At 66.8% G+C, this 56,887-nt stretch carries 48 protein-coding genes, 1 tRNA gene and 1 pseudogene (2 of these 50 cut by a window edge); 23 read left to right on the top strand and 27 right to left on the bottom strand.

Translation table 11 applies throughout. The features are described from left to right. A protein-coding gene (locus tag C8D95_RS06830; protein ID WP_109758404.1) for a glycosyltransferase family 2 protein crosses the window boundary here: on the bottom strand, positions 1 to 2,996 show its 5' portion. It extends 133 nt beyond the left edge of the window; 2,996 of the gene's 3,129 nt are visible here — the first part of the coding sequence; the start codon lies at positions 2,994 to 2,996; its stop codon lies beyond the left edge, outside the window. Positions 2,997 to 3,072: 76 nt separating this feature from the next. Continuing rightward, a complete protein-coding gene (locus C8D95_RS06825) occupies positions 3,073 to 4,236 on the bottom strand; it encodes a M20 aminoacylase family protein (RefSeq protein ID WP_109758403.1) in 1,164 nt (387 codons plus the stop codon). A 137-nt stretch (positions 4,237 to 4,373) separates the two neighbouring features. Between C8D95_RS06825 and C8D95_RS06820 the strand changes: the two genes are divergently transcribed. The 3 genes from C8D95_RS06820 to C8D95_RS06810 are packed head-to-tail and all read left to right on the top strand — an operon-like array spanning position 4,374 to position 5,786. Next, entirely contained in the window at positions 4,374 to 5,102 is a 729-nt protein-coding gene (locus tag C8D95_RS06820; RefSeq protein WP_109758402.1) for a heme ABC transporter permease, read from the top strand. After that, positions 5,102 to 5,254 carry a heme exporter protein CcmD gene (ccmD, locus tag C8D95_RS06815; protein WP_109758401.1) on the top strand — a complete coding sequence of 51 codons (153 nt, stop codon included), beginning with the start codon at positions 5,102 to 5,104 and terminating at the stop codon, positions 5,252 to 5,254. Before C8D95_RS06820 ends, ccmD begins: the two co-directional genes overlap by 1 nt. Next, positions 5,247 to 5,786: a DsbE family thiol:disulfide interchange protein gene (locus C8D95_RS06810; RefSeq protein ID WP_109758400.1), complete on the top strand. Its 540-nt coding sequence runs from the start codon at positions 5,247 to 5,249 to the stop codon at positions 5,784 to 5,786. Before ccmD ends, C8D95_RS06810 begins: the two co-directional genes overlap by 8 nt. Positions 5,787 to 6,107: 321 nt before the next feature. Here C8D95_RS06810 and acnA read toward each other — a convergent pair whose 3' ends face one another. Beyond that, positions 6,108 to 8,885, bottom strand: a complete 2,778-nt coding sequence (gene acnA / locus C8D95_RS06805; protein WP_109758399.1) for an aconitate hydratase AcnA — start codon at positions 8,883 to 8,885, stop codon at positions 6,108 to 6,110. A 257-nt stretch (positions 8,886 to 9,142) separates the two neighbouring features. On the opposite strand from acnA, the gene C8D95_RS06800 reads away from it, so the two are divergent. Further along, entirely contained in the window at positions 9,143 to 9,841 is a 699-nt protein-coding gene (locus tag C8D95_RS06800; RefSeq protein WP_109758398.1) for a DUF1223 domain-containing protein, read from the top strand. On the opposite strand, the gene C8D95_RS06795 is transcribed toward C8D95_RS06800, so the two are convergent. The 5 genes from C8D95_RS06795 to purB all read right to left on the bottom strand — a co-directional run bounded on the left by C8D95_RS06795 (position 9,838) and on the right by purB (position 13,489). Then, on the bottom strand, positions 9,838 to 10,725 hold the full coding sequence (locus tag C8D95_RS06795; RefSeq protein WP_109758397.1) for a lysophospholipid acyltransferase family protein: 888 nt from the start codon (positions 10,723 to 10,725) through the stop codon (positions 9,838 to 9,840). The genes C8D95_RS06800 and C8D95_RS06795 overlap by 4 nt on opposite strands. Before the next feature lie 39 nt (positions 10,726 to 10,764). Next, complete coding sequence (locus C8D95_RS22485; protein ID WP_241239655.1) at positions 10,765 to 11,217, bottom strand: FliG C-terminal domain-containing protein; 453 nt, start codon at positions 11,215 to 11,217, stop codon at positions 10,765 to 10,767. Then, entirely contained in the window at positions 11,214 to 11,798 is a 585-nt protein-coding gene (locus C8D95_RS22480) for a hypothetical protein (protein ID WP_249033313.1), read from the bottom strand. The genes C8D95_RS22485 and C8D95_RS22480 overlap by 4 nt, the downstream gene beginning before the upstream one ends. A gap of 149 nt (positions 11,799 to 11,947) precedes the next feature. Then, positions 11,948 to 12,103, bottom strand: a complete 156-nt coding sequence (locus C8D95_RS06785) for a carbohydrate-binding module family 14 protein (RefSeq protein ID WP_109758396.1) — start codon at positions 12,101 to 12,103, stop codon at positions 11,948 to 11,950. A gap of 81 nt (positions 12,104 to 12,184) precedes the next feature. Beyond that, positions 12,185 to 13,489 (bottom strand): adenylosuccinate lyase, encoded by a 1,305-nt coding sequence (gene purB / locus C8D95_RS06780; protein ID WP_109758395.1) that lies wholly within the window; start codon positions 13,487 to 13,489, stop codon positions 12,185 to 12,187. A gap of 72 nt (positions 13,490 to 13,561) precedes the next feature. Here purB and C8D95_RS22475 point away from each other — a divergent pair, with 72 nt between their 5' ends. Next, positions 13,562 to 14,026, top strand: a complete 465-nt coding sequence (locus C8D95_RS22475; protein ID WP_346243135.1) for a DUF6314 family protein — start codon at positions 13,562 to 13,564, stop codon at positions 14,024 to 14,026. Positions 14,027 to 14,137: 111 nt separating this feature from the next. Further along, the gene (locus C8D95_RS06770) at positions 14,138 to 14,782 is read left to right on the top strand and encodes a biotin transporter BioY (RefSeq protein WP_109758393.1); all 645 of its coding nucleotides are present in this window, start codon (positions 14,138 to 14,140) and stop codon (positions 14,780 to 14,782) included. Positions 14,783 to 14,883: 101 nt separating this feature from the next. On the opposite strand, the gene ccmB is transcribed toward C8D95_RS06770, so the two are convergent. Genes ccmB through yajC form a run of 6 tightly spaced genes read right to left on the bottom strand, consistent with a single transcriptional unit; the run spans position 14,884 to position 19,528 of the window. Further along, positions 14,884 to 15,540 carry a heme exporter protein CcmB gene (gene ccmB / locus C8D95_RS06765; RefSeq protein ID WP_109758392.1) on the bottom strand — a complete coding sequence of 219 codons (657 nt, stop codon included), beginning with the start codon at positions 15,538 to 15,540 and terminating at the stop codon, positions 14,884 to 14,886. Further along, complete coding sequence (ccmA, locus tag C8D95_RS06760; RefSeq protein WP_109758391.1) at positions 15,537 to 16,154, bottom strand: heme ABC exporter ATP-binding protein CcmA; 618 nt, start codon at positions 16,152 to 16,154, stop codon at positions 15,537 to 15,539. Before ccmA ends, ccmB begins: the two co-directional genes overlap by 4 nt. A 4-nt stretch (positions 16,155 to 16,158) precedes the next feature. After that, positions 16,159 to 16,506 carry an Mth938-like domain-containing protein gene (locus tag C8D95_RS06755; RefSeq protein ID WP_109758390.1) on the bottom strand — a complete coding sequence of 116 codons (348 nt, stop codon included), beginning with the start codon at positions 16,504 to 16,506 and terminating at the stop codon, positions 16,159 to 16,161. Between the two features lie 47 nt (positions 16,507 to 16,553). Beyond that, on the bottom strand, positions 16,554 to 17,531 hold the full coding sequence (secF, locus tag C8D95_RS06750) for a protein translocase subunit SecF (protein WP_109758389.1): 978 nt from the start codon (positions 17,529 to 17,531) through the stop codon (positions 16,554 to 16,556). 1 nt (position 17,532) lies between these two features. Further along, positions 17,533 to 19,197: a protein translocase subunit SecD gene (secD, locus tag C8D95_RS06745; protein WP_109758388.1), complete on the bottom strand. Its 1,665-nt coding sequence runs from the start codon at positions 19,195 to 19,197 to the stop codon at positions 17,533 to 17,535. Positions 19,198 to 19,204: 7 nt separating this feature from the next. Next, positions 19,205 to 19,528 (bottom strand): preprotein translocase subunit YajC, encoded by a 324-nt coding sequence (yajC, locus tag C8D95_RS06740; protein ID WP_109758387.1) that lies wholly within the window; start codon positions 19,526 to 19,528, stop codon positions 19,205 to 19,207. A gap of 239 nt (positions 19,529 to 19,767) precedes the next feature. Between yajC and C8D95_RS06730 the strand changes: the two genes are divergently transcribed. From C8D95_RS06730 to C8D95_RS06700, 7 genes are all read left to right on the top strand, one after another. Next, positions 19,768 to 20,064 carry a virulence factor gene (locus C8D95_RS06730; RefSeq protein ID WP_109758386.1) on the top strand — a complete coding sequence of 99 codons (297 nt, stop codon included), beginning with the start codon at positions 19,768 to 19,770 and terminating at the stop codon, positions 20,062 to 20,064. A gap of 26 nt (positions 20,065 to 20,090) precedes the next feature. Then, positions 20,091 to 21,014, top strand: coding sequence for a methylenetetrahydrofolate reductase (locus C8D95_RS06725; protein WP_109758545.1), 924 nt, complete (start codon positions 20,091 to 20,093; stop codon positions 21,012 to 21,014). Then, positions 21,011 to 21,667 carry an HAD family hydrolase gene (locus C8D95_RS06720; protein ID WP_170121473.1) on the top strand — a complete coding sequence of 219 codons (657 nt, stop codon included), beginning with the start codon at positions 21,011 to 21,013 and terminating at the stop codon, positions 21,665 to 21,667. The genes C8D95_RS06725 and C8D95_RS06720 overlap by 4 nt, the downstream gene beginning before the upstream one ends. Continuing rightward, a complete protein-coding gene (locus C8D95_RS06715) occupies positions 21,664 to 22,644 on the top strand; it encodes a methyltetrahydrofolate cobalamin methyltransferase (RefSeq protein ID WP_109758384.1) in 981 nt (326 codons plus the stop codon). Before C8D95_RS06720 ends, C8D95_RS06715 begins: the two co-directional genes overlap by 4 nt. Before the next feature lie 74 nt (positions 22,645 to 22,718). After that, positions 22,719 to 24,755 carry an ASKHA domain-containing protein gene (locus C8D95_RS06710; RefSeq protein WP_109758383.1) on the top strand — a complete coding sequence of 679 codons (2,037 nt, stop codon included), beginning with the start codon at positions 22,719 to 22,721 and terminating at the stop codon, positions 24,753 to 24,755. Positions 24,756 to 24,796: 41 nt separating this feature from the next. Further along, positions 24,797 to 24,870 (top strand) — tRNA-Gly (locus C8D95_RS06705). Positions 24,871 to 25,320: 450 nt separating this feature from the next. After that, positions 25,321 to 25,911 (top strand): hypothetical protein, encoded by a 591-nt coding sequence (locus C8D95_RS06700; RefSeq protein ID WP_109758382.1) that lies wholly within the window; start codon positions 25,321 to 25,323, stop codon positions 25,909 to 25,911. Positions 25,912 to 26,244: 333 nt separating this feature from the next. Here the strand turns inward: C8D95_RS06700 and pgi are convergent, their stop codons facing one another. Both pgi and zwf read right to left on the bottom strand, forming a co-directional pair. Beyond that, the gene (pgi, locus tag C8D95_RS06695; RefSeq protein ID WP_109758381.1) at positions 26,245 to 27,858 is read right to left on the bottom strand and encodes a glucose-6-phosphate isomerase; all 1,614 of its coding nucleotides are present in this window, start codon (positions 27,856 to 27,858) and stop codon (positions 26,245 to 26,247) included. A gap of 10 nt (positions 27,859 to 27,868) precedes the next feature. Next, positions 27,869 to 29,320 (bottom strand): glucose-6-phosphate dehydrogenase, encoded by a 1,452-nt coding sequence (gene zwf, locus C8D95_RS06690; protein WP_109758380.1) that lies wholly within the window; start codon positions 29,318 to 29,320, stop codon positions 27,869 to 27,871. A 184-nt stretch (positions 29,321 to 29,504) separates the two neighbouring features. On the opposite strand from zwf, the gene C8D95_RS06685 reads away from it, so the two are divergent. Next, positions 29,505 to 30,455, top strand: a complete 951-nt coding sequence (locus C8D95_RS06685) for a radical SAM protein (protein ID WP_109758379.1) — start codon at positions 29,505 to 29,507, stop codon at positions 30,453 to 30,455. A gap of 55 nt (positions 30,456 to 30,510) precedes the next feature. Here the strand turns inward: C8D95_RS06685 and speB are convergent, their stop codons facing one another. The 9 genes from speB to C8D95_RS06640 all read right to left on the bottom strand — a co-directional run bounded on the left by speB (position 30,511) and on the right by C8D95_RS06640 (position 40,089). Further along, on the bottom strand, positions 30,511 to 31,458 hold the full coding sequence (gene speB, locus C8D95_RS06680) for an agmatinase (protein WP_109758378.1): 948 nt from the start codon (positions 31,456 to 31,458) through the stop codon (positions 30,511 to 30,513). Between the two features lie 21 nt (positions 31,459 to 31,479). Next, entirely contained in the window at positions 31,480 to 32,304 is an 825-nt protein-coding gene (locus C8D95_RS06675) for a TolB family protein (RefSeq protein ID WP_109758377.1), read from the bottom strand. Beyond that, the gene (locus tag C8D95_RS06670) at positions 32,301 to 33,896 is read right to left on the bottom strand and encodes a glycoside hydrolase family 43 protein (RefSeq protein ID WP_109758376.1); all 1,596 of its coding nucleotides are present in this window, start codon (positions 33,894 to 33,896) and stop codon (positions 32,301 to 32,303) included. The genes C8D95_RS06675 and C8D95_RS06670 overlap by 4 nt, the downstream gene beginning before the upstream one ends. Positions 33,897 to 33,942: 46 nt before the next feature. Beyond that, a complete protein-coding gene (locus C8D95_RS06665) occupies positions 33,943 to 35,058 on the bottom strand; it encodes a Gfo/Idh/MocA family protein (RefSeq protein WP_109758375.1) in 1,116 nt (371 codons plus the stop codon). Between the two features lie 13 nt (positions 35,059 to 35,071). Continuing rightward, positions 35,072 to 35,827 carry a sugar phosphate isomerase/epimerase family protein gene (locus tag C8D95_RS06660; RefSeq protein WP_109758374.1) on the bottom strand — a complete coding sequence of 252 codons (756 nt, stop codon included), beginning with the start codon at positions 35,825 to 35,827 and terminating at the stop codon, positions 35,072 to 35,074. Positions 35,828 to 35,853: 26 nt separating this feature from the next. Then, positions 35,854 to 36,939: an ABC transporter ATP-binding protein gene (locus C8D95_RS06655; protein ID WP_109758373.1), complete on the bottom strand. Its 1,086-nt coding sequence runs from the start codon at positions 36,937 to 36,939 to the stop codon at positions 35,854 to 35,856. A 5-nt stretch (positions 36,940 to 36,944) separates the two neighbouring features. Continuing rightward, complete coding sequence (locus C8D95_RS06650) at positions 36,945 to 37,886, bottom strand: carbohydrate ABC transporter permease (protein WP_164721673.1); 942 nt, start codon at positions 37,884 to 37,886, stop codon at positions 36,945 to 36,947. Further along, on the bottom strand, positions 37,879 to 38,706 hold the full coding sequence (locus C8D95_RS06645) for a carbohydrate ABC transporter permease (RefSeq protein WP_206508511.1): 828 nt from the start codon (positions 38,704 to 38,706) through the stop codon (positions 37,879 to 37,881). The genes C8D95_RS06650 and C8D95_RS06645 overlap by 8 nt, the downstream gene beginning before the upstream one ends. 153 nt (positions 38,707 to 38,859) lie before the next feature. Then, positions 38,860 to 40,089, bottom strand: a complete 1,230-nt coding sequence (locus C8D95_RS06640) for an ABC transporter substrate-binding protein (protein ID WP_109758371.1) — start codon at positions 40,087 to 40,089, stop codon at positions 38,860 to 38,862. 113 nt (positions 40,090 to 40,202) lie between these two features. Here C8D95_RS06640 and C8D95_RS06635 point away from each other — a divergent pair, with 113 nt between their 5' ends. The 3 genes from C8D95_RS06635 to C8D95_RS06625 all read left to right on the top strand — a co-directional run bounded on the left by C8D95_RS06635 (position 40,203) and on the right by C8D95_RS06625 (position 44,555). Beyond that, positions 40,203 to 41,255, top strand: coding sequence for a LacI family transcriptional regulator (locus C8D95_RS06635; protein ID WP_109758370.1), 1,053 nt, complete (start codon positions 40,203 to 40,205; stop codon positions 41,253 to 41,255). A gap of 63 nt (positions 41,256 to 41,318) precedes the next feature. Beyond that, positions 41,319 to 41,891, top strand: a complete 573-nt coding sequence (locus C8D95_RS06630; protein WP_109758369.1) for a hypothetical protein — start codon at positions 41,319 to 41,321, stop codon at positions 41,889 to 41,891. 48 nt (positions 41,892 to 41,939) lie between these two features. After that, positions 41,940 to 44,555 carry a methyl-accepting chemotaxis protein gene (locus C8D95_RS06625; RefSeq protein WP_109758368.1) on the top strand — a complete coding sequence of 872 codons (2,616 nt, stop codon included), beginning with the start codon at positions 41,940 to 41,942 and terminating at the stop codon, positions 44,553 to 44,555. 51 nt (positions 44,556 to 44,606) lie between these two features. On the opposite strand, the pseudogene C8D95_RS06620 reads toward C8D95_RS06625, so the two are convergent. Beyond that, a pseudogene (locus C8D95_RS06620) lies at positions 44,607 to 47,026 on the bottom strand (GcvT family protein). A gap of 320 nt (positions 47,027 to 47,346) precedes the next feature. Here C8D95_RS06620 and C8D95_RS06615 point away from each other — a divergent pair. Beyond that, positions 47,347 to 47,838: a flavin reductase family protein gene (locus tag C8D95_RS06615; protein WP_109758367.1), complete on the top strand. Its 492-nt coding sequence runs from the start codon at positions 47,347 to 47,349 to the stop codon at positions 47,836 to 47,838. A gap of 4 nt (positions 47,839 to 47,842) precedes the next feature. On the opposite strand, the gene dnaE is transcribed toward C8D95_RS06615, so the two are convergent. Then, entirely contained in the window at positions 47,843 to 51,361 is a 3,519-nt protein-coding gene (gene dnaE / locus C8D95_RS06610; RefSeq protein WP_109758366.1) for a DNA polymerase III subunit alpha, read from the bottom strand. A 110-nt stretch (positions 51,362 to 51,471) separates the two neighbouring features. On the opposite strand from dnaE, the gene C8D95_RS06605 reads away from it, so the two are divergent. From C8D95_RS06605 to selD, 5 genes are all read left to right on the top strand, one after another. Then, on the top strand, positions 51,472 to 52,236 hold the full coding sequence (locus C8D95_RS06605; RefSeq protein WP_109758365.1) for a sulfite exporter TauE/SafE family protein: 765 nt from the start codon (positions 51,472 to 51,474) through the stop codon (positions 52,234 to 52,236). Positions 52,237 to 52,316: 80 nt separating this feature from the next. After that, a complete protein-coding gene (locus tag C8D95_RS06600) occupies positions 52,317 to 52,967 on the top strand; it encodes an ABC transporter ATP-binding protein (protein ID WP_109758364.1) in 651 nt (216 codons plus the stop codon). Between the two features lie 79 nt (positions 52,968 to 53,046). Continuing rightward, on the top strand, positions 53,047 to 55,449 hold the full coding sequence (locus C8D95_RS06595; protein WP_109758363.1) for an ABC transporter permease: 2,403 nt from the start codon (positions 53,047 to 53,049) through the stop codon (positions 55,447 to 55,449). Then, a complete protein-coding gene (locus tag C8D95_RS06590) occupies positions 55,439 to 56,491 on the top strand; it encodes a lipocalin-like domain-containing protein (protein ID WP_109758362.1) in 1,053 nt (350 codons plus the stop codon). The genes C8D95_RS06595 and C8D95_RS06590 overlap by 11 nt, the downstream gene beginning before the upstream one ends. Positions 56,492 to 56,510: 19 nt before the next feature. Beyond that, a protein-coding gene (selD, locus tag C8D95_RS06585) for a selenide, water dikinase SelD (protein WP_109758361.1) crosses the window boundary here: on the top strand, positions 56,511 to 56,887 show its 5' end (the start). The gene runs 1,780 nt beyond the window's last position; the window shows 377 of its 2,157 coding nt (coding positions 1-377); its start codon is at positions 56,511 to 56,513; the stop codon falls past the right edge of the window.

Here is a 56,887-nt window from a genome sequence, read left to right as displayed (position 1 = left end):
CTCTCGCGGTGCCAGGCCACTGAGGCGCGGTGCAGCCGGAACAAATCCTCGTCCGCCAGAAGGCCCACCAGCACGTCGCGTGCGCGCGGCAGACGGGCGTGGATCGAGGTGTCGGTCTCGGTCGCGTAGTTCCGTGTGACCCAGTAGTTCACGCCCTGGTCCTGATCGACGTGGTTGATCCGCCCTCGCTGGCGCTTGACGAGGAAGCTCTCGGCCGAGCGCAGAACGTAGTGGTTCAGCGTCACCATGTCGTAGCCGATGGTGTCCTTGCGGCTGAACCACTCGCTTTTCAGCGCCACCCTCTCGGGCATGGCGCGGCCTGCCCCGTTGATCCAACGCACCTCGTCCGCGCGTTCGGGGTCGAGGCCAAGCGGGCGATGGACGCCGACCTTCGTGAAGGGGCCGTCGGGACGGTAGAAGCTCTTGAAGCCCCACCCAAGGCGCGGCTTCGGGATGTAGAGCGGCGCGCAGGCCGTCAGGATCTCGGTCTGCCAGCGGTCCTCATAGGCGTGGACGCCCCTGTTGCCGAAGAAGCGCCAGGTCATCGAGATGACGTTGGGATGGTTCGCCGCCTCAAGAAGCGCCGCGAAGGTGCCGTCGCCGACGTGGATGTTGACGAACTCGTCCACGTCGATGATGCCGACCCAGTCGGCGTCCCGCACCACCGCGCGTTCGGCGGCATCGTTCAGCGCGCCCCTCTGCGGCTTCTGGCCGGACTCGCGGTTGAAGGGGTTGTCGACGCGCGTGACATGTCCAAGCGCCTGGAGGCGGTCCAGAACCGCATCCGTCGGATCGTCGCAATCGTTGGTGTAGACAAGAAAATGCGTCACCCCGATCGACAGGTGGTAGGCGATCCACTCGAGGACGAAGCAGCCCTCGTTCTTCATCGAGGTGACGACAACGATCCTCTCGGACCGGGGCGGCGCGTCGAGGGGCGGCAAAAGCGGCTGGCGGGACTTCAGGCGCTCCATCAGCCCGTCGAACTGCCGCGCGGCCTCGTCACCTGTGGGTGGCGCCACGTCGCGCAACTCGATCAGCGACGACACGGGCGCAGCCGCCACCGTGCGGGGCACGGGTGGGGCCTCGGGAAGCGCGATCTCGTCCAGCCGGTGCGAATTCGGATCGGCCGAGACATGCGCCAGGAAAGCAGCCTCGCGCGGAGACGCCTTCAGCGCGTCGATCCGCGCGCGGTGCCAGTGGACGGCGGCCTCGTGCAGCGGTCCGAGGCCGGGGTCCCGAGCGAAGACCTCGCGCAGCGCCCGCGCGCGTTCGAGGCGGGGCAGGATCGAGGCGTCGACTTCGTCGTTGCGGTTGTAGGTGTTCCAATAGGCCACGTCCTGCGGTCGCGCGACGTGGTTCGACCGGCCCCTGTCCCGCTTGACGAGGAAGCTCTCGCAGGATCGGACCGCGTAGTGGTTCAGCGTGACGAGGTCGTATCCCCAGCAATCGATCCCGCTCCGCCAGCCTCCGTCGAGGTAGCGGTCCGGTAGCTGCGCGCCCGATCCGTTGGTCCAGCGCGGCATCGGACCCGTCGGATCGTGCGGACGGTGGACGCCGAAGCCCGCGAAGGGGGCGCCGCGCCTCAGGATGGTCTTGAAGCCCCAGGCCTGATGCGGCTTGCGCGTCAGGGCCGGCGCGCAGCGGGTGAAGCGTTCGGGCGCGGGCGCGTCCTCATAGGCGATGTGACCCGAGGTGCCGAAGAGCCGCCAGGTCATCGAGATCATGTCGGGGTCGCCCGCCGCGCGGAAGAGGTCGGTCAGGGTCCCGTCGCCCTCGTGGACGTTGATGTATTCGTCCACGTCCATGACCACCACCGCGTCGGCGGCGGTCACGCGCGGTTGACTCCACGCGGCGGTCAACGCCTGGCGCTGCGGCTTCTGGCCGTCCGACACCGGGTTGTCCACGCGGGTAACAAGGCCGCGGGCGGCGAGCGCGTCGAGGATGGCCACGGTCTGGTCGTCGCAGTCGTTGGTGTAGACGAGGAAATGCGTGACGCCGACGCCCAGGTGATAGGCCACCCAGTCGAGGATGAAGGCGCCCTCGTTGCGCATGGTCGTCACCGCCACGACCTCGTCCAGAGGCCGGATCTCGCCGGTCATGGCAGCCGCCTGGTACTGCTTGCCTTCGACCGCCTCGCGATAGCGGCGCGCGAAGGCGTGGTCGCGGTCCGGGTCGGGGCAGTCGCGCAATGGCGCGTCGCAGGGGTCGATGCGGTGTTTGATGAGGAGACCACCGAGAAGACTGTCAGGGTCGGGCAGTCCCAGGTCGCGTTCCGCGATCCGCTTGCGGATGCGCCGGCCGTAGAGGTGGATCGACTGCGTCTCGTCGGTGATCTTGCGGGCGTGGTCGACGCCGGCCGTCAGCAGTTTCCGCCGTTCGGCGAAGGTATAGGGATAGAGCGCCGCCTGCGGCAAGGCGTGGGCGATCTCGCCCGTCTCCTTCAGGAAGTGCGTGATGGCGTGCGGGCCCCAGACCCCCCATGTCTGTTCGCCGGCGTGGACGGGCTGGCCGCTTGCCTTCGCCGCCTCCAATTCGCGGCGCCGCCAGGGCTTCTCCCAGGGCGGAATGGCGAATTCGTCGCTGGTGAAGTCGAGAAGGGCCGCCAGCGTCGCGCTGTCGGGCGGCAGGCCGAGGACACCGCCGTTGACGTGGTGCTCGCTCTCCCAGCCGTATAGATGGCCGTCGTGCGCACGGAAGGGCCGCAGGCAATAGGCGTCGGTGTCGGCCCAGATCTCGCCGGTTCCCCGCGCAAGAAGGCGATAGCGAAAGAGATCGGAATGAAGCGCGGGCGAGCCGGTGCGTTCGTGAACGAGAAACCCGGTCTCGGGCAGGATCAGGGCCGCGTCGCGCCGCTCCACGCCGTCCGGCACGCGTCCGATTTCCTCGTAGCCGTAGAGGATGACGTGGTGCCCCGCGTCGAGGAAGGACCGCACGCAAAGCTGCTCGACGAAGCTGAGGCTTCCCCGCATCCAGAGCATCGCGATCGGTTGGTCCATGCTGCCCGGCCCCCGTTTTCGGGCGAGGTTACACGGTCGTTTCCGCAGCGTCCATTACCGGTTCGGCGCGGTGGAACTAGGCCGCGGGCAGCCGGCTTTCCGCCATCTCGACGTACCACGAGCAGCCCGCCGGGATCGCCTCGTCGTTGAAGTTGTACTCGGGGTGGTGGACCATCGCCGTGTCGCCGTTGCCGACGAGGATATAGGCGCCGGGGCGCGCGTTCAGCATGAAGGCGAAGTCCTCGCCGCCCATGACGAGCGGAGCCTCCTCGCAGTCGCCCGACACCTTCTTCGCGGCGTCGATGGCATATCCCGTCTCGGTTTCCGAGTTCGCCATCACCGGGTAGTTGCGCGTGTAGTCGACGCGCGCCGTGCAGCCGAAGGCGGCAGCGATGTGGGTCACGATGTCGTTCAGCCGCGTCTCGGCCAGGTCATGGGTGTCGGCGTCGAGGGTCCGCACCGTGCCTTTCAGCGTCACGCGCTGCGGGATGACGTTGAAGGCGGTCGACGATGTGACGAAGGACGTGACCGAAACGACGACCTGCTTGACCGGGTCCGCGTTGCGGCTGGCGATGGTCTGAAGGGACATGACGATCTGCGATGCCGTCACGGTGGGGTCGATCACCTCCTGCGGCTTGGCGGCGTGGCCGCCCTTCCCCTCCACCACGATCTCGAAGACGTCGGTGGCTGCAAAGAAGGCGCCCGCGCGGATCGCGAAGCTGCCCACGGGTTTGCCCGGCCAGTTGTGCATTCCATAGACCTCGTCGATTCCGAAGCGGTCCATCATGCCGTCGTCCACCATCTCGCGCCCGCCGCCGCCGCCTTCCTCGGCGGGCTGGAAGATGACCGCGACCGAACCGTCGAAGTTGCGCGTCTCGGCAAGATACTTGGCCGCCCCCAGCAACATGGCCGTGTGCCCGTCGTGGCCGCAGGCGTGCATGGCGCCTTGAGTCTTCGACGCATAGTCGAGACCCGTCGCCTCCTCGATCGGCAGCGCGTCCATGTCGGCGCGCAGACCAACCGTGCGTCCCGATCTGCCGGTGCGGCCCTTGATGATGCCGACGACGCCCGTGCGCCCGATGCCGGTCACGACCTCGTCGCATCCGAACTCGCGGAGCTTGTCGGCGACGAGGGCGGCGGTGCGGTGAACCTCGAAGAGGATCTCGGGGTGCTGGTGGATGTCGCGGCGCCACGCGGTGATCTCCTCGTGAAGCTCGGCAAATCGGTTGCGGACGGGCATGGCAGACTCCTTCGGGTTCGCTTGCCAGATTTCACCCCTCGCGCGGCCAAGGCAACCCCCGCCACATTGGCCCCTGCGTCAATAGCGCCACGCATCCGTGACTTGAGAGGGGCGCGGGGCCCGGATAGGAAGAGGCCATGTCGCTTTGGGAATACGCCAACCCACGCAAGTTCATGGCCACGACCGACCGGATCGTGGCGCCTCTGGCGGGGGTGGCGGCGCTGTGTCTTGCGGTCGGGCTGGTCTGGGGCGTGGCTTTCGTGCCCGAGGCCGAGAATTTCCGCGACTCGGTGAAGATCATCTACCTGCACGTCCCCTCGGCGATGATGGCGATCAATGCCTGGGCGATGATGCTGGTGGCCTCGCTGATCTGGCTGGTCCGGCGGCATCACGTCTCGGCGCTGGCCGCGAAGGCGGCGGCGCCCGTGGGGGCGGTGATGACGCTCATCGCGCTCTGGACCGGGGCGATCTGGGGCCAACCGATGTGGGGCACCTGGTGGGAGTGGGATCCGCGGCTGACGTCCTTCCTGATCCTGTTCCTGTTCTACCTCGGCTACATGGCGCTGTGGTCGTCGGTCGAGAACCCGGATACCGCCGCCGACCTGACGTCGGTCCTGTGCCTCGTGGGCTCGGTCTTCGCGCTTCTATCGCGCTATGCGGTCAACTTCTGGAACCAGGGGCTGCACCAAGGGGCTTCCCTGTCGCTCGACCGTGACGAGAACGTGGCGGACGTCTACTGGGTGCCGCTTATGGTATGCATCGTGGGGTTCGTGCTGCTCTTCGTGGCGCTCGTGCTGATCCGCACCCGGACCGAGATCCGGCTTCGCCGCGTCTCGGCGCTGGAACTGAAGGAGCGGATGGCCTGATGGAGGGAACGCCCACCTATGCCGCCGAGGTCGCGCTGGCCTACGCCGGCTCGCTTGGCCTTCTTGCCGCGCTCCTTGTGCTGACCTGGGTGCAGTCGCGCCGGTCGCGCCGGCGGCTGGCCGAGACCGAGGGACGCCGCGCCGTTGGCTAGAATCTCGCCCCTCGTCCTCGCGCCGCCCCTGATCTTCGCCGCCATGGCGGGGCTTTTCCTGGGCGGCATGTTCCGGGATGATCCCGATGCCCTGCCGTCTACGCTGATCGGCAGCTCCGCGCCGGCCCTGGCCCTCGCGCCCCTGGGCGAAAGCGCGCCACCCACGGATGCCTCGCTCAGGTCGGGCGAGGTGACGCTGGTGAACTTCTGGGCGAGCTGGTGCGCGCCCTGCCGCGTCGAGCACCCGCAGATCATGGCGCTGAAGGACGAGGGGCTGACGATCATCGGCGTCAACTACAAGGACGACCCGGAGAAGGCTCTGGGGTTTCTCGAAGAACTCGGCGACCCGTACAGCGCCATCGGCGCGGACGCGGATGGCAGAACGGCGATCGACTGGGGCGTCTACGGCGTGCCGGAAACCTTTGTGGTCGATGGCGACGGGACGGTGGTACTGAGGTTCGCGGGTCCGATCACGAACAGCATCCTGGCGAACCGGATTCGCCCGGCGATCGAGGCGGCCCTGGCCGACTAGGTCAGCCGACCAGCCAGACGATCATCAGGACGATAAGCGCGCAACCCTCGAGTGGCGGCAGGGAAAACGGCATCGCCCGCGCAACGACGCGAAGCGTATCACTCGTACGGTCCATGAACATCCCCGGGAACTTGTTACAGGTCGAAGGTTGTCACAATCTCGCCCGAATTGGAAGAATTGCGATGGGATGCAGACGTCAATCCGGCGTTTCGTGAAACAGACCGGCGGACCTGCCCGAATTGTCGGCATTTCGGGCCTTTCCGTCGAATCGAAAGGCCCGGACGCTGCCGCCCGGGCCCTCGATGTTCCGTCAGACTGGCGTCAGGCTGCCTTGGCGAGGTTCCGCAGCACGTAGTGCAGGACGCCGCCGTGCTCGATGTATTCCTTCTCGATGGCCGTATCGATCCGGCAGCGCAGCGTGATCTCTTTCGACGAGCCGTCGGCATAGTCGATCCGGCAGGGCACCTCGGAAAGCGGCTTCAGGTCGCCGTCGAGGCCGGTGATTGTGATGACCTCGTCGCCTTTCAGGCCAAGCGACTTGCGGGTGTCGCCCGCGCTGAACTCGAACGGAATGACGCCCATGCCGACGAGGTTCGAGCGGTGGATACGCTCGAAATTCTCGGCAATGACGGCCTTGACGCCAAGAAGCGCCGTACCCTTCGCGGCCCAGTCGCGCGAGGATCCCGCGCCGTATTGTTCGCCCGCGATGATGACAAGGGGCGTGCCCTGGTCCATGTAGGCCATCGCGGCGTCGTAGATCGAGGTCTGCTGCCCGTCCGGCCCCTTGGTGTAGCCGCCTTCGACGCCGTCCAGCACCTCGTTCTTGATGCGGATGTTGGCGAAGGTGCCGCGCATCATCACCTGGTGGTTGCCGCGGCGCGAGCCGTAGGAGTTGAACTCGCGCACCGGCACCTGGCGGTCGACGAGGTATTCGCCGGCGGGCGAGGACTCGCGGAACGACCCGGCAGGGCTGATGTGGTCGGTGGTGATCATGTCGCCCAGCATCGCCAGGATGCGCGCGCCCTCGACGTTCGAGATGGTGCCGGGGTTCGGCCCCATGTCCTGGAAGTAGGGTGGGTTCTGGACATAGGTCGAGGTCGAGGGCCAGTCGTAGGTCAGGCTGTCCGTGGTCTGGACGCCGCGCCACTTCTCGTCGCCCTTGAAGACGTCGGCGTACTTGGACAGGAACGCCTGCCGCGTGACCGTCTCGGCCACGAGGTCCGCGACCTCTTTCTGCGTGGGCCAGATGTCCTTGAGGTAGACCGGCTGGCCGTCCTTGCCGACGCCAAGCGGGTCGGTCGTGATGTCGACGTTCATGTCGCCGACCAGCGAATAGGCGACGACCAGCGGCGGCGAGGCGAGGTAGTTCGCGCGCACGTCCGGGCTGATCCGTCCTTCGAAGTTGCGGTTGCCCGACAGCACGGCGACGCCGATCAGGTCGTTGTCGTTGATGCACGCCGAGATCTCGGGCTCGAGAGGGCCAGAGTTGCCGATGCAGGTCGTGCAGCCATAGCCGACGAGGTTGAAGCCGATGGCGTCGAGGTCCTTCTGCAGATCCGCCGCCTCGAGATAATGCGACACCACCTGGCTGCCGGGGGCGAGCGAGGTCTTGACCCAGGGCTTGCGGGTCAGGCCCTTTTCATGCGCCTTCCGCGCCACGAGCCCCGCGCCGATCATCACGTAGGGGTTCGAAGTATTGGTGCAGGAGGTGATCGAGGCGATCACGATCGAGCCGTCGTGAAGCTGGTAGCCTGCGTCGCCCGAGGCGACACGGCCGCGGCGGTGGTGCCCCTCATCACCCGGGATGGCAACGGGCTCCATCTGGCCGCCCTCGCCTTCCCAGCGGACCTCTTCCTTGACGGTGGCGTCCTTGGCTGCCCGCTGTCCCTCGACGTACTTGTGGAAGGACGTCGCGGCGCGGTCGAGCGCGATATAGTCCTGCGGGCGCTTCGGACCCGAAATGGCCGGAACGATTGTGCCCATGTCGAGCGAGAGCGTGTCGGTATAGACCGGCGCATAGTCCGCACCGCGCCAGAGGCCGTTCTCCCTGGCATAGGCTTCGACCAGCGCGACGCGATCCTCGGACCGGCCGGTCTGGCGAAGGTAGCGAAGCGTCTCGTTATCGATGGGGAAGAAGCCGCAGGTGGCGCCGTATTCGGGCGCCATGTTGGCGATCGTCGCGCGGTCGGCCAGCGGCAGGTGATCGAGGCCCGCGCCGTAAAACTCGACGAACTTGTTGACCACGCCCTTCTTGCGCAGCATTTCGACGACCTTCAGCACGAGGTCGGTACCTGTGGTGCCCTCGACCGTCTGGCCGGTAAGCTCGAAGCCCACGACCTCGGGGATCAGCATCGAGATCGGCTGGCCCAGCATCGCGGCCTCGGCCTCGATCCCGCCCACGCCCCAGCCGAGGACGGACAGTCCGTTGACCATCGTGGTGTGGCTGTCGGTGCCGACGAGGGTGTCGGGATAGGCGACGGTCTTTCCGTCCTGATCGGTGTCGGTCCAGACGGTCTGGCTGAGATATTCGAGGTTCACCTGGTGGCAGATTCCGGTGCCCGGCGGGACGACGCGGAAATTGTCGAAGGCCGACTGGCCCCACTTGAGGAAGGTGTAGCGCTCCATGTTCCGCTCGTACTCGCGGTCGACGTTCATCTGGAAGGCGCGCGGGTTGCCGAACTCGTCGATCATCACCGAGTGGTCGATGACGAGGTCGACGGGATTGAGCGGGTTGATCTTCTCGGCGTCGCCGCCGAGCGAGATGATGGCGTCGCGCATCGCGGCCAGATCGACGACGGCCGGGACGCCGGTGAAATCCTGGAGCAGCACGCGTGCGGGACGATAGGCAATCTCGCGCGGGTTCTTGCCGCCCATGCTGGCCCATTCGGCGAAGGCCCGGATGTCGTCGACGCTGACGGTCTTCCCGTCCTCGAACCTGAGCATGTTCTCAAGCACGACCTTGAGCGAGGCCGGCAGTTTCGAGAAATCGCCGAGACCTGCGGCCTCAGCTGCGGGAATCGAGTAATAGTCGACGCTTTGTCCGCCGACGGTCAGGGTCTTGCGGGTTTTGGTGGAGTCGTGGCCGACAACAATGGGCATAGGGGCCTCCGTAGGGTCTGGCGGGTGAGTTGGCCGTGGCATACTCCTCCACGCCCCCACCGCGCAAGGGGTCTGGGCCCAATTTTGTATACCATTGTGCACAATTTATGCGCCTTGGTGGAGTGGCCAGGCCTTTCGTCTGCGCGTGACCGCGACGTCGCACCTCGACGACTGTAACGCCATCTCTCAAAACCTTGATTGGCTCGGGCCCGGTTCCTCGGATACCCAGAACCGGCCAGACCAACCGGACCCCCTGCATGTCGCGTATCCTTCCCGCCTTCCTCGTTCTTCTGTCCCTGCTCGGCGCCACGGCCGTTCAGGCCCGCGACGCGGTGGTGGTGGAGCTGTTCACCTCGCAGGGGTGCTCCTCCTGTCCGCCCGCCGACGAGATCCTGGCCGAGCTTGCGACGCGCAACGACGTCTTTGCGCTGGCCTACCACGTCGACTACTGGGACTACCTCGGCTGGGCCGACGAGTTCGGCAGCGCGGCCTTCACCGCCCGGCAGAAGGCCTATGCCCGCTCGAAGGGAGAGCGGTCGATCTATACACCGCAGGCGATCATCGGCGGAACCGACCATGTCGTCGGGTCGAAGTCGATGAAGATCGCCAACGCGATCCAGCGCCATTCCGACAGTCCCGACCCCGTGACGGTCTCGGCGCGGCGCAAGGGCGGCCGCGTCCATGTGGTCGCGCAGTCGACCTCGGTGTTCGATGCACCCGCCGTCGTGCGCGTCGTCACATACGTCCCCGAGGCCACCACCGACATACGCCGGGGCGAGAACGCCGGCCGCACGATCACCTACGTGAACATCGTTACGGGGTGGCGCGATCTGGGGACTTGGACGGGCGCCGGCGAATTCAGCGGCTCGGCCGAGGTTCCCGCCGATGTGCCCTGCGTCGTCATCGTGCAGCTTCGCGAGACCGGCCCGATCCTTGGCGCGGCCCGTCTGCGCTAGGTCTTTCGCGGAACGTACGTCTTCCAGCGATTGTGGATCCAGAACCACTGGTCGGGATGCGCGCGCACGATCCGCTCCACCTCGTCGTTATAGGCTTGCATCATCGCCCCGGGATCGCCCTTCGGAATTTCGGCGGCGACGTGGATCCGGAAGGTGAAGCCGTCAGGCTGGCGGATGCCGAAGATAGGGATCAGGGCGGCGTCATACCTGATCGCCCATTCCGCCGCTGACAGAGGCGTGTGAGCCGGCTGGCCGTAGAATGACAGGAGCGGCGCCTTGCGCGAGGCCACGTCGGCAACGATGCCGATGATGCCGCCCCCCTTCAGATGCCGGACCAGGGCCGAGATTCCCTTTGCGTCCGTCGGAAAGACCGGCTCGGCGATGGTCGATATCGCCTCGAGGTAATGTTCGTGGAAGGCCGGGTTCTCCATCGGGCGATAGAGCGCGGCCATCGGATAGCCCTCGCGGCTGAGCTTGCCGCGGACGGCGTCGTAGTTTCCCAGGTGCGCTGTGACGAGGACGACCGCCCGGCCTTCGGCGCGCGCAGCCTCCAGGGCGGGCAAGCCCGGACCACCGATCTGAGAGTCGCGGGCGCGGGTGACGAATTCCTCGCCCGAGTAGATTTCGATCAGCGTCCGACCGACATTGTCTGGAACCGCGCGCACGATCCGTTCCCGGGCGGCGGCGTCCAGCCCGGGTTCGGCAAGCGCGAGGTTGCGGCGGATCCGCCGTCGCCATCCCGCAACGGGGGCAATCAGGGCGCTGACGGCGCGGCCGGTGAAGCGCACGCGGGTCTCGTAGGGCAGCGCCAGCGCAAGACCGAGGACGGCGCGCGCGACGGCGTTCTGCATCCAGTCCCTGAAACCGCTCCTGCCCTCCGCCATCCGTCACCCGCCGGGAAAACCGCGGGTTACATGGCCCGCTCAAGCGTCGTTTGCAACGAAGAAGATCTCGCCGGCAGCCTCGAGGTCGCGGATGACGCCGACCGCGCGGATCATCGCCGCCTCGACATCCTCGGGGGTGACGCCCTTCTTCTCCTTCGCTTCTTCGCGGATGTTCTCGGCCATGCGCTTCGAGATGTTGTCGAGGAGGAAATCGATGGCCTTGCGGTCGCCCTCGCCGGCGCCCGCGACGATCAGGGTCAGGTCGTCCGGTGCTATGTCGCGCTGGATGCGCGGCACGTCCCGCGCCGAGATCCGCTCGGGGATGTTGGCGAAGGTGAAGATGGCGGCGCGGACGCTGTCGGCGAAATCCTTGTCCTCGCCCTCAAGCCCCGTCAGCACGTCGTCGCGGACGCGGGACTGGGCATAGTTGAGGATCGCGCCGACGCGCGTCACGGGGCCGTCGGTAAAGGCGGTGACGGGTCGCGCGCTCAACTGGTCGGCCAGAGCACAGCCGATGCGGTGGACCAGCGCGGGAGAGACGCCGCCGGTCTGGCTGATCGCATAGGCGATGCGCCGCGCGCGTTCGCCCGGCAGCTTGCCCAGACCTCGGCCGCCTTGCCGACCTTGAGCTTAGACAGCACCACTGCCGCGACCTCGACCGCCTCGCTTTCCAGGAACGGCACCAGGCGGTCCGCTTCGGCCTTGTCGATGTCGTCCCAGGGATTGCCGCGATAGCCCGACGACGGCGCCATCTGCCGCAGGCGAGAGGTCGCGCCCTCGCTCAGGACGCCGTCGAGAAGGCCGATGGCGTTTTCGAGACCAGCAGGGAACGACAGGCCGATCCGTTCGATGGCGTCGGCGAATTCCGCGGCCACGGCGGCGACCGTGTCCTGGTCGACCGGCGCCATGCGGGCAAGCTGCACCGCAAGCTCGGTCTGCTTGTGCTCGGGCAGCGAAGCGAGGAAAGGCACGGATCCCTTCGTCAGAAGCAGGCGCACGACGATCGCCGCCTTTTCCCTACGGCTGAGGCTGGCGGTCGGACCGTCGAGGGAAGGCAGGGAATCGAGCATCATTCTTTCGCGGCGCCGCCCTGGGGTGAGGGGTCTGAGTTCGTGTTATGTTCTATCGGCCTGCGGGTTAACGCTTGGCTACGCATCCCCCGGCTACCAAAGAAAAAGGGCGGCCTCGCGGACCGCCCTCAGGAAGCTCTCGCGGAACGGCGTCAGCCCGTAGGGGTGATGCAGCTCCGGCTTTCGGAATCGAAGGTCTGGCCTTCGGGACATGACATGGTGACCTGGTCGTGACCTTCGCACATCGCCAGAACGGCACTGGGCGCCAGGGTCATCACGAGTGCGGCCAGCAGGGCTGCCGTCTTCATTGGGGGCATCTCCTTTTCGTCGCTAACGTAAGGGAAAGCTAGCACGCGTCCCCCACGAGGCTCCTCACGCTTTCGTGAGGCTCAGGCGTCGAAGACGCGGGCGAAGATCGTGTCGACGTGCTTGGTGTGATAGCCCAAGTCGAACTTGTCCTCGATCTCGGCCTCGCTCATCGCCGACGTGACCTCGGGATCGGCCTTCAGCTCTTCCATGAAGTCCGCCCCCTCTTCCCAGACCTTCATCGCATTGCGCTGCACCAGGCGATAGGAGTCCTCGCGGCTGACGCCCTTTTGCGTCAACGCCAGCATGACGCGCTGCGAGTGGACGAGACCGCGGAACGTCTCGAGGTTCCGCATCATGTTCTTCGGATAGACGACCAGCTTCTCGATCACGCCTGTCAACCGCGAGAGAGCGAAGTCGAGGTGGATCGTCGTGTCCGGGCCGATGCCGCGCTCGACGGAGCTGTGCGAGATGTCGCGCTCGTGCCAGAGGGCCACGTTCTCCATCGCGGGCACCACGGCCATGCGGACGAGACGGGCAAGACCCGTCAGATTCTCCGACAGGACCGGGTTGCGTTTGTGGGGCATCGCGGACGAACCCTTCTGACCCTTCGAGAAGAACTCCTCGGCCTCCAGCACTTCGGTCCGCTGCATGTGGCGGATCTCGATGGCGATGTTCTCGATCGACGACGCGATCACGCCGAGCGTGGCGAAGAACATCGCGTGCCGGTCGCGCGGAATGACCTGGGTGCTGATCGGCTCGGGCCGCAGACCCAGCTTCGCACAGACATGCGCCTCGACCGCCGGGTCGATGTTGGCGAACGTACCGACAGCGCCGGAAATCGCTCCTGTTGCAACCTCTTGCCGGGCGTTCTTCAGGCGAGCGAGTCCCCTGTCCATCTCGGCGTAGAAGCGCGCGAAGGTCAGACCCATGGTCACGGGTTCGGCGTGGATGCCGTGGCTGCGGCCGATGCGGACGTCCATCTTGTGCTCGTAGGCACGCTTCTTGAGCGCGGCGAGCAATCCCTCCATGTCCGCAATCAGGATGTCGGCGGCGCGGACGAGTTGCACGTTGAAGGTGGTGTCGAGTACGTCCGAGGACGTCATGCCCTGGTGGACGAAGCGCGCTTCGTCGTTGCCGATGATCTCGGCCAGATGGGTGAGGAAGGCGATCACGTCGTGCTTCGTCACCGCCTCGATCTCGTCGATGCGCGCGACGTCGAACTCGGTGTCCTTCGCCTTCCAGACGGCTTCGGCGTTCTCGCGCGGGATGACGCCCAGGTCGGCCATGGCGTCGCAGGCGTGGGCCTCGATCTCGTACCAGATGCGGAACTTCGTCTCGGGCGACCAGATGGACACCATCTCGGGGCGGGCGTATCTCGGGATCATGTTGCGGCCTCTTTGGTGACGGCCAGCGTTTAGACCGGCGCAGGCCGGGGGACAAGAAGAAGGGACGCGGCCATCGTTCGCGAGACCGGCATCGGGCGTCTGACGTCCCTTCACGCGCTCGCGGGGAGCTGGCGGATCACGCGGGACATTCTCCATGCGGATGGGACCCGTGCCAGCTTCGAAGGCGAGGCGACGTTCACTCCGTCGGGCCAGCAGCTGATCCAGGACGAGACGGGACGGCTTGCCCTGGGCGGGCAGAGCTTCGCGGCGTCGCGGCGCTATGTCTGGCGGGAGGCTGGCGACGTCCTCGAGGTGCTCTTCGACGACCTGAGACCGTTTCACTGCATTTCTGCCGGAGCCGAACGGCACGAGGCCACGCACCTCTGCGGTCCCGACCGATACGATGTCGCCTATGATTTCACCCAATGGCCGCGATGGCGCTCGGTCTGGCGTGTCCTGGGACCGCAGAAGGACTACATAATGACGTCGGACTACGCGCCGATAAAGCTTTTTCCGTCCCGAAACACTCCGGGGTGAGACGCCGCAGTCGGCGAGGGGCAGCGCCCCTGCCCCGGCTCCGCCAATCTTGCGCCCGCAGCATCGCGGGTGCATAACCCGAGGGAACATCAGAGGAAGAGGGACCCTCCCATGACCACAACCGCCGTCCGTCCGGTCCTGACCGAGACCTTCTGGACCACCGACGAGTCCACGCAACTCTGGATCAAGCGTGCCGTGCTCCTGGTTGTGGGCATTGCCGTCTTGACGCTCGCCGCCCACGTCAGGGTCGCGGTGCCCCCGTCGCCCGTTGCGGTCAACCTCGGCACCTTCGCCGTCCTGACGATCGGCGTTGCCTACGGGCCACGTCTCGGCCTCGCGACCATCCTTGCCTACATGGTGATCGGCGCCCTCGGCTTTGACGTGTTCCAGTCGTCGACCGCAGAACTGAACGGCCTTTCCTACATGATGGGGTCGACCGGCGGCTACCTTGCGGGCTACGTGCTAGCCATCGCAGCGATGGGCGTCCTGGCCCGGCGCGGCTGGGACCGCTCGGTCCTCCTGATGGCCGTTGCGATGCTGATCGGGAACATGCTCCTCTACGTGCCGGGCCTTGCCTGGCTCTCGATCTGGATCGAGACCGCCGGCAAGCTCGATGTCGCGACCTATGGCTCGCTCTGGGAGCAAACCCTGACCTGGGGCATCACGCCATTCTTGATCGGCGACGCAATGAAGCTCGCTCTCGCGGCGCTTCTCCTGCCGGCGATTTGGAAGCTCGTGGGCGACGCCCGCGTCTGAAACCCTCACCGATGACCAGCTGAACGCGGTCCTTCTGGGCCGCGTTCTTCTTTGGAAGGGGCCTGCCCCTCGCCGAGCGTTTAGGGACAGAAGAAGCGGGATCAGCGCAGGTTGATCCGAAGCGCGGCCGCACCGGCGAAGGGCAGAAGTGCGAGGCTGCCGAGGGTGATGAGGGTCACGAGAAGAAGCGGTGTCGAGGCGCCCTGCCCGTCGGCCGCGCGGCCCGCCGCCTCGGCGCCGAAGATCAGCGTCGGCATGTAGAGCGGCAGGACGAGAAGCGACAAGAGCAGCCCACCGCGCTTCAGGCCAACCGTCAGCGCCGCGCCGAAGGCGCCGATCATCGACAGCGCGGGGGTGCCAAGGAGAAGCCCGAGGAAGAGCGTGCCGTAGGCCGGAGCAGGGAAATCGAGGAGGACGCCGAGCGCGGGCGCGGCCAGCGTAAGCGGCAAGCCCGTCGTCAGCCAGTGCGCCGCCGCCTTGACCGCGACGAGCGCCTCGAGCGGCAGGGGAGCGGTGGCGAGGAGTTCGAGCGAACCGTCCTCGTGGTCGGTGGCGAAGATGCGGTCGAGCGACAGGAGGCAGGCGAGGAGCGCGCCGATCCAGAGGATGCCGGGGGCGATGGTTCCCAGAAGCTCGGACGCCGGGCCGACGCCGAAGGGGACGAGGACCGTCACGATCAGGAAGAAGGCAAGTGCAAGACCGAAGCCCCCGCCCGCCCGGACGGCGAGCTTGAGGTCACGAACGAGAAGGCGGATCACAGGAATGCCTCGTCGAAGGCATCCGTGCGGGCCTCGCCGGGTTTGAACTGCGCGACATCCAGGACCGGGACATCGAGACCAAGCTCGATGTGCGTGGCGATCAGCGCGGCACCACCTTCTGCCAAGTGGCCACGTACGGCCTCGGCGAACATCGCCACCGCGCGGGCGTCGAGAGACACCGTGGGCTCGTCCAGCGCCCAGACCGGGCGGCCGGTGACGAGGAGGCGCGCCAGCCCGAGGCGGCGTTTCTGCCCGGCCGAGAGCGCCTGCGCGCGGCGCTCGCGCATGTCCCTGAGGTCGAAGGCTGCGAGGGCTGCGTCGATGCCGCGGGTGCCGAACAGACCGGCCCAGAATTCGAGGTTCTCTCCCACGCTCAGCGTGCCCTTCAGACCGTCGGCGTGTGCGGCATAGGCGATTGCCTCGGGATCCGCCTCGATGCGTCCTGCGGCGGGCGGCTGGAGGCCGGCGACGGTGCGCAGGAGCGTGGTCTTGCCGGACCCGTTCGGGCCGCGAAGGATCAGCGCGTCGCCCGCGCCGAGCGACAGGGACAGCCCCTCGATCACGATCAGGCCGCCGCGCGCACAGGCCAGATCGGTGAGCGCGAGGCGTGTCATCGTCCTAGACGGGCAGAACCGCGAGACCGACGCGGCGGCCTTCGCCGAGAAGGACGTTGTAGGTGCGGCAGGCCTGCGGGCTGGCCATGGCTTCGACACCGATGCCCGCAGCCTCGATCTTTGTGCGGAACTCGGGCGGCAGATGCGCCGTCTCGGCGCCCGTGCCGACGAGCAGGACGTCGATGGCTCCATCGGCGAGGAACGGCGCCTGGTCCCAGGGCTCCCACGCCGAGACGCCGGAGGGCAGGATGGAGTGTGCGCCGTCGCGCTTCACCCCGCCAATGCGAAAGAAGCCCGGACCGTAGCCATCGACCGGAAGGGCTCCGTTGTACGTCACTTCGTTCAGGCGCATTCAGCCTCCTTCCCGGTCGTCGTGTGGCGAGCCTAGCCCCTGCCCGCTCAGGCGTCGACGTTGGCGAACTGCGTTCCCGCCCCGCCGCCGCCGTCCGACGGCTTGGACCAGTCGCGCGTCACGCCCAGCATCAGGACGATGTTCTTGGCGACATAGACCGACGAATAGGTGCCGACGACCACGCCCCAGGTGATGGCGAAGACGAAGCCGCGGATCACGTCGCCGCCGAAGACGAGAAGCGCGATCAGCGCCACGAGCGTCGTGCCCGACGTCATCACCGTGCGGCTCAGCGTCTCGTTCACCGACTTGTTCATCACGTCCTGCAGCGGCGTCGTCTTGTACTTCCTGAGGTTCTCGCGTAGCCGGTCGAAGATCACGACGGTATCGTTGATCGAATAGCCCACGATGGTCAGAAGGGCCGCGATGGTCGAGAGATCGAAGCGGATCTGCAGCAGGCTGAAGATGCCGATCGTCACGATGGTATCGTGGAACAGTGCGGCCACCGCACCGACCGAGAACTGCCATTCGAATCGCAGCCAGATGTAGATCAGGATCGCGACGAGCGCTGCGGCGACCGCGATGATCGCGGTCATGATCAGCTCGCCCGACACCTTTGGACCGACCGATTCGACCGACGCGAACTCGATCGACGGCGCGATCTGTTGCAGCGCGGCCTGGACCTGGGCAATGGTGTCGCCGGTCACGCTTTCCTGCCCGTCCTGGGCCTGGATGCGGATCATGGTCACGTTCTGGTCGTCGCGGAAGTTCGGGTCGAAGACCTCGATCACCGAAACCTCGCCCAGGTTCAGCGTCTCGACCGCCTGTCTGTAGGCGCCGACATCTACGGGCTCGGCAGCCTCGGTGCGGATCGTGGTGCCGCCGCGGAAGTCGATGCCGAAGTTCAGGCCCACGAAGACCCAGAGCAGGATCGAGGCGATGACGGCGAAGACCGAGACGCCGAAGGTCGCGGTGCGCCACCTGAAGAAGTCGTAGTTGGTCTCGTCGGCGAAGAATCTCAGGCGCATGTCATACCTCGATGGTCCGGGGACGGCGCCGCTCGAACCAGATCACCACCAGAAGCCGCGTCAGCCAGATCGCCGTGAAGACCGAGGTGACGATGCCGACCATCAGGGTCACGGCAAATCCCTTCACCGGACCCGAGCCCAGAAGGAAAAGGATCAGCGAGGTGATGAAGGTCGTGATGTTGGCGTCGATGATGGCGGACAGGGCGCGCTGGTAGCCAAGCTCGATGGCGCGGCTCGGGCCCTTGGCGGTCTTCAGCTCCTCGCGGATACGCTCGAACACCAGCACGTTTGCGTCCACCGCCATCCCCATGGTCAGGACGATGCCGGCGATGCCGGGAAGTGTCAGCGTGGCGCCGAAGGCAGACAGGACGCCGAGGAGCATGGAGAGGTTCACGATGAGCGCGATATTGGCGAAGATGCCGAAGAGACCGTAGGAGAGCGCCATGAAGACGATGACGGCGACAAAGCCCACGACGGCGGCGATGCGCCCCGCCTCGATCGAGTCCTGACCGAGGCCGGGAGAGATCGTGCGTTCTTCGAGAAACGTCAGTTCGGCCGGCAGCGCGCCCGCGCGGAGGAGGACCGCCAGGTCGGTGGAGCTTTCGACGGTGAAGTTGCCGGTGATCTGAGCCTGCCCGCCGGTGATCGGTTCGCGGATCTGGGGCGCGGTGATGACCTTGTCGTCCAGGACGGTGGCGAAGAGCGCGCCCACGTTTTCCGACGTGAAGCGTCCGAAGACCTGCGCACCGTGGCCGTTGAAGCTGAGCGTGACCGAGGGCTGGCCGTTCTGGTCGAATCCCGGCTGCGCGGTCTTCAGGTCCTCGCCTGACAGGATCGCGGCACTTTCGAGGACGTACCAAACGGCCTCTTCGTCGATGTCCTGAACCAGCAGTTGCCCCGCGGAGGTGCGCGTATCGGCTGTGGCGGAGGCGGAGACGACCGGATGGAAGGTCAGACGCGCGGTGGTGCCGATGATGCCCTTCAGTTCTTCGGCCGAACCGACGCCGGGGACCTGGATGAGGATCCGGTCCTCGCCCTGTCGCTGGATCGTCGGTTCGCGTGTGCCGACCTCGTCGATGCGGCGGCGGATGATTTCCAGCGCCTGGCGCACGGTGCGGTCGTCGGTGGCGAGCTTTTCCTCGGGCGAAAGTTCAACCGTCAGGGTCGAGCCCTGCCCTGTCACCACCAGATCCTGCGCGCCGATGCCCGACAGGCTGACGACGGGCTGCGCTAGCGCGCGGACCGCTTCCAGGGCTGCGGGCATGGCGTCGGCGTTCTGGATGCGTAGTGACAGCGTGCCGGGGGCGGCGGCCTCAAGCCGTTCGACGAATCCGACCTGGTCGCGGATTGCGACGAGGGCGTCGCGGACATCGGGCCATGTGGTGTCCATGCGGTCGACGTAGACGTCCTCGACATGGACTTCCGCCAGAAGGTGCGCGCCGCCCCGCAGATCGAGACCGAGGTTCACCAGCGTCGCCGGCAGGAAGGACGGCCAGAGGCCGGCGTCGGCCTCGCGCTCGGGTGTCGAGCCGAGCGTCTCTATCGCGGAGACGGCATCGTTATGCGTCTCGACACGGGTATAGAAGGCGTTCGGCAAGGCCAGCAGGATCCCGAGCAGGCACAGGCCCAGGATGACGACCCGCTTCCAGAGGGGGATCTGAAGCATGGAGCCCCTATTTCGCCGGCTCGGTCCTGGAACGGACTGTCTGGATCGTGTGCTTGATGACGCGGACGTTGACGCCGGGAGCGATCTCGATCTCGACTTCGCCGTCCTCGCGGACCTTGGTGACCTTGCCGACAAGGCCGCCCTGGGTAACGACCTGGTCGCCACGGCGCAGGGCCTCGACCATCGCGTTGTGCTCCTTCAGCTTCTTCTGCTGCGGACGGATCAGAAGGAAGTAGAAGATCGCGAAGATGGCGACGAAGAAGGGGAGCTGCGCGAGAAGCGACGGTCCCGCTCCTCCGGCCGCCTGGGCATAGGCAGGGGTGACGAACATGGAGAGCTGGATCCTTGTCGTTGTTCGTTTGTGGGCGACGCGGGCGGCCAGCGCCCTGCCCCCGAAGTTGGCGGACCCTACTTAAGAGCCCGCCGAATGACAAGCAATGGCCCGGCATGTCGCGGCGGCCCCTGCGCCGCGTCGGATGCGACGTCGCTAAGGTTGCGCGACAGGTCGAATTATTGCATCGGAACGCGGGGGAAGCCGGATAGAGCTGTCGCCACCGAGAGGAGTGCCGGATGGCCGAGGTCACCATCGTCTACTGGCGGGACATTCCCGCGCAGGTCATCGTCGGCAAGGGCCGGCGGGGCGCCAAGGCGCCCCTGCCCGAGCGCTTCGAGCAGGCGATCGACCGGGCGGCGATGAAGGTGGGCGCGAGGGACACGGACGCCTATCTATCGGAGTGGCGCAAGGTTGCCTCGGGCGAGGCGGACGGCGCCGACGATGAAGTCGCGCGCGCGACCGCCGAGAGATTGGACCGCGACTATACGGACGACCGCCTCAGGGCGCTGATCGAGAACGACGGATGGGCCTGACGCCCCGCGACATAGGGAAATCGTTGATGTCACTGCTGAACTTCCGCAAAAAGACCGAGGCCCCCCGCACCGGCGACCGGCGTGTCGAGACGTTCCTGCGGGACTTCTCGATCGAGGTGATGCCGCGCACCGCCGAGAAGGTCGAGGATTTCCGCGCCCTCCTGCCCGAAAGCACCCGCGTCTACATCGCCCATATCGACGGCACCCCGATCGAGGACATGGTGGCGACGGCGAAGCGTCTCGCCGCCGACGGCTTCCAGGTGATGCCGCACTTCCCGGCGCGGATCATCGACAATGCGCAGATGCTGGGCGACTGGATCGCGCGCTACCAGGGCGAGGCGGGCGTCACGCAGGGCCTGATCCTTGCCGGCGGCGTGGCCGAACCGCGCGGCGTCTTCGAAAGCTCGATCCACCTTCTCGAGACCGGGCTTTTCGACAAGGCGGGCTTCACGCGGCTTCACGTCGCAGGCCACCCCGAGGGCAACAAGGACATCGACCCCGACGGCACCACCCTGAACGTCGAGACGGCGATGAAGTGGAAGAACGACTTCGCTGCGCGCACCGACGCCGAGATGGCCATCGTCACCCAGTTCGCCTTCGAGGCCGACCCGGTCATCGCCTGGGCCGACGCGGTCCGCGACGCGGGCATCGGCCTGCCGATCCATATCGGGATCGCCGGTCCGGCGAAGCTTCAGACGCTCATCAAGTTCGCCGTCGCCTGCGGCGTGGGGCCGTCGCTGCGCGTTCTGCAGAAGCGCGCGATGGACGTCACGAAGCTGCTCCTCCCCTACGAACCCGACGAGATCGTGACGGAGCTGGCGCACCACAAGGCGTCGCACCCCGACTTCGCAATCACCAACGTCCACATCTTCCCGCTCGGCGGGATCAAGGCCGCGGCCGAGTGGACGGCCTCGAAGGGCGCCGTGCCCGCCGCGCGGGCCACGGCGTGACGCCACGCGCGATCCTCTTCGACATGGACGGGACGCTGATCGACAGCGATCCCGTGCATGCGGCCGTCTTCATCGAATTTCTCGGCGCGCGGGGCCTCGACATCACCGAGGCCGACTACACGCGCCGTATTCACGGTCGCCTGAACCGCGAGATCTTCGCCGAGCTTCTGCCGAACCACGACGCGGACGAGATGGATGCCGGCAAGGAAGCCGCTTTCCGCGAGCGTGTCACGGCGGAGTTTCCGATGGTCAAGGGCGCTCGGGCCTATCTGGAAACGCTATCCGCCCTGCCGCTGGCCGTCGTGACGAACGCCTGCCGCGCGAACCTCGACACGGTGCTGGAGCGGCTTTCGCTTGGCGGACACTTCCGGCACCGCGTGTCGTCCGACGAAGTTGTCCACGGCAAGCCCGCGCCCGATCTCTATCTGCGCGCGCTCGACCTTCTCGGCGTTCGCGCCGACGAGGCGGTGGCGTTCGAGGACAGCGCCTCGGGCGTCGCCTCGGCCCGTGCCGCAGACCTGCGCGTCATCGGCGTCGCCACCAGCCTTACGCCCGAGGCGCTTCTCGACCTCGGCGCGATCCATGCCATACGGGACTTCACCGACCCGACCCTTTCCGATCACATCGCCATCCCCGAAGGAGCGACCCTATGACCCGCACGGTTCTAGAATCCCAGACCAAATCCACCGTGATCGGCTTCGACGCGCCCTTCTGCGTGATCGGCGAACGCATCAACCCCACGGGCCGCAAGAAGCTGAACCTCGAACTGGAAGCCGGCGACTTCTCGACGGTCGAGCGGGACGCCATCGACCAGGTCGCCTGTGGCGCGATGGTCCTGGATATCAACTCGGGCGCAGTGTTCTCGAACAAGATGGCCGAGGATCCGCGCTATGCCGACAATAACTTCGTCGAGCCCGACCTGATGCGGAAGCTAATCGAGACGGTACAGGGCGTCACCGACTGCCCGCTCTGCATCGACAGCTCGGTTCCGGGCGCACTGAAGGCGGGGCTCGAGACGGCGAAAGGTCGTCCGCTCGTGAACTCGGTCACCGGCGAGGAGGAGCGTCTTGAAGCCGTGCTGCCGCTCGTCAAGAAGTACAACGTGCCGGTCGTGGCGATCTCGAACGACGAGACCGGCATCTCGGACGATCCCGACGTGCGTTTCGCGGTGGCGAAGAAGATCGTCCAGCACGCCGCCGACTACGGCATCCCTGCGCATGACATCATCGTCGATCCCCTCGTCATGCCGATCGGCGCCAAGAACATCGCGGGAACATCCGTCTTCGCGCTCATCAAGCGTCTGCGCGAGGAACTGGGCGTCAACACGACCTGCGGCGCGTCGAACATCTCGTTCGCAATGCCGCACCGCCACGGGATCAACGCAGCCTTCCTGACGATGGCCATCGGCGCCGGCATGACGAGCGCCATCATGAACCCGATCCGCCCCGTCGAGATGGAGGCCATCCGGGCCGCGAACCTGCTGATGAACCACGATCCTCATGGCGCGGAGTGGATCCGCTTCGGTCGCGTGCTCGACGCCGTCGCCGAGGGCATGGAGTTTCCCGCGGCGAGCCTAGCGCAGCAGACCTCGCAGATCGGCGGACGCAGCGGACGGCGCCGCCGTGCCTGATGCGAAAGGGTTCGGGCGGGGGTTTTCCCCGCCGCGCCCGGCGCTAGGGTGACGCCCCGAAGGAGCGGGCATTCATGGACGAGACGGCACTGGTCATCTTCACGCCCTCGGGCAAGCGCGGGCGCGTCCCGGTCGGCACGACCGTGCTCGAGGCCGCGCGCAAGCTGGGCGTCGATCTCGATTCTGTCTGCGGCGGGCGCGGCATCTGCTCCAAGTGCCAGGTGAGTCCGGGCACGGGCAGCTTTCCCAAGCACAACGTCACCGTGGCCGAAGACGCGCTGTCGCCCTGGAACGCCGTCGAGGCGCGCTATGACGAAAAGCGCGGGCTGCCCGAAGGGCGCCGGCTTGGCTGCCAGGCGCGGGTGCAGTCCGATGTCGTGCTGGACGTGCCGCCCGAAAGCCAGGTCCACAAGCAGGTTGTCCGCAAGCGCGCCGAAGCCCGCGAGATCGTCATGAGCCCGGCGGTCCGGCTGTACTACGTCGAGGTCGAGGAACCCGACATGCACGAGCCCTCGGGCGACCTCGAGCGGCTGGCGGCGGCGCTGGCCGAGCAGTGGTCGCTGCCGGGCGCTACGGCGGGACTGACGGTCATGCACGGTCTCCAGCCGATCCTGCGCAAAGGCGAGTGGAAAGTGACCTGCGCGGTCTTCCAGTCGTCCGAAGGTGCGGCACCCCGCATCCTGAAGGTCTGGCCGGGCTTCCATGACGGCCCGCTTCTGGGACTGGCCGTCGACCTTGGCTCGACCACCATCGCGGGTCACCTCTGCGACCTCGCGAGCGGGGCGGTCGTCGCCTCCTCCGGCATCATGAACCCGCAGATCCGCTTCGGCGAGGACCTGATGAGCCGGGTCAGCTATTCGATGATGAACGCAGGCGGCGCGGACGAGATGACGCGCGCGGTGCGCGAGGGCATGAATCGCCTGATTGCCGAACTCACCGCAGAGGTCGGAGCCGTGCCGCGCGACATCCTCGACGCGGTCCTCGTCTGCAACCCGGTCATGCACCACCTCTTTCTGGGCATCGACCCCTACGAGCTGGGTCAGGCCCCCTTCGCGCTTGCCACCTCGGCGGCGATGACGCTGCGCGCGCCCGAGGTGTCGCTCGACCTTCACCCCGAGGCGTCGGTCTATCTTCTGCCTTGCATCGCGGGCCATGTGGGCGCGGACGCCGCCGCCGTCACGCTGTCCGAGGCGCCGGAGAAGTCCCGCGACCTCGTCCTTGTCGTCGACGTCGGCACGAACGCCGAGATCCAGCTCGGCGACGCGGCGGGCGGCGTGATGGCCTGTTCGTCGCCCACGGGACCCGCCTTCGAGGGCGCGCAGATCTCGTCGGGCCAGCGCGCCGCGCCGGGAGCGATCGAACGCGTCGAGATCGACCCCGCCACGAAAGAGCCGCGCTACAAGGTGATCGGCTCGGACCTCTGGTCGAACGAGGATGGTTTCGACCTGGCCATCGCCACGACGGGCGTCACCGGCATCTGCGGCTCGGGCATCATCGAGATGGTGGCCGAGATGCGCATGGCGGGCATTCTAGACGCGTCGGGCCTGATCGGATCGGCCGAGCAGACGGGGACGGACCGCTGCTTCCCGGACGGGCGCACCCACAGCTACCGCGTGCGCGACGCCGACGATCTCGGGCGCGAGATCGTGGTGACCAACAAGGACATCCGCGAGATCCAGATGGCGAAGGCCGCGCTCTATTCCGGCGCGCGTCTGCTGATGGACAAGCGCGGTGTCGATACCGTGGATCGCATCGTCCTGGCCGGTGCCTTCGGCGCCCACATATCGCCCAAGCACGCGATGATCCTCGGAATGATCCCGGATTGCCCGCTCGACAAGGTGTCGTCGGCCGGAAACGCGGCCGGGACCGGGGCGCGGATCGCGCTTCTGAACCGCGAGGCGCGGGCCGAGATCGAAGCGACGGTGCGCGATATCCGCAAGATCGAGACGGCCATCGAACCGCGCTTCCAGGAGCATTTCGTCAATGCCTCGGCGATCCCGAACGCGGTCGACGCATTCCCGAACCTCGAGGCCATCGTCACCCTCCCGGACGTGTCCTTCAATACCGGCGGTGACGGAGAGGGCGGCCGCAGGCGCAGGCGGCGCGGCTGAGACTTGACCGGCTTCTGAGCTTGGCTTAGGTCAGGTCCGTCGCGGGTGTAGCTCAATGGTAGAGCAGGAGCTTCCCAAGCTTAAGACGAGGGTTCGATTCCCTTCACCCGCTCCAGCCTCACGAATCAACTTCAGGTTTCATTCGGTTGCTGGCGCCCCATTCCAGACACAGTCCCGTGAACACAATTACGGTTCGGAAACAGTGGCTTCGCCCGACGTTTTTTGTGTTCACCCACTTGTGAATTCTACTGCTCGAATGTGAGTATCGGCTGCCGCCGCCGCTACCTCAGGTAATGCGAGTCCGCCGTCGCTGTTACGAGACAGGGGCCGCTTTTTCCTTCGATTTCCAGACAATGTGATTGACTGCGCCAACAAGCGGAAATTGGTCAAAGCCTCGAACCAATTGCAATTGCCAATCATCTTTCAAATGTTACGGACCGCTTTTGACCGCAATTCCGGTCCATTGTGATTGGAAGGCAGCGGTTGGATAATTTCCACGCCGATGCCGGGAGAAAAGACGAACGGGACCGCAACCCCACTTATGCACTCTGGAAAGGTGACTCGCATGAAAAGGATTTTCTCAACGGCCTGTATCGCCGCACTCTGCCTGACGATGCCGCTTCACGCGCTTGACGTGAGCGTGGGAGCCAGCGTCGGCGGCATCGACGCCAACGTCTCGGCCTCGGTCGGACACGGCAGCCTCGCCGACGTCGACGCCAGCGTCGGCAGCGGCGGTTCGACCTCGGGACTGGGCGTCGATGCCTCTGTCGGGCTTGGGGGCGGCAGCTACGGCGGCGGCTCGGGCGGTGGGACGAACCCCGGAACCAACCCCGGGACCGGCACCAACGGGCCCTCCAACACCCCCGGAAGCCAGCCGAACGGCAACCCCGACGGGCTTGGCAACGGCCTGCCGCTGGTCATGGTGAAAGCCTTCCTGGGAAGGCCCGTGGTGTCCTCGGACGGCATTCTGCTTGGCCGCGTGAACGACATCAAGCCAAGCGGCAAGGCCTGCCCGATGCTGGGCGTCAAGACCAACCCTGGTCTCGACCTCGACTACTCGCAGGTCTGGCTGAAGACCTCGCGGTGCGGCGGCGGCGATGGCGCCATCCGCCTCGGCATGAAGAGTTCGACCTTCATCAACCGCGCGACCTACTGACCTCCCTGGCCCGGCAGGCCTGAGAGGTGCCCCCCGGTTCGGTCCTTTACCCCTGGGCCGAACCATCCCGCCCGACGCGCCCTCACACCGCGTCGGGCGGGACACAACAGCTTCGGCCGAGAGGCCCTCACGACCTAACTGGAAATGGTGTCGAAATGAGCAACGGTCGCCCAGTCACATTCATTCTCGGAAGCGGGTTTCTTTTCGCGACGGGTTCCGCGCTCTATTTGGCCATCGCGGGCGCTTCTGCCACCATGACGTTCCTGGGCTATGCCGGCGGCGGACAGATCGGAATGTTGGCTGCGGCCTGCTGTATCGCCGCCTGGCGATAAATCATCCCGCGTAACGGCGAACGTACCCCACAAGTTGAGCGGTCGAGCCGTCCTTGCCTTCGGCGCCCTCCTTGCCCGACACGACGGGCTCCAGCGCCTTCGCCAGTTCCTTGCCCAACTCGACGCCCCACTGATCGAACGAATTGATCCCCAGCATCGCGCCCTCGACGAACACCCGATGCTCGTATAGCGCGATCAACTGGCCCAGCACGAAGGGCGTCAGCTTGGGATAGACAAGCGTCGTGGATGGCCGGTTGCCGGGAAAGACGCGGTGGCGGGCCTGCCGCTCCAGCTCGTCGTCCTCGAACTTCCCCTCCAACATCGCCCTCGCCTCGTCCAGCGTTCGCCCGCGCATCAGCGCCTCGGACTGCGCGAGGCAATTGGCGATCAGAAGCACATGCTGGTGGGCAAGCTCGGGCTCGTGACCCTCGGCCCCGACCATGAACTCGCAGGGGACCACCCGCGTGCCCTGGTGGATGAGCTGATAGAACGCATGCTGCCCGTTGGTGCCGGGCTCGCCCCAGACGACCGGCCCCGACGCGACGGTCAGGCTTTCGCCATCCATCGAGACGCCCTTGCCGTTCGATTCCATCTCGAGCTGCTGGAGATAGGCCGGAAGCCGCACCAGCCGCTGCTCATATGGCAGGACAGCCCGCGTGGCATATCCCAGGCCCTGGTTGTGCCAGAGACCCGTCAGCGCGAGCATGACCGGCATGTTCTCGAGCGGGGAAGCCGCGCGGAAGTGCCGGTCCATCGCCTCGCCTCCCGACAGGAAGGCGTGGAAAGCGTCGCGTCCCACGGCGATCTCGAGGGCGAGCCCGATCGGACCCCATATCGAATAGCGCCCGCCGACCCAGTCTTCGAAGCCGAAGACACGCTCGGCGTCGATCCCGAAGGCCGCCGTCTTCTCCAGCGCCGACGACAGCGCCGCGAAGTGGCCGCCAACATCCGCGTCGCCCACGCCGTTCGCGATCCAGCGGCGCGCGGTTTCGGCGTTGGTCATCGTCTCGATGGTGGTGAAGGTCTTCGAAGCGACGATCACAAGCGTCGAGGCGGGGTCGAGCGCCACAAGCGTGTCGTTGATGTGCGCGCCGTCCACGTTCGAGACGTAGTGGATGCGGGGTCCGTCGTGATAGGGCGCCAGCGCCAGCGTCGCCATCGCGGGCCCCAGGTCCGATCCGCCGATGCCGATGTTGACCACGTCGGTGAAGCGCGCGCCGCCCGGTGCGGTCAGGGCGCCCGAGCGCACCTCCTCGGCGAAGACGTCCATCCGGCCGAGCGTGTCTCGCACGCCCTTGGTGACGTCCTGTCCGTCGACCATGACCTCGGCGCCGTGCTGCGCGCGAAGAGCTGTGTGCAGGACCGCCCTGCCCTCGGTCTCGTTGATCTTCGCTCCCGTGAACATCGCCTCGCGCCGCGCCGCCACGCCGGCCTCGTCGTACATCTTGACGAGAATCGCGCGGCCGGCGTCGTCCATGGCGGTCTTCGAATAGTCGAACAGCAGATCGCCAGCGGTAACCGAGAAGGTGCGAGCGCGGTCGGGCCGGTCGAAGCGGTCGAGGATCGGCGTCCGCGCGGCCTCTTCTGCGGCTTTCGTCAGGCGTGTCCAGTCCATGCCCGTCTCCTCAGTTCGCGATTTCGCGCCAGCGGCGGCCTTCGCGGTGCAACAGCATTGCGGCTTCTTCGGGACCGGTCGAGTCGACCTCGTAGGTCTTGGGACGGTCGCCCGTGTCTTCCCACCCCTCGATGATCGGATCTGTCCATGCCCAGGCCGCCTCGACCTCGTCGCCGCGCATGAACAGCGTCTGGTCGCCCCGGATCACGTCCATGATAAGCCGCTCATAGGCATCGGGCACGTCCGCCGCATCGGGGCCGAGCGCATCGGCGAAGGTCATGTCGAGCGGCACGTCGACCAGACGCATGCCGCCCGGTCCCGGTTCCTTGATCGTGACGAACAGGTCCATGCCCTCGTTCGGCTGCAGCCGGATCGCCAGCACGTTCCGGTGACGGCCGAGCGACTGGCCGAAGATCGAATGCGGCGCGTCCTTGAAGATGACCGCGATCTCGGTGTGCCGCGCCTTCAGGCGCTTGCCGGTGCGCAGGTAGAAGGGCGTGCCCGCCCACCTCCAGTTCGAGACCTGGAGCTTCATCGCGACGAAACTTTCCGTGCGGCTGCCCGGATCCTCGACCTGGTCGAGGTAGCTTTCGCCCTTCGACTTCGAAACGTACTGACCCCGCACGATGTCGGCGGGCGGCACGGCCTCGAGCGCGCGGATCACCTTGAGCTTCTCGTCGCGCACGGCATCCGGGCTGAACCGCGCCGGCGGCTCCATTGCGGTCAGGCACAGAAGTTGCATCAGGTGGTTCTGCACCATGTCCCGCATGGCGCCCGACTTGTCGTAATAGGCTCCGCGCCCGTCGACGCCCACGCTTTCGGCCACGGTGATCTGAACGTGATCGACGTAATGGGCATTCCACAGCGGCTCGAACAGCACGTTGCCGAAGCGCACGGCCATCAGGTTCTGGACCGTTTCCTTGCCCAGGTAGTGATCGATGCGATAAATCTGGTTCTCCGAGAAATGATCTCTCAGCGTCTTGTTCAGTTCCCGCGCGCTGTGAAGGTCGCGGCCGAAGGGCTTCTCGACCACGATCCGGCATTTCGGACCCGCGCAGCCGTGCTGGTGCAGACGCTCGGCCAGGGCGCCGAACAGCGAGGGCGCGACCGAGAAATAGAAGGCGCGCGTGACGCCCTTGCGCAAGAGCTTCGACAGCTCGTCCCATCCGCCGTCGCCTGTCGCGTCGACCGCGACATAGTCGATGCGCTCGAGGAAATCGTCGATCTCGGCTTTTGGGCGGTCCTTGTCGAGAAACTCCTCCAGCGCCGCGCGCACGTCCTTGCGATAGCCCGCGCTGTCCATCTCGGACCGCGCCGCGCCGACGATGCGGCTCTCGGGCGTCATCTGGCCGGCCTGGAAACGCCGGAACAGGGCGGGCAGAATCTTGCGGCGGGCAAGATCGCCGGTGCCGCCGAAGATGACGAGGTCGAAATCCTCGACGGGGATGACGCGCGAGACCATCGCCTATTCCTCTCCGCTCATGGTGTTACCGCTAACAAGCCATTTGCCCGCGCGGATAGCGCGTCGCGGTCCCGAAGTCCAGCCGGGCCCATGGTCATCACATCTTCGTGGCGTCCGCACTCTTTTTCTTTCGGACAAAGTCGCGGCATTCTAGGCAATTGCAAGTGAAGGAGGACTGAACCGAATGAAGGACGTCAACGGCCCCGAGGGACTGCAGAAGTTTTCCGATCCCCTTCGGACAGCCAGGGGCGAAACGCGCGCCGAGGTAGCCCTGACCAATCCGGACACGCTCTGGTTCAACACCGGCACCCTCTGCAACATCGAGTGCCTGTCCTGCTACATCGAAAGCTCTCCCACGAACGACGCGCTGGTGTACATGACCCGTGCCGAGGTCGAGGACTATCTCGCCCAGGCCCGGTCGCGTGGCTGGTCGCTGAGGGAGATCGGCTTCACCGGCGGCGAGCCCTTCATGAACCCCGAGATCATCGGGATGACCGAGGCATCCCTTCTTGCGGGCTACGAGGTCCTGATCCTGACGAACGCCATGCAGCCCATGATGCGGCGGCGCTTGCGCGACGGGCTTGTGGATCTGCATACCCGCTTCCCCGGCCGCCTGACGCTGAGGGTGTCGCTCGACCACTGGTCGGCGCGGCATCACGACGCGGAACGGGGCACGGGCAGCTTCGAGCGATCGCTCGAAGGGATGCGCTGGCTGCGGGACGAAGGCATCGCCATGACCGTCGCGGGCCGCACCGTCTGGGGCGAAAGCGAGGCCGAGGCGCGCGCGGGCTATGACGCGCTCTATCGCGCCGAAGGGTTCGCCATCGACGCCCTGAACCCGGGCCGGACGGTTCTCTTCCCCGAGATGGACGAAACCGTCGACGTCCCCGAGATCACCACAGCGTGCTGGGGCATCCTTCACAAGTCGCCCGACAGCGTCATGTGCGCCTCGTCTCGGATGGTGGTCAAGCGCAAGGGAGCCGCGACGCCGACCGTCGTATCCTGCACTCTCCTGCCGTACGAACGCGATTTCGAGTTGGGACGGACGCTGGCCGAGGCCGAGCGTCCGGTGCGGCTCAACCATCCGCACTGTGCCAAGTTCTGCGTCCTCGGCGGGGCAAGCTGCTCGGCCTGATCCTCCATCGACCTTCAAATACTTCGGGGAGCGCGAGGGGCAGCGCCCCTCGCCGTCACACCATGGCGCAGAGGAGTTCGAAGAGGATGTTCGCGCCCAGATAGGCCGTGGCGCCAGAAGGATCGAAAGGCGGCGACACCTCGACGAGGTCGGCGCCCCGAATGTCGAGGCCGGCCAGATGGCGGCACACCTCCAGCGCCTGAAAACTCGTCGGTCCGCCGACTTCCGGCGTTCCCGTCCCCGGCGCGAAGGCGGGGTCGACGAAGTCGATGTCGTAGCTGACATAGCAGGGACGGTCGCCCACGACCTCGACAGCTTCGGCCATGACGTCAGCCACACCGCGGGCGAAGAATTCCTCGATCCGGACGATGCGAATGCCGACGCTTTTGGCGAAATCCAGATCCTCCCGGCCATACATGGATCCGCGAATGCCGATCTGGATGACGCGCTTCGGGTCCAGAAGCCCCTCCTCGACCGCCCGGCGGAAGGGCGTGCCGTGGGTGTACATCTCGCCGCCGAAGTAGCTGTGGTAGAGGTCGGTGTGGCTGTCGAAGTGGATCATGCCCAGAGGCTCGTCCGCCGCGATCCCGCGCAGGATAGGCAGCGAGCAGAGGTGATCTCCGCCGATGGTCAGCGGGCGTATCCCTTGCGATTTCAATGTCTTGTAGAAGGACGTGAACCGCTCCAACGTGTCCGGCATGCTGGCAGGGTTCGGGCCGATGTCGCCGACGTCGGCGCAATTCGCGCGTTCGAAGGGCCGGGTGCCCGACACGGGATGCTCGGCCCGGATCATCGTCGAGGCGTCGCGCATCTGGCGCGGCCCGTGGCGAGGACCCGGACGGTTCGTGGTGCCTGCGTCCCAGGGCGCGCCGACCAGCCCGATCTCGACCTCCGAAAATCTTGGGTGGTCGGGCGTCACCAGCGGAAGCCGCATGAAGGTCGGCACGCCCGCATAGCGCGGCAGCACGAAGCCCGATACGGGCTGGAAGAAGGGGTCGCTCATGGCCCGAACGCTAGCGCGTCGTCACGGCCTTGCATAGCTCACGAAGGCGAAGCGGCGGGCGTCCGGCGACCAGCAGGGCACGTTGATCGTCCCTTGCCCGCCGAAGAGCGACAGAAGTGTCCGGGGCGCGCCGCCCTCCGCCGGTATCAGGCGAAGCTCCACGTCGCGGTCCCGCGGATGACCTTCGGTCCCCGCTTCGAAGGCGACGTAAAGCACATGCGCGCCGTCGGGCGAGGGATGCGGGAACCAGTTCACGCGCTCGTCGTCGGTCATTCTTTCGGGCGCGCCGCCCGAGACCGGGATGCGCCAGAGGTCGACCGAGCCGTCTTTCTCGCCGTTGAACCAGATCCAGCGGCCGTCCGGCGTGTAGTCCGGGCCGTCGCAATGGTCGAAGCCGCCGGTGACAATTGTCTCGTCACCACCCGACGCAGGCATGGTGCAGATCTGAAAGATGCCGTCCCGCCGACCGGCATAGGCCAGCGCTGCACCGTCGGGCGACCATCCGTGCCAATAGGCCGGCAGTGGCGCGCCGAGCGCTTCGGGCGATCCGCCCGAGACGGAAAGCGTGTAGATCTCGCTCATGCCGTTCCGCGTCTTGTCGCTGATGGCGAGGCGCGTGCCGTCCGGCGACAGCCCGTGGTCGTTGTTGAGCTGGCTCAGGTCTCCCGTATCGATCCGGTCGAGCCGGGGCGCGTCGAGCGGGAGTCGAAACAGGAGGCCGTCACCGTTGACGATCAGCGCCGTCCCGTCCGGCGTCCAGTTTGGCGCCTCGATCAAACGGTCGGTCTCGAAGACGGTCTCCGTCGCGTCCGTCGCCAGGTCGTAGATGCGAACCAACGAGGTCATGCGGGCACATACGAGAATCGGTCGAACCTCGCCTCGCGCGCCTGACCCGAGGTGTCGTAGGCGACAAGGCCAACGAAGGCCCCAGTGAAGGACGCGTGCTCGCCCCGTCCGCCCTCGTCCGAGATGACGGCGGCGTTCAGGACGGGGCCTATGGCCTGCCAGTCGCCGCCTTGCCGCCAGTAGAACTGCTGGGTCGCGTGATCGACCTCGACGGCCAGGTCCACCGGGCCCTCGGCCAGGGGGACGGGAGCGTCGAGCGGATGCTCGAGCGCGCAGTCGGGCCAGTTGCCGGGGCAGCTCTGAATCGTCAGGACGCGGCCCATCCCCGGCTCGTGGGTGACGAGAAGAGCGTGGAACTTGTGCCGGTTGTAATATGTCGTCAGCCCGGCGGCGTGTTGGTAGTCGCCGGGCATCACGTCGAGCGTCGTCTCGGCCCGATAGGCCAGGTGCTGCTGCCGGCGGGCGACGAGGGATTGTTCGAACCAGCTTCCGATGCTCTCGCGCCCGATCAGGGTCAGGCCGTCCAGCCCCGTCCGGAACAGCCTGTCGGGATGCGGATGGCGCAGCCACTGGAAGTCGTGATGGAGACCCTCGGCGAAGTCATAGGCCGATGGCTGCGGCAGCGGGCTGTCGGCGTCATGTGGCACCTCCTCGCGGACAAGGAGGCCGCCGCCTTCGAGATAAAGCCAGTCGTCGTCGCCCCAGACCACCTTCTCGATGCCCGTCTCGCGGCCGAGGGGGCAGAACCGCCCCTGCCCGTCCGGTCCCGCGATCGGACGCCCCATCAGGAAGGTGTGCCAGAGCGTACCGTCCGGACCCTCGACGTACTGCCCGTGTCCGGTCCGCTGGATCGGGTGGTCCGGAGCGTCGGCGGCTGAGAGGAGGAACTTGTCCGGATGCGTCTCGTAGGGTCCGCGGATGTCGCGCGAGCGTGCCATCGTCACCGCGTGGCCATAGCCCGTACCGCCCTCGGCCGTCGTCAAATAGTACCATCCGTTTCGCCTGAACAGGTGTGGCGCTTCGGTCAAACCGCGGTCGGTGCCGTCATATATACTAGAACATTCGCCCGTAAGCCCCTGGCTCGGCGACCATTCCTGCAGGAGGATGCCGTCGAAGCTGGCGTGCTTCGGGTTCCCGCCCGTGCCCTTGCCGCGGTGGTTCCAGCGCATGTTGACGAACCACTTGCGCCCGTCCTCGTCATGGAACAGCGACGGGTCGAAGCCCGAGGAATTGACATACCACGGGTCGCGCCACGGTCCTTCGATCCGTTCGGCGCAGGTGATATAGTTGTGCGCGTCCTTGAACGCCCCATCAAGCCGCTTGACGTCGGTGTAGACCAGCCAGAACAGCCCGTCGGCATGGGACAGGCAAGGCGCCCAGATGCCCCCCGAGTCCGGATTGCCGCGCATGTCGAGAAGCGCCGCACGGTCCAGTGGGGCGGCCGCAAACTCCCAGTTGGCCAGGTCGGTCGAGCGGTGGATGCGGACGCCGGGATACCACTCGAAGGTCGAGGTGGCGATGTAGAAGGTATCGCCGACGCGGCAGATCGAAGGATCCGCGTGGAAGCCGGGGAGGATCGGGTTGCGGATCATGGCTGGGCCTCCGTGGCGCGGGCGGCTTGCGCCGCCCGCCTTGCCGTCACGCAAGCAGGTCGCGCGCGGCGGCCGGGTCCAGCGCGGCCGGACGCGAACAGGTCGTCGTCATCTTGACGAAGCTGCCAGTCTCGCCCGATTTGAGGATGCCCGTCATGACTTCGACCGCGTGCAGCGCAAGCTCCATCGAGCAGCGGTGCGGCCGATGCTCGGCGATGGCGATGGCCATGTCGGCGAGTCCCGCGGTGCGATAGTTGGCGCGGACGTCCTGGTTCGCCTTCCCGAAAGGGTGATCCCAAGGCTCGACCTTGCGCGCGGGCGCGCGGCCCTCGGTCAGGATCAGGTCACCGCCGAAGAAGTTCGGATCGGGGACGTCGAGCGAGGCCTCCGTGCCGTAAAGCTCCATCGGCTTGTGCCCATGTCCCCAGACGTCCCAGCTCGTCGCCATCGTGATGACCGCGCCGCTGGCGAAGTCGAGAAGCGCGTGGATCGTGGTCGGCGTCTCGACCGGGATCGTCTCGCCCTTCCTCGGATCGGAGGAGATCGTGCGGGTCTTCGACGGCGTCGAGGTCAGCGCCACGACACGTTTCACGGGCCCCAGAAGCTGGATCAGGTTCGTGACGTAGTAGGGCCCGATGTCGAGAACCGGACCGGCGCCCGGCAGGAAGAAGAAGTCGGGGTTGGGATGCCAGTGCTCCATCCCGTGCGACATGACGAAGGCCGTGCCGCTTGTGACCTGCCCCACGGTGCCGTCGTCGATCAGGGCGCGGGCCTGCTGGTGCGCGCCGCCAAGGAAGGTATCGGGCGCCGAGCCGATGCGCAGACCGTTGGTGTCCGCGATGTGCTTCAGGTCCGCGCCTTCTTCCAGCGACAGGACGAAGGGCTTTTCGGAATAGACGTGCTTGCCCGCCTCGAGGATCGCCTTCGAGACGGCGAAGTGCGCCGCCGGAATGGTCAGGTTGACGACGATGTCGATGTCCTTCGCCGCCAGGAGGCCCTCGACGGTCTCGGCCCTGACGCCGAATTCCGTCGCGCGTGCCTCTGCCGCCGCCGCGCTGAGATCGGCCACCGCGCGCACCTCGATCCCCCGGAACAGGGGGGCGAGGCGCAGGTAGGCCGCCGAGATGTTGCCGCATCCGATGATGCCGACGCCCAGGGTCATGGGTCTGTTCTCCTCAGAGGGATTTCAGGAAGTCGAGCGAGCGCCGCGCGAAGCGGGCGTCGTCCGAGGGGTTGTCGTGCTCGGCAACGAAGAGGTCGACGCCGATGTTCTGAAGGGCCAGCATGATCCCCCGCCAGTCCATCGTCCCCGTGCCGACATCGGCCCAGCCATCCTCGTCGGCATTCTCGCCCTTGGGTGCGATGTCCTTGACGTGGGCGGCGGAGATCCGGTCGGCATAGCGCTGGATCCAGGGAAGCGGGTCCTGGTCGCCGCGCACGGCCCAGGCCACGTCGAATTCGAACGACAGGTCCGGCCCGCCGTCGAGGATCGCTTCGATCGGAAAGCTGCCGTCGTCGAGGGCGGTGAATTCGAAAGCGTGGTTGTGCCAGCCGAAGCAGTGGCCGGCATCCACGATCGGCTTGCCGGCGTCGGCCAGCCGACGCCCGAAGGCGCGCCAGCCGTCGGCGTTGGTCGGACGGTCGGGCTCGGCCAGGTGCGGGACATAAATGTCGGTGATCTTCAGCGTGCGCGCGATGTCCAGGACCGTCTTCGGGTCGGTTGCGACCATGTCGAGGCTGAAGTGCCCGCTCTTCATGTGCAGGTTGTTCTTCTCGAGGTCCGCTTTCAGGCCGTCGAGGTTCTTGAGGTTCGCATAGAGCGCGCCGTAGCCCTCGACGCGCGCATATCCGAGGTTCGCGATCATCGCGAGGGTATCGGACATGGGTCCGAAATTGCGGGACGAGTAGAGCTGGTAGGAATACTGGGTCACGGGATCGGAGTCCTTGGGTGGGTGTGTCAAAGCCGGGCTTCATCGCCCGTATCGAAGAGCGAGGCGTCGGCCGTGCGTAGCCCGACGGTGATGTGGTCGCCACTGCGAATCCGCGTCTGCCCGTCGGTGCGCAGCCAGAAGCGCCCCCCGTTGAGGGAGGTGAGGATCAGAGTGTCCGAACCAAGCGGTTCGACCACCTCGGCCTCGAGGTCGAGAACGGCGTCGCCGGTCCTTGCGTCATCGCCGACGAGAATATGCTCGGGCCGGATGCCGAACCATGCCTCGCCCTTTGCGGGGCGAGTGAAGTCGTAGCCGTCGAGCGGGATTGAAAGCGCGCCCGAGGTGAAGCGGTTGCCCGAAACGGTGCCCTTGACGAGGTTCATTGCCGGAGAGCCGATGAAGTCGGCGACATAGAGGTTCGCGGGCCGGGAATAGATCTCCTCGGGCGAGGCCAGCTGCTGGATCATGCCGTCCTTCATGATCGCGATGCGGCTGGCGAGCGTCATCGCCTCGACCTGATCGTGCGTGACGTAGATCATCGTGTTCTTCAGCCGGTGGTGAAGCTGCTTCAGCTCCACCCTGAGGTCCGCGCGAAGTTTCGCGTCGAGGTTCGACAACGGCTCGTCGAAAAGGAAGACGTCGACGTCGCGCACCAGCGCCCGCCCGATGGCGACCCGCTGGCGTTGGCCGCCCGACAAGGCCGAGGGCTTGCGCTTCAGGAGGGGTTCGATCTGAAGGACTTCCGCCGCGCGGGCCACGCGTTCCTTGATCTGCGGCTTCGGCACCCGCGCGTTCTTCAGGCCGAAGCTCATGTTCCCCTCGACCGTCATCTGCGGGTAAAGCGCGTAGGACTGGAACACCATGCCGATCCCGCGAGCAGAGGGCTCGGCCCAGGTCACGTTCGTGCCCTTGATCCATATCTGGCCTTCCGTGATCTCGAGGAGCCCGGCGATGCAGTTCAGAAGCGTGGACTTGCCGCAGCCGGAGGAGCCGAGCAGCACGAGGAATTCGCCCTCGTAGACGTCGAGGTTCAGGTTCCGCAGCACCTTCACGGCGCCGAAGTTGAGGTCCAGATTCTTGATCTCGACGGACTTCCGGTTGGCGTCGGTCATGGTTGCTACCCTTTCACGGCGCCGGCCGCGATGCCTCGGACGAAGAGGCGGCCAGATACGAAATAGATGACGAGTGGGACAAGGCCGGTCAGGATCGTCGCGGCCATGTTGACGTTGTATTCCTTCACGCCCTGCACCGAGTTGACGATGTTGTTCAGCTGAACCGTCATCGGATAATACTCGGGCTTGGTGTAGACGACGCCGAACAGGAAGTCGTTCCAGATGCCGGTGACCTGCAGGATCATCGCCACCACGAAGATCGGCAGCGACATCGGCAGCATGATCTGGAAGTAGATGCCCCAGAATCCCGCCCCGTCGACGCGCGCCGCCTTGAACAGCTCCTCGGGCAACGAGGTGAAGTAGTTGCGGAAGAGAAGCGTCAGGATCGGCATTCCGAAGACCGAGTGGACGAGCACGAGGCCCCAGAGAGTTCCGTAGAGGCCCATCTCGCGCAGCAGGATCACGATGGGGTAGAGCATCACCTGATAGGGGATGAAGGCCCCGAAGATCAGGATAGTGAAGAAGATGTCGGCCCCCTTGAAGCGCCAGTTGGCCAGCGCGTAACCGTTCACCGAGGCGATGGCGATGGACAGGATGACCGAGGGCACGGTGATCCGCACCGAATTCCAGAAACCGCGGCTGAGGCCGTCGCAGTTGAGGCCGGTACAGGCCTCGGACCAGGCCTTGACCCAGGGCTCGAAGGTGATCTCGACGGGCGGCGCGAAGATGTTGCCCATGCGGATCTCGGGCATACCCTTCAGCGAGGTCACGATCATCACGTAGAGCGGCAGGAGGTAGTAGAGCGACACGAGGATGAGCGTGCCGTAGAGGAATATGTTACGACGCGAGATCAGCCGTCGCGGACGCGTGCCCGACGGGCCGTCGAGTTGCGCGCGGACCGGGTCGGTGCCGGCCTTCGTGACAGCGAGGATGCCGGGATCAGACACGCTTCTTCCCTCCGAATTCGAGCATCGCCCACGGGATGATGACGATGGCGACGGCGAGAAGCATCATGGTCGATGCCGCGAAGCCCTGCCCCAGGTTCTGTCCCTGGAACATGTAATCGTAGACGTATTTCGCAGGGACCTCGGACGAGATGCCGGGACCCCCGGAGGTCTGTGCCACGATCAGGTCGTAGAGGCGGACGATGCCGCTGGCGATGATGACGAGCGTGGTGATGAAGACGGGCCGCATCATCGGGATGACGATGAACAGATAGGTCTTCCACATCGGGATGCCGTCGACCCGAGCGGCCTTCCAGATGTCCCCATCAATGCCCCTCAACCCGGCAAGCATCAGGACCATCACCAGGCCAGTTCCCTGCCAGAGCCCGGCGATCAGGACGCCGTAGATGACGATGTCGGGATTATACAGCGGGTTGAAGTCGAAGTTGGTGAACCCGAGGCTGCGGATCACATTCTGGATGCCAAGGTCGGGGTTCAGAAGCCACTGCCAGACGAGGCCGGTGACGATGAAGGACAGCGCGAAAGGATAGAGGATGATCGTCCGGAAGGTGTTCTCGAACCGGATCTTCTGGTCCATGAGTGCGGCGAGGACGAAGCCGATGATGAAGCTGAAGACCAGGCTGCAGAGCCCGTAGATCATCAGGTTCTCGATCGACACCTGCCAGCGTTCCGTCGCCCAGAGGCGCTCGTACTGGTCGAAGCCGACGAAATCGGCCCTCGGCAGTAGCTTCGAGTTGGTGAACGAATAGGTGACGGTCCAGAGCGTGCCGCCGAGGAACACCACCAGCGCCGTCAGGATCATCGGAATGGCGGCGATCTTGGCCGCCAGGTTACGGAACAGGCCGATCGGCCTCTTGGCTTCCGATGCCACGCGGTCCCCTCCCCTTCGGTCGTCTTCTTTTGATTGGGCGGGACCGCATGTCTGCGGCCCCGCCGTCGGACTATCCCTGACGGATCAGTCCTTGTTGCGCACGATCTCGACGAAGCGCTCCTGAGCGGCCTCGGGCGTGATCGACTCGTCCTGGAAGAACTGCACGAAGAGGTCGTTGAGCTGGTTGTTCGTGTCCTCGGTGTTCAGGAGGTTCACGTCGGGCATGGTGTTGCCCGCAGCCAGGATCTCGAGACCCTTCTTCATGCAGTCGTTCGCCGCAGCGAGATCGATGTCGCCGCGGATCGGAAGCGAGCCCTTCTTCAGGTTGAAGTTCACCTGGGTCTCGCGGGACAGCAGCGTCGCCGCCAGACGGTCCTGCGCCGCGCTGATTTCCGGGTCGTCGTTGACCGGGAAGTAAAAGGCATCGCCGCCGGTCGAGATGATCTCGCGCACGCCGAGACCCGGAAGGCAGGTATAGTCTTCTCCCGCGACCTCGCCTGCGACAGCGAACTCGCCCTGCGCCCAGTCACCCATGATCTGGCCGCCGGCCTGATCGGTGATGACGAGGTTGGTGGCCTGGTTCCAGTCCTGGACGTTCGAGCCCTTGGCCAGCTCGCGCGCGTCGGCCGCGGCGGAGAAGACCGCCTTCATCTCGTCGCCTGCAGCAAGCTCGGCATCCGCCTCGCCATAGATCGTCTGAAGGACTTCGGGACCGGCGACTGTCGCCATAAGGACGTTGAACATGCCCGAGGACTGCCAGGGCTGCCCACCGAGCGCCAGCGGCTGGATGCCCGCCTCGCGCAGCGCCGGACCGGCGGCCACGAACTCGTCCCAATTGGTCGGAACCGCGACACCGGCCTTCTCGAAGGCCGCGTTTGACAACCAGAGCCACTGCCACGAGTGGATGTTGACGGGGGCGCAATAGATCTTGCCGTCGAGCGTGCAGGCATCCAGAAGCGACGGCGGATTGACGATGTCCTTCCAGCCCTCCGCTTCCGCCACCGCGGTCATGTCCTTGAGAAGACCCGCCTCGATCAGTTCCTCGGCCTGGCGGCCGTGGTTGAACTGGAAGGCGCCCATGGGGTCGCCGCCGATGATTCGGCTGACCATCACCGGACGCGCGGTGCCGCCGCCGCCCGCGATGGCGCCGTCGATCCACTTGTCGCCGGAGGCGTCGAAGGCCTTGGCGAACTCGCTCACGGCAGCCGCTTCGCCGCCCGACGTCCACCAGTGGGTGACCTCGAGATCTGTCGCATTGGCCGAGCCGCCCGCCACGAGTGCGGTGCAACACAGAAGGGTACGCAACGATTTCATGGATTTTCCTCCCTGTTCCTAAATCGTTTGCGGTCACGTTAAATCGTTTTAGAATGGTAAATCAAGCGCGGAAAAAACTGGCGTTTCAAGCTGGGATGCGCAGGAAGGCGACGATGACGGATTCGGACAAGAAGGCGCTTCTCATGCCGGGCGAGCGCGAGCGGCCGACGCTCAAGACCATCGCGCGTCTTGCCGGTGTTGCGGTGCCCACGGTGTCACGCGCTCTCTCCAACGCACCCGACATCGGCCAGAGCACCAAGGAGCGTGTACGCGCGCTGGCCCTCGAGCTGGGGTATCGCCCGAACCGGGCCGGCCTCAGACTGCGCACCGGAAAGACCAACGTGCTGGCGCTTGTCCTGTCGACCGATCACGACGTGATGAACCACACCGCGAAGCTCATCACCGCCGTCGCCAGCGAGTGTCGCGGCACCCCCTACCACCTCGTGGTGATGCCCTATTTCCCCGACGAATCGCCTCTCACGCCCGTCGAATACATCGTCCGCACCGGCTCGGCGGACGGCGTCATCCTGAACCGCATCCAGCCCCGCGACACCCGGATCGAGTTCCTCCGCGAACGGCGGTTTCCTTTCGTCATGCATGGCCGCACGGCGGATTGCGGCGAGGATCCCTACTTCGATTTCGACAACGAGACCTACGGCCGCCTCTGCGCCGAAACCTTTGCCGCCCGCGGCCGAAAACGGATGCTGATCGTCGCCCCGCCCGGCGACCAAAGCTATTCCCAGCACATGACGCGAGGCGCCTCCGAAGCGGCGACGTCGGCCGGAATGACCGCCCGCGTTCTGGAGGGCGCCACAAGCGACAGCCCGACGGACCGCGTCGCCGCGGCCGTCGCCGCCGACCTTGCGCTCCATCCCGACACGGACTGCGTGATGACCGCGTCGGCGCCCTCGGCCGTCGCCGCCACGCAGTCGATCGAGGCCGCGGGCCGCACCATCGGGCGGGACATCGATCTCGCGTCCAAGGAGGCGATCTCGTTCCTGAAGGTGTTCCGCCAGGAAATCCTCGTCTTTCACGAGGACGTGGCCGGCACGGGCAGCTTTCTGGCGCGCGCGCTGATGCAACGCATCGACCGGCCGGACCTTCCCGCGCTTCAGAAAGTGATCCGGCCCGATCCCCTGGAAGAGACGATGACCTTCGGCGGTTAAGCGTTTCGCAAGGCGGGATCGTTAGTACGCAACCCTGTGATTGTCCAACCAGGGTAGCCAACCATGAACAGACTTGCACTCAGCGGCGCGATTCTCGCGCTTACGGCCATTCCCGCCCTTGCCAACGATTTCGAACCCGCGATGCGCGGATTTCTCGAAGACGGCATCCAGAGCTGGGCGTCGAACCAGGTCCTGATCGACGCGATCCGCAACCAGAACGCCGCGACCGGCGGCTATGACCAGACCCGGATCGACGCGCTGGATCAGACCTGGCGGGCCGAGGTGGGTACCGGCGCGACGCCGACCATCGATCCGGTCCTCGGCAACTCCGCCGCCGACTTCCTGCGCGAACAGGTGTCGAAGTCGAACGGGCGCATCACCGAGGCGTTCATCATGGACGCGCACGGCCTGAACGTCGCGTCCTCGGCGGTGACGTCGGACTATTGGCAGGGTGACGAGGACAAGTTCCAGAAGACCCATGACGTTGGTCCGGACGCCGTGCATTTCGGCGACGTCGAGTTCGACGAGTCGAGCCAGACCTACCAGGGCCAGATCTCGATCACGATCGTCGATCCGGACACCGGGGCCCCGATTGGCGCGATGACCGTCGGCGTCGACGCGGAATCGCTCCTTTGACCCGTGCCTGACCCCTCTCTCGTCCCGCCTCTAGGAGACCGCGTCCCCATGTCGAAGCCGCAGGCCCGTCGCACGTCGCTGCCGATCTTTCTCAAGTGCCTCATCCTCATCGTCGGCATCTGCGCGGTCCTGTCGGCCGCGCTGACGGTCATGTCGCTTCGCACCAGCGGCCAGATCGCCCTGGAGGCGGCGCGGTCCCTGGGCGCGAGCGTCACCGAGTCCACGGCGCAGCAGATCGCTGCACCGCTCAAGTTCGGCGACTTGGCTCAGGTCGAGGAAAAACTGGAAGCCGTCATCGACAGCACGGCGCTCGCGACCCTTTCCATCGTCGTCGCGCAAGGCGCCGTCGTCGCGCAGCAGGGGAAGGACAGCGCCCTCGAAGCGATCGAAGCGCTGGCGAGACAGGCAGCCGACGCGGGAGAGGAAATCGTTTCGCCCGACGGGCTCCTCGTCGCGGTCCCCATCTTCGGCGGCAAGGAACGTACCGTTCTCGGCGGCCTCGGTGTGGTGTGGAGCCCGGCGGCGCTCGAATCGACCGTTGCGGACGACCTCAAGATCGCCATTGCGGTCAGTGCCGCGATTGCCCTCGTCATGTCCGCCCTCGGGACATGGGCCGTTCGGCGCATCGTGACCAGCCCGCTGAATCGCATCATCCTGCGGACCTCCGACATGGCGCGAGGCGATTTCGCCACGCCTGTGCCCTATCTCGACCGGGGCGACGAGATCGGCAACACGGCCACGGCTCTCGAAACCCTGAGGATGAGGCTGGACGCGGCCGAGATCGCCAAGGTCGACGCCATGTTCCGCGGCGCGGGCTTCCAGGGATCGACCGCTGCGATGATGCTCTGTGACACCGACATGACCGTCACTCACTGCAACACGGCGATGATCGACCTGGTGCGCAACAACCTCGACGATTTCCGGGTGGTCGTGCCCTCTTTCGATCCCGACGGCCTCGTCGGCATGAACGCCGATCTGTTCCACCGCAGGCCCGAGGGCCCGCGCAGGCGTATGGCCGAAGCGTCCTTCCCGATCGACATCGACATCACCATCGGCAGCGTTCTGATGAACCTCGTGCTGAACCGGATCGAGGGCGAGAACGGCGCCACGATGGGCTATGTGCTCGAATGGCTCGACGTCACCGAGCAGCGCAAGACGGCGGCGGTCCTCGCCTCGCTGGAACAGGCGCAGTTGCGCGCGGACTTCGGCGCCGACGGACTGCTCTCGGCGATGAGCGACCGCATGGCAAACGCGCTGAAGACCGGCGGACGGACGCCTTCGGACGTGCGTCTGGCTCAATTCGTCCGAAATGCCGACGGAAGCCCTGTCGAGCCCTCGCTCAAGTCCGGCAAGGCCATATTCGGGAAGTTTCTCACGACGATGGGGGCCGTCGATCTGCTGCTCGACGGCAGCCTCAGCCCCACCACCGATTCCGCGGGCCGCCTCACGGGTTTCGTTCTCCTCGGTCAGGACATCACCGCGAGCGAGGCGCGGCTTCGCGCGGCGACCGAACAGAACGAGCGCATGGTGGCCGAGCAATCGCGCGTCATGACCGAACTGAAGGGTGCGCTGACCCAGCTGTCGGACGGCAATCTGCGCGTCCGCATCGAGGCCGCGTTCCCCGGCGACTACGAGGCGCTTCGCAGCGACTTCAATCGCGCGGTGGGGGAACTCGACGGTGCGATCGCCCGTATCCTCGCCAGCGCGGACGCCATCCTCGGGGAGGCCGACAATGTATCCGGCGCGGCCGACGACCTGTCGCGTCGGACCGAGCGCCAGGCCGCTACGCTGGAAGAAACGGCCGCCGCGATCTCGGAGCTGACCGCCTCGGTCGCCTCGGCCGCGTCGGGAGCCAAGCAGGCCAACGACGTCGTCGACGAGGCCCGCGACAACGCCGCGACCTCGGGCGACGTGGTCCGGCAGGCCGTCGACGCCATGGGCGAGATCGCCAACTCCTCGGAACAGATCTCACGCATCATCGGCGTGATCGACGAGATCGCCTTCCAGACCAACCTTCTTGCCCTCAACGCAGGCGTCGAGGCCGCGCGCGCAGGCGATGCGGGACGCGGCTTCGCCGTTGTGGCGTCGGAGGTCCGCGCGCTCGCGCAGCGCTCCTCGGAAGCCGCGCGCGAGATCACCGACCTCATCTCGACCTCGTCCGAGCATGTCAAGAAAGGCGTCTCGCTGGTCGGAAAGGCCGGTCACGCGCTAACCGAGATCGTGGCGTCGGTCGGCGGCATCGCCGAACACGTCTCGGGCATCGCCGCCTCGGCGCGCGAGCAGTCGACCGGCCTCGACGAGATCAACACGGCGATGAACCAGCTCGACCAGGTCACCCAGAAGAACGTCGCCATGTTCGAGGAAACGATGGCCTCGTCGAAGCTGATGACGACCGAGGCGACCTCGCTCGTGTCGATCACCAACCGCTTCCAATGCAGCGGACCGCGTGCGTCCGCCTCGAGCACCGCCCCGGCCGCGGTTCAGGCGAAGAACGGCGCGGCTGACGCGCCTGCGCCCGTAGAGCGAAGTGTCGCCAAGCTCGCACCTCTCGGCCGAAGCGCGGGGCAGGACGTCAGGACGGATGCCGGTCGACCTACGAGGTCCGCCGGCAATCTGGCCTTGGCGCCGGAGGACGTGGCCGATGACGACTGGGAGGAGTTCTGATCCCTGACTTCAGGCGCACGCATCGTCGCGATGCGCCGCCCGGCCCCTGCCCTAGCCCCGCATCCTTGCGCCCTCCGGATCGAAGGCCGGACGCGTGACCAGGCGGGCCCGGCGCTTGTGGCCGAGTATCTCGATCTCGGCCTCCAGCCCGTCGCGGACCTGTTCCGCAGGGATCAGCGCCAGCGCCATCGACCGGTCGGTCCAGTGCGCATAGCCGCCCGATGTGCAATAGCCGGCAACGGCGCCATCGATCCACACCGGTTCCCACCCCACGGCGTCAGCCTCATCCGCGTCCACCTCGAAGGCGACGAGGCGGCGGCCGGCGCCCGCCGACCTTTCCGCCTCGGCCGCGGCCCGTCCGATGAAGTCCGCCGTCTTGCCGAAGTCGATGAAGCGGTCGAGACCCGTCTCGCCCGGCGTCAGGTCGGCGGTATAATCCCGCCCCCAGGCGCCGAAAGCCTTCTCGAGCCGAAGCGACATGAGCGCCCGCAACCCGAAGGGCCTCAGTCCCAGGTCGGACCCGGCCGCATCGAGCGCCTGCCACAGCGCGCGTTGCATCGTCGCCTCGCAATATATTTCGAACCCGAGGTCGCCGGTATAGCTGACGCGCTGGATCCGCGCCGCAGCCGGCCCCACGGTCGCGCGCGTAACGGCCAGAAACGGCAGCGCCGCCTGAGACACCTCGGCGGCCGTCACGCGCGTCAGAAGCTCGCGCGCCGACGGACCGGCAAGCTGAAATCCGGTCAGCCGATCCGAGAGGTTCTCGATCGTCACGTCCTCGTCCGGCCGTAGAGAGGCCGCGAACCAGCGCAGATGCATGTCCTGCGCGGCGTAGCTCGACACCAGGAGGAAGTCGTCAGCGCCGTAACAGGCCACGCTCATGTCGCCCACGAGTCGCCCCGAGGGCGCCAGCATCGGCGTCAGCGCCATGCGCCCCGGAACCGGAATGCCCCCGCCATGCCGCGGTCGAGCCAATCCCGCGCGCCCGAACCGGTGACGCGGAATTTTGCGAAAGCCTGGATATCGCCGATGCCCACGCCTGTGCGGACCGCGCGCACTTCGTCCCGCACCGCGTCCCAGGCGTTAGAGCGCCGGAAGGTCGGCTCTTCCCGGCGCGCCTCGCCGGGGCGCGCGAACCAGTTCACCACTTCCATGCCGTAGCTCGCGCCGAAGACCGCGCCCTTGGCGTCCCAGACGTCGTACATGGGCGACGTGCGGAAGGGGCGCGCGGCGGTGAGTTCCTCGTTAGGATAGCTGACAGAAAAGCGACGGCGATAGTTCTCGATCACCTTCGGCACAGTGTATCCCGGCGTCGTCCAACGCCCGAAGCGCGCCACATCCATCGCGCGCGGGTCGCGCTCGGTCTCGCCTTCTATCATCCACTGCGCCAGCGCCAGGCCCACGCCCCCGCCCTGGCTGAAGCCCGCCATGACCGCGCAGGCCGCCCAATAGTTGCGCAGGCCCGGCACCGGTCCAACCAGGGGATTGCCGTCGGGCGCGAAGGAGAATGGCCCGTGGATCACGCGCTTGATCCCCGCGCGTTCCAGGATCGGGAAGCGCCGCCAGGCGAAGGCGACGCTGTCTTCGATCTTGTCGAGGTCGTCGTTCAGAAGCTCGTGTCCGAAGTCCCAGGGTGTGCCGTCGACCGCCCAGGGCTCGCAGCGCTGCTCGTAGAAGCCGATGACAAAGCCCTTTCCCTCCTGGCGCAGATAGCTTTCGCCGCCGGGATCGATGACATGCGGGATCTCGTCGGCGCGGGCCGCGATCTCGGGGACGTCGCCGGTGACAAGGTACTGGTGCGCCATCGGCAAAAGCGGAAGATAGACGCCCGCGAGCGCCCCCACCTCGCGGGCCCAGAGGCCGCCGGCGTTCACGACGTGCTCGGCGTGGATCGTGCCCTTCTCGGTGATGACGTCCCAGGTGCCGTCCGCGCGAGGGTTCGTCTCGAGGACCCGGTTGTGGGTCACGATCTCGGCCCCGCCCATCCGCGCCGCGCGGGCATAGGCGTGCGTCGTCCCCGAAGGGTCGAGGTGACCGTCGAGCGGATCGTAGAGCGCGCCCAGGATGCCGTCGGTGTTCACGAAATCCGCCATCTCGCGGATCTCGTCCGGCCCGATGATCCGGGTGTCGAGACCCATGTAGCGGTGCTTGGCGCGTTCGGCCTTCAGCATGTCGAAGCGCTCGGGCGTGTCGGCCAGCGTCATGCCGCCGGAATGGTGCAGCCCGCAGGACATGCCGGTGATGGCTTCGAGTTCGCGGTAGAGGTTGATCGTGTAGCCCTGGAGCGCCGCCATGTTGGTGTCGCCGTTCAGGGTGTGAAAGCCGCCCGCGGCGTGCCAGGTCGACCCGCTGGTCAGCTCCGAGCGCTCGATCAGCATGACGTCGGACCAGCCGAGCTTGGTCAGGTGATAGAGCACCGAACAGCCGACGACGCCGCCGCCGATCACCGCCACGCGCACATTCGTCCTCATGCCGTCCCCCGTCCAGGTCCGGCGCATGGGCCGGCGTTTTGGGGTCAGCCTGCAAGGCGGCGCAGGGTGCGTCACGTCATTTCGCGACACGGCGAGGGCGCTCCGCGGCATCGGAGACGCGCCGATGCGATGACCGTCGCTGGACAGACCTTGATCAAATACGACCGAACGCGGGTTGGCTTCCGAAACATTGCCGGAACGGGTTGTCCGGATGCGACAATCGCCGCTTTTCGTGCCTTCGCGGACGCGGCCGCAGTCAATCCGCTACTTCCCGCGCCTTCCGACTTTACTCTTGGGAACCGAGCCCCAATGTCCGCTACATGATCCGTTTCGTTCCCGGCCCCGACTCGCAGACCGACTTCCGTGAGGCGCTTGGCGCCTTCGCGACCGGGGTGACCGTCGTCACATGCCGGTCGTCGCACGGCCCGCTCGGGATCACGGCGAACAGCTTCTCCTCGGTGTCGCTCGATCCGCCGCTCGTCCTCTGGTGCCCGGCGAAATCCTCGTCCCGCTTCGACGCCTTCGTTCGGGCCAAGCGCTTCGCGATCCACGTCCTGCGCCGCGACCAGCAGCCCCTCTGCCGCCGCTTCGCCTCCGAAGGGCTGGCCTTCGAAGGTCTCGACTGGCGCGAGGATGCGGCGGGCGTGCCAGAGCTTGACGGCTGCCTCGCCCGCTTCGAATGCGCGTCCGAGGCGGTTCACGACGCGGGCGACCACGCCATCGTCGTCGGGCTCGTGCTCGCCGTGACGCGACAGCGGGGCGAACCCCTGATCTTCGCAGGCGGACGCTACGGCGGCGTCGACCTCGACTGAGGCGTCAGGCCAGTTCCTCGACCGCCACGACGCCCGGCAGGGATTTCAGCGCCCCCTTGATCTGAGGCGACACGGGCCAGCCGTCGCCGATGTCCACCGGCACGTCCTGCGGCGCCCCGCCAAGCGGAACCGCAAGCGCCGTGATCCGCACCGGCCCCCGCGCCCGGATCGAGCCATCCTCGCGGAAGCGCCCGAGGACCGACTGGATCAGCACGGCGGCGTCAGGCGTGTCGATCATCACGTTGAGTCCCGCGGCCATGCCATCGGCGACCAGTCCCTCGATCGGGGTCACGCCACGCGCAATGGGGTCGAACTGACCTTCGTTGAAGCGGGCCTCAAGCGTCATCACGACCTGGTGGGTCTGCTCGAACACGCGGCGGATGGTGTCGAAGTCGTCCGGGAAAAGCGCCATGCCGGACACCTGCCCAGTGGGGTCCGAGATGTTCATGCGGAAGAAGCGCGTGCCGCGCCCCGATTTCCGCTCCTGAAGCCCCGAGACGATGACACCCACGCGGGCGACCGCCGCGCCGTCGCGCTCGGCCTTCGCCTGAAGCTCGGCCAGCGTCAACATCCCCTTCCGCTTCAGCGCGACCGCATAGTCGTCGAGGGGGTGGCCGGACAGGTAGAAGCCGATCGCCGCCTGTTCCTGCGCCAGCCTCTCGTTCGGCAGCCAGTCGTCTATGGGCGACAGACGCGGCTCGGGCAGGTCGTCGCCCGCCTCGCCGAAAAGCGAGACCTGCGCGCTGCCCTTCTGTTCGTGGATCGCCGCTGAATAGGCGGTCAGCGCGTCGAGCGACGAGAAGATGCGCCGCCGGTTCGGATCGAGCTCGTCGAAGGCCCCAGCGCGGGCCAGCATTTCGAGCGGCCGCTTGCCGATTCGCTTCAGGTCGACGCGTCGGGCAAGGTCATAAAGCGTCGAGAAGGGTCGCCCGCCCCGCCCCTCGACGATCAGCCGCATCGCGTCGAGCCCCACGTTCTTCAGCGCGCCAAGGGCATAGACCAGCTTGCCGTCGCGGACCGAGAAGGAGGCTTCCGACCGGTTCACGCAAGGGGGCACGATGGCGATGTCGAGGCCCCGGCGAACCTCCTCGGCATAGACGGACAGTTTTTCGGTCTGGTGGAGATCGCAGTTCATCACGCCTGCCATGAACTCGACCGGGTGGTTCGCCTTCAGCCAGGCCGTCTGGTAGCTGACGACGGCATAGGCGGCGGCGTGCGACTTGTTGAAGCCGTAGTTGGCGAACTTGTCGAGAAGGTTCCAGACCTCCAGCGCCTTGCGGTCGTCGACCCCGTGGGTCTTGGCGCCCGCGATGAACTTCGGCCGCTCCTTGTCCATCTCGGACTGAAGCTTCTTGCCCATGGCGCGGCGCAGAAGGTCGGCGCCGCCGAGCGAATAACCCGCCATCTCCTGCGCGATCTGCATCACCTGTTCCTGATAGACGATGATGCCCTGCGTCTCGTCCAGGATATGGTCGATGGAGGGGTGCAGACGCTCGCGCTCGGCGCGGCCGTTCTTCACGTCGCAGTATTGCGGGATGTTCTCCATCGGACCGGGCCGGTAGAGCGCCACAAGCGCCACGATGTCCTCGATGCAGGTGGGCTTCATGCGCCGGAGCGCATCCATCATGCCCGAGCTTTCGACCTGGAACACCGCGACCGTGCGGGCCTTGGCGTAAAGCTCGTAGGTCTTCTCGTCCTCGAGAGGGATAAGCCCGATGTCGTTCTCGGTGCCCGCCTCCGGCTCGTAAAGCCGGGTGCCGTCCGCCGCCTCGTGCAGCCTGCGCCCCGAGGCAAGGATCAGCTCGATGGCGTTCTGGATCACGGTCAGGGTCTTGAGGCCGAGGAAGTCGAACTTCACCAGTCCCGCCTGTTCGACCCACTTCATGTTGAACTGCGTGGCCGGCATATCGGACCGCGGATCGCGGTAAAGCGGCACGAGTTGGTCCAGCGGCCGGTCGCCGATCACCACACCGGCGGCGTGGGTCGAAGCGTTCCGCAACAGACCCTCGACCTGCTGGCCGTAGGTGAGAAGCCGGTCGACGACCTCTTCCGACCGCGCCTCTTCACGCAGGCGCGGCTCCTCGGCCAGAGCGCGCTCGATCGACATGGGCTTCACGCCCTCGACCGGGATCAGCTTGGACAGCCGGTCGACCTGGCCGTAGGGCATCTGGAGCACGCGCCCGATGTCCCGCACCGCCGCCTTCGACAGAAGTGCTCCGAAGGTGATGATCTGGCCGACCCGGTCGGCGCCGTACTTGCCCTGGACGTAGCGGATCACCTCCTCGCGCCGGTCCATGCAGAAGTCGATGTCGAAGTCCGGCATCGACACGCGCTCGGGGTTCAGGAACCGCTCGAAAAGAAGCGAATAGCGCAGGGGATCGAGGTCGGTGATGGTCAGTGCATAGGCCACCAGCGAGCCCGCGCCCGAGCCGCGGCCCGGCCCGACGGGGATCGAGTGATCCTTCGCCCACTTGATGAAGTCCGCCACGATCAGGAAGTAACCGGGGAACCCCATGCCCTCGATGATGCCCAGCTCGAACTCGAGCCGCGCGTCGTAGTCCGCGCGCGGGGCGGCGGGCTCGATCACCGCAAGACGCGCCTCGAGCCCCTGCTTCGCCTGACGCCGCAACTCCTCGACCTCGTCGTCGGCGAAGCGCGGCAGGATCGGCTCGTGGGTCTCGACGGCGAAGGCGCAGCGGCGCGCGATCTCGACGGTATTCTCCAGCGCCTCGGGCAGGTCGGCGAAGAGGGCCGCCATCTCGTGCGCGGACTTGAAGTAGTGCTGCTGGGTCAGCCTGCGGCGTGGCGCCTGCTGATCGACGTAGGCGCCTTCGGCGATGCAGATCAACGCGTCATGCGCCTCGTACATCTTCGCATCGGGGAAAAAGACGTCGTTCGTGGCGACGAGCGGCAGCTCCATCGCGTATGCCATCTCGATGGCAGGGCGTTCCGTCAGGCGCTCGGCCTCGGGCAACTGCCCGCCTTCGCCGGGGTGGCGCTGCAGCTCGATATAGAACCGCGTCGGGTAGATTTCCGACAGGCGCCGCGCCAATGCCTCGGCACGGGCCGCGTGTCCCGCCTGCAGAAGCCGTCCGACCGGCCCGTCCGCACCGCCCGACAGGCAGATGAGCCCCTCGGCATTCGCGGCGAGGTCCTCGAGGGTGACATGCGGTGCGTCGGCATCGCGCAGATAGAGGCAGGAATTCAGCGTCATCAGGCTCTGGTAGCCCGCCTTGTTCTGCGCCAGCAGGACCATCGGCGCGGGCGGCACCGGCTTGTCGCCCGGCGCAGGCCGCTCGTAGGCGACCGAGATCTGGCAGCCCACGATCGGCTGGATGCCCTGCCCCATCGCCGAGACGGAAAACTCGAGCGCCGCGAACATGTTGTTCGTGTCCGTGACCGCGACGGCGGGCATCCCGGCCTTCTGGCAGAGACCCGGCAGCTTCTTCAGCCGCACGGCCCCTTCCAGCAGAGAATACTCGGTGTGGACGCGCAGGTGAATGAATCGGGGGGCGTTCGTCATGGGCGGCAGACTAGCGCCGGGACGCAGGGGGCGGAAGGCACCGATGCCCGTTGTGGGGGATCGAGCGCAAGCGTAGCGTCACCGGTCGTATCCCCCGCGCGAGTCGCATCTTGGACACCGTTCTGCTGTTTGCCGTCGTGGGCTTCTGCGCCCAACTCATCGACGCCTCCCTCGGCATGGGCTTCGGCCTCATCTCCTCCTCCATCCTCCTTGCGGGCGGCGTGTCGCCGCCGCTGATCTCGGCCGCCGTGAACGCGGCCAAGCTGCCGACAGGCCTCGTGTCGGCGCTCTCGCACATGCGCTTCGGCAACATCGACCGCCACGTTCTAACGCGGCTGACGGTGTCTGGCGTGGCGACCGGCGTCCTCGGCGCCCTCCTCCTGTCGCACCTCAAGAGCCCGGCGGTCGTGATCCTCGTCTCGGTCTTCCTGATGATGATGGGCATCCTGATCTTCGTCCGGGGCATCCTCGGGCGGACGCCCTCGGTCGTCGCCTTCGCGCCCGCCTGGGCCATCGGCGGGGCGGGCGGTCTGATCGAGGGCATCGGCGGAAGCTGGGGCCCGATCGTGACCACGGGCCTTCTCGGCGCGGGCTACCCACCGCGCAAGGCCGTGGGCTCGTCCTGCGCCGCCGAGCTTGCCGTATCGGCGGCGGTCTTCGCGACGCTCATGATCACGTTCAGCCGCGGCCACTGGGGCGATGACGGCGGTCTTCATACGGTGCTGGGCCCGGTCGTCGGCCTGATCGCCGGAGGCCTGCCCGCCGCGGCCGTGGGCGGCTACATGGCCTCGCGCATCCCGCGCCGGCCGATGAGCCTCGCGGTCGGCTGCCTGGCCTTCGGAATCGGGCTCTGGAGGATGCTCGAAGCGGTCTGACGCAAGGGCGTCCGCGCCACAGCGTCTCACCTGCCGTCCTTCCCCTGTCCTTCGCGCGAATGCAGGCTAACCTCCGCCACATGCTTCTTGCCGTTCGCGATCTCGTCAAACGCTTCCCAGGGGCCGAGCGCCCCGTGCTCGACGGGATCTCTCTCGACGTCGAGGGGGGCGAGATCGTGGCGCTCACGGGTGAAAGCGGCTCGGGCAAGTCGACCCTTCTTCATGTCGTGGCCGGGCTCGAGCCCGCCGACATCGGCCATGTGCTGATCGACGGCCAGGACCTGACCGAAATGGACGACAGGGGTCGCGCCGCCCTGAGACGCAGCGACATCGGCATCGTTTTCCAGCAGTTCAACCTGATCCCCTCGCTGTCCGTGGCTCGCAACCTGGCCTTCCAGGCGCGCCTCGCCGGGCGGGCCGAGGAGGCGCAGCTTGACGCTCTCGCCCTTCGGCTGGGCCTGACCGATCACCTGGCGAAATACCCCGAGGAGCTTTCCGGCGGGCAGCAGCAGCGCGTGGCCATCGGCCGCGCGGTCGCGGGCGGTCCGCGCCTTCTCATGGCCGACGAGCCGACAGGCAACCTCGACGAGGCGACGGGCGACACGGTGATGGACCTTCTCGTCTCGCTCGCCCGCACCGAGGGCACCGCCCTTCTCGTCGCCACGCATTCCCAGAGGCTCGCGGCCCGCGCCGACCGCCGCCTGCACCTCAGCCGGGGTCGCCTGGCATGACGGGACGCTTCCATCGGCCGTCAAATACGTCGGGGGGCCGCCCGCAGGGAGGCGGGGGCAGAGCCCCCTCGCCCGCCCGATGATCCGCACCGTCCTCTCGGCCCTCCTGTCGCACTGGCGTCGGCGGCCGTTCCAGCTCGTGACCCTGATCCTGGGCCTGGCCCTCGCCACCGCGCTCTGGTCGGGCGTGCAGGCGATCAACGCCGAAGCGCGGAAAAGCTATGCCGCGGCAGCCGACGTCCTCGGCGGCGGAGGCGTCTCGGCCCTGACCGCCCCCGCCGCGGCACCAATCCCGGTCGAGACTTACGTGGCCCTCCGCCGCGCTGGCTGGCTGGTCAGCCCCGTCATCGACGGCTGGATCGAGGGCGACCGGGGCCGCGTGCGGCTTCTGGGCGTCGACCCCTTTACCCTGCCCGAGGCGTCGCCCGCCGCCGGGTCGCTCGACACGGACGACCTCGCTGGCCTCGTCGCGGCGGGCGGCGACATGCTGGCCGATCCTGTCACGGCGGGGCGGCTGTCGGCCTTCGGCGACCGTGTCGTCCCGCGCGAGGGGCTGGCGTCGGGCCTCGTCCTGACAGACCTCACCGTTGCCGCGGAACTGACCGGGCAGCAAGGATACTCGCGTCTGCTGATAGACCCCGTTCAACCGTTGCGTCAGGCCCCGCTCGACGAGGCGGCGCCGGACCTCGCCCTCAGCGAGCCGCAGACCGCCGACGACCTAGGGCGCCTCACCGACAGCTTCCATCTCAACCTGACCGCCTTCGGACTTCTGTCCTTCGCGGTCGGTCTCTTCATCGTCAACGGCGCGGTCGGCCTCGCCTTCGAACAGCGCCGCTCGGTTTTCCGCACCCTGCGCGCGCTCGGCGTCCCGGCCGGCACGCTCGTCGGCCTACTCACCATCGAGCTTCTGATCTTCGCGGTGATCGCGGGCGCCATCGGCATCCTTCTCGGCTACATTATCGCCGCAAGCCTTCTGCCAGACGTCGCCGCGACACTGCGCGGCCTATACGACGCCAGCGTCGAAGGCACGCTGACGCTTTCGCCCGCCTGGTGGCTCTCCGGTCTCGTCATCGCCTGCCTCGGCACGGCGCTGGCTGCGGCGGGCGGCCTGTTGCGGGTCGCGCGCATGCCGCCCCTCGCCCCCGCGCGACCCCGCGCCTGGGCGATGGTGTCGGGCCGGGCGATCCGGTCCCAGCTTCTTCTGGCCGGGCTCTGCCTGGCGCTCGCCTGCCTCGCGCTCGTCGCGGGGGGCGGCCTCGCCGGCGGCTTCGTCCTGCTCGGCGGCGTCCTCCTCGCCGCGGCGCTTGCGCTCCCAGCGGTGCTGTCCGGCCTCGTGGCGCTGGCGGGGCGCAGCGCGCGGACGGCCCTGTCGGAGTGGTTCTGGGCCGATACCCGCCAGCAGCTTCCCGGCCTGTCGCTGGCGCTGATGGCGCTGATGCTGGCGCTCTCCGCCAACATCGGCGTCGGCACGATGGTGTCGAGCTTCCGGCAGACCTTCACCGGCTGGCTCGACCAGAGGCTCGTGAGCGACCTCTACGTCAGCGCCCGCGACGACGCCGAAGGGGGTCGGCTGCGCACGTTCCTCGAGGCCCGCGCCGAAGGCGTGCTGCCGATCTGGAACACCGAGGGCGACATCCTGGGCGCTCCGACCGAGATCTACGGCATGGCCGATCACCCGATCTATGCCCGGACATGGCCGCTTCTCGCCTCCCTCCCCGAGACATGGGCGCGGATGGGCCGGGGCGGAGGCGTCCTCGTGAACGAGCAGCTCGCGCGGCGCGAAGACCTGTCGCCCGGCGACCTGCTGGACCTGCCCGGCGGCTTTCGCGACGAAATCCTCGGCGTCTACAGCGACTACGGCAATCCGCTCGGGCAGGTGGTGATCCCGCTCCAGGTGCTGACCGACCGCTATCCCGAGGCAGAACGCACCGACTTCGGCGTCCTCGTCGGCGACGGCGGAACCGACGACCTGCGCCGTGCGCTCGAAGGCGAATTCGGTCTCCCCGCCGATGCGATGACCGACCAGGCCGCGCTGAAGGCGTTCAGCCTGTCGATCTTCGAGCGGACCTTCGCGGTCACGGGCGCGCTCAACGTGCTGACGCTCGGCGTGGCGGGCGTCGCGATCCTCACGAGCCTCCTCACGCTGGCGTCGATGCGCCTGCCCCAGCTTGCGCCTCTCTGGGCGCTTGGTCTCACGCGCGGTCGCCTCGCCCGGATAGAGTTCCTGCGCGCGCTCGTCCTCGCGGCGCTGACCTTCGTGCTGTCGGTGCCCGTGGGCCTCGGTCTGGCCTGGATCCTGCTCGCTGTCATCAACGTCGAGGCCTTCGGCTGGCGCCTGCCCATGTTCGTCTATCCCCTCCAATGGCTGTGGCTTGGGCTTCTTTCGCTCGCGGCGGCCGCACTTGCCGGTCTGTGGCCAGCAGTGCAACTGGCCCGCCGTCCGCCCGCCGACCTGATCCGGGTCTTCACGCATGAACGCTAGAGCCTTCGCCTTTGTCCTGTCGCTTCTGCCCCTGGCGGGGTTCGCGCAGGGGTTCGCGGGGCTGGGCTCCGACGCGGACGGCTATGCCCTGCCCGACCCCGCGACGCGCTTCGTCTTCCCCGAGGATCACGGACCCCACCCCGATTTCCGCATCGAATGGTGGTACGTCACCGCCACCCTTGATGGCGCGGACGGCGAGACCTATGGCGTCCAATGGACGCTCTTCCGCAATGCCCTGGCGCCCGGAGGCGACCCCGACAGGCAGGTCTGGATGGGTCATGCCGCCCTTTCGACGCCGGACGGGCACGTCTCGGCCGAGCGCCTGGCCCGAGGCGGCATCGGACAGGCGGGCGTCGAGGCCGAGCCCTTCGAGGCCTGGATCGACGAATGGCGGATGGCCGGCCCCACGCTGTCCGAGGTCACCCTGACGGCGCAGGGCGCGGACTGGGCCTACGACCTGGGGCTGGACGCGGATGGTCCCTTCGTGCCGCAGGGTGTCGAGGGCTTCAGCGTGAAGTCCGAGGCGGGACAGGCCAGCCACTATTATTTGCAGCCGTTCTACGACGTGACGGGCACCATCACGCTGCCCTCTGGCCCGGTCGAGGTCAGCGGAGAGGCCTGGCTCGACCGCGAATGGTCGTCGCAGCCGCTGACGGGATCGCAGACCGGGTGGGACTGGATTTCACTGCACCTCGACGACGGCCATCGCCTCATGGGGTATCGCCTGCGCGAGGCGGACGGCGGCGCCTATACCGTCGGCACCTGGATCGCGCCCGACGGCACGCCGGACCCGCTGGAGCCCGGCGAGCTGACGATGACGCCCCTGCGCATCGCCGAGGTCGAGGGCCGCGAGGTTCCCGTCGACTGGCAGATCACCCTGCCCGAGCGCGATCTCGACATCCGCGTCGAGGCGCTGCGCGACGACAGCTGGATGCGGACGCGCATTCCCTACTGGGAAGGTCCGGTCGCCGTGACCGGCACGCACGAGGGGCGGGGCTATCTCGAGATGAGCGGCTATGCGCCGCCTCGCCAAGACGACTGAGAGCGGCTAGGCAGGCCAGATGCACCCGCACCCGCTTCCCCTCGCGCAAGAGGTCGTCCTCGTCGGCGGCGGTCACGCGCATGCGCTGCTGCTCAAGCGGTGGGGCATGGACCCCCTGCCCGGAGCGCGTCTCACCGTCATCACGCCGGAGCCGACCGCGCCCTATACGGGAATGCTCCCCGGCTTCATCGCCGGCCACTACGCCCGCGACGACCTCGAGATCGACATCGTCCGCCTGGCGCGCTTCGCCGGCGCCCGGCTGATCTTCGGTCTCGCCTCGGGTCTCGACCTCTCCGCGAAGACAGTGGACGTCGTCGGCCGCCCGCCCGTGCGCTACGACCTTCTGTCGCTCGACATCGGCATCACCTCCGATATGCCCGACCTTCCGGGCTTCGG

Source organism: Silicimonas algicola (assembly GCF_003148765.1).
GTDB lineage: Bacteria > Pseudomonadota > Alphaproteobacteria > Rhodobacterales > Rhodobacteraceae > Silicimonas > Silicimonas algicola.
The sequence above is the reverse complement of the archived record's forward strand: the minus strand, read 5'-3'. Positions and strand labels throughout refer to the sequence as shown.

Bases quoted from the DNA above. Each gene is read 5' to 3' on its own strand.
- C8D95_RS06825 (WP_109758403.1), bottom strand. From the start codon at position 4,236: ATGCCCGTCCGCAACCGATTTGCCGAGCTTCACGAGGAGATCACCGCG.
- C8D95_RS06820 (WP_109758402.1), top strand. From the start codon at position 4,374: ATGTCGCTTTGGGAATACGCCAACCCACGCAAGTTCATGGCCACGACC.
- ccmD (WP_109758401.1), top strand. From the start codon at position 5,102: ATGGAGGGAACGCCCACCTATGCCGCCGAGGTCGCGCTGGCCTACGCC.
- acnA (WP_109758399.1), bottom strand. From the start codon at position 8,885: ATGCCCATTGTTGTCGGCCACGACTCCACCAAAACCCGCAAGACCCTG.
- C8D95_RS06800 (WP_109758398.1), top strand. From the start codon at position 9,143: ATGTCGCGTATCCTTCCCGCCTTCCTCGTTCTTCTGTCCCTGCTCGGC.
- C8D95_RS06795 (WP_109758397.1), bottom strand. From the start codon at position 10,725: ATGGCGGAGGGCAGGAGCGGTTTCAGGGACTGGATGCAGAACGCCGTC.
- C8D95_RS22480 (WP_249033313.1), bottom strand. From the start codon at position 11,798: ATGATGCTCGATTCCCTGCCTTCCCTCGACGGTCCGACCGCCAGCCTC.
- C8D95_RS06785 (WP_109758396.1), bottom strand. From the start codon at position 12,103: ATGAAGACGGCAGCCCTGCTGGCCGCACTCGTGATGACCCTGGCGCCC.
- purB (WP_109758395.1), bottom strand. From the start codon at position 13,489: ATGATCCCGAGATACGCCCGCCCCGAGATGGTGTCCATCTGGTCGCCC.
- C8D95_RS06770 (WP_109758393.1), top strand. From the start codon at position 14,138: ATGACCACAACCGCCGTCCGTCCGGTCCTGACCGAGACCTTCTGGACC.
- ccmA (WP_109758391.1), bottom strand. From the start codon at position 16,154: ATGACACGCCTCGCGCTCACCGATCTGGCCTGTGCGCGCGGCGGCCTG.
- C8D95_RS06755 (WP_109758390.1), bottom strand. From the start codon at position 16,506: ATGCGCCTGAACGAAGTGACGTACAACGGAGCCCTTCCGGTCGATGGC.
- secF (WP_109758389.1), bottom strand. From the start codon at position 17,531: ATGCGCCTGAGATTCTTCGCCGACGAGACCAACTACGACTTCTTCAGG.
- secD (WP_109758388.1), bottom strand. From the start codon at position 19,197: ATGCTTCAGATCCCCCTCTGGAAGCGGGTCGTCATCCTGGGCCTGTGC.
- yajC (WP_109758387.1), bottom strand. From the start codon at position 19,528: ATGTTCGTCACCCCTGCCTATGCCCAGGCGGCCGGAGGAGCGGGACCG.
- C8D95_RS06730 (WP_109758386.1), top strand. From the start codon at position 19,768: ATGGCCGAGGTCACCATCGTCTACTGGCGGGACATTCCCGCGCAGGTC.
- C8D95_RS06725 (WP_109758545.1), top strand. From the start codon at position 20,091: ATGTCACTGCTGAACTTCCGCAAAAAGACCGAGGCCCCCCGCACCGGC.
- C8D95_RS06715 (WP_109758384.1), top strand. From the start codon at position 21,664: ATGACCCGCACGGTTCTAGAATCCCAGACCAAATCCACCGTGATCGGC.
- C8D95_RS06710 (WP_109758383.1), top strand. From the start codon at position 22,719: ATGGACGAGACGGCACTGGTCATCTTCACGCCCTCGGGCAAGCGCGGG.
- C8D95_RS06700 (WP_109758382.1), top strand. From the start codon at position 25,321: ATGAAAAGGATTTTCTCAACGGCCTGTATCGCCGCACTCTGCCTGACG.
- pgi (WP_109758381.1), bottom strand. From the start codon at position 27,858: ATGGACTGGACACGCCTGACGAAAGCCGCAGAAGAGGCCGCGCGGACG.
- zwf (WP_109758380.1), bottom strand. From the start codon at position 29,320: ATGGTCTCGCGCGTCATCCCCGTCGAGGATTTCGACCTCGTCATCTTC.
- C8D95_RS06685 (WP_109758379.1), top strand. From the start codon at position 29,505: ATGAAGGACGTCAACGGCCCCGAGGGACTGCAGAAGTTTTCCGATCCC.
- speB (WP_109758378.1), bottom strand. From the start codon at position 31,458: ATGAGCGACCCCTTCTTCCAGCCCGTATCGGGCTTCGTGCTGCCGCGC.
- C8D95_RS06675 (WP_109758377.1), bottom strand. From the start codon at position 32,304: ATGACCTCGTTGGTTCGCATCTACGACCTGGCGACGGACGCGACGGAG.
- C8D95_RS06670 (WP_109758376.1), bottom strand. From the start codon at position 33,896: ATGATCCGCAACCCGATCCTCCCCGGCTTCCACGCGGATCCTTCGATC.
- C8D95_RS06665 (WP_109758375.1), bottom strand. From the start codon at position 35,058: ATGACCCTGGGCGTCGGCATCATCGGATGCGGCAACATCTCGGCGGCC.
- C8D95_RS06655 (WP_109758373.1), bottom strand. From the start codon at position 36,939: ATGACCGACGCCAACCGGAAGTCCGTCGAGATCAAGAATCTGGACCTC.
- C8D95_RS06645 (WP_206508511.1), bottom strand. From the start codon at position 38,706: ATGATCCTGACGGCGCTGGTGGTGTTCCTCGGCGGCACGCTCTGGACC.
- C8D95_RS06640 (WP_109758371.1), bottom strand. From the start codon at position 40,089: ATGAAATCGTTGCGTACCCTTCTGTGTTGCACCGCACTCGTGGCGGGC.
- C8D95_RS06635 (WP_109758370.1), top strand. From the start codon at position 40,203: ATGACGGATTCGGACAAGAAGGCGCTTCTCATGCCGGGCGAGCGCGAG.
- C8D95_RS06630 (WP_109758369.1), top strand. From the start codon at position 41,319: ATGAACAGACTTGCACTCAGCGGCGCGATTCTCGCGCTTACGGCCATT.
- C8D95_RS06625 (WP_109758368.1), top strand. From the start codon at position 41,940: ATGTCGAAGCCGCAGGCCCGTCGCACGTCGCTGCCGATCTTTCTCAAG.
- C8D95_RS06615 (WP_109758367.1), top strand. From the start codon at position 47,347: ATGATCCGTTTCGTTCCCGGCCCCGACTCGCAGACCGACTTCCGTGAG.
- dnaE (WP_109758366.1), bottom strand. From the start codon at position 51,361: ATGACGAACGCCCCCCGATTCATTCACCTGCGCGTCCACACCGAGTAT.
- C8D95_RS06600 (WP_109758364.1), top strand. From the start codon at position 52,317: ATGCTTCTTGCCGTTCGCGATCTCGTCAAACGCTTCCCAGGGGCCGAG.
- C8D95_RS06595 (WP_109758363.1), top strand. From the start codon at position 53,047: ATGATCCGCACCGTCCTCTCGGCCCTCCTGTCGCACTGGCGTCGGCGG.
- C8D95_RS06590 (WP_109758362.1), top strand. From the start codon at position 55,439: ATGAACGCTAGAGCCTTCGCCTTTGTCCTGTCGCTTCTGCCCCTGGCG.